This window comes from Nocardioides pymetrozini (assembly GCF_046058985.1).
Taxonomy (GTDB): domain Bacteria; phylum Actinomycetota; class Actinomycetes; order Propionibacteriales; family Nocardioidaceae; genus Nocardioides.
This window is the reverse complement of sequence record NZ_CP175556.1, coordinates 558,932-613,615: the sequence shown is the minus strand read 5'-3', so window position 1 is coordinate 613,615 and position 54,684 is coordinate 558,932. Positions and strand designations below refer to the sequence as shown.

Genomic DNA, 54,684 nt, shown 5'->3' with positions numbered 1-54,684 from the left:
GCGAGCGTCTCGGGCTCGGTGGCCAGGTCCCAGCGCTGCTGGACCAGCTCGTCGGTGACCATCTTCTGGTCGAACACCATCGACCGCAGCCACTGGACCAGGCCCTCGCGGGTCGGGCTCTCGACGAAGTCGGTGAGCCGCACGATGCCCTCACCCGGCCCGGAGCCGAGGAGGTTCGTGCCGATGCCGCCGACGGTGACGATCCGGGTGAACAGGTCGTCGCGGGCGATCGCGAGCTGGGCCGCGACCACCCCGCCCATGGAGTTGCCGATCACCGGCACCGCACCGAGCCCGAGGCCCTCCAGGAAGCGGACCACCGCCGGCCCGGCCGCGGCGAGCGGCGAGTCCTCGATGTCGTGGCTGACGCCGAAGCCGGGCAGCTCGAGCACCAGGCAGCGGAAGTGCTCGCCGAGCGCGGGCAGGTTCTGGTGGAAGTTGCGCCAGCCCGTCACGCCGGGCCCGGAGCCGTGCAGCAGCAGCAGCGGCGGGCCGTCGCCGTACTCGTGGTAGACGAGGGTGCCGGCGTCGGTCGCGAGCTCGCGCCGCGTGGCGTCGTACGACGGCGTGCTCACGCGTCCGCCTCGACGGGAATCGCGACGCGGCTGAGCACGTAGCCCTCGAAGCCGTTGTCGCGCGCCTCGTCGCAGGCCCTGCGGTAGGTGCCGAAGCCGCCGATGTAGGGCATGAAGGTGCGGGTCTTGCCCTCGATGTTGGCGCCCATGTACCAGGACGCGGCCTTGGTGAAGAGGGTGCCTTCGGCGACCTCGCCGAGGTGCGCGGTCCACTTCTCCGCGGCGTCCTCGCGCGGCTCGGCCTGGTCGATGCCGTGCTCGCGGCAGAAGTCGATGAGCGCCATGCCCCAGTCGACCTGCTGCTCGGTGTGCGTCGACATGTTCGCGAGCACCGACGGGCTGCCGGGACCGTTGAGGGTGACCAGGTTCGGGAACCCGGGGATGCCGAGCCCGAGATAGGTCTGCGGGCCGTGCTCCCACTCCTCGGCGAGCACCGCACCTCGGGCGCCGCGCAGGTCGATGGCCGTGAGGGCGCCGGTGAGCGCGTCGAAGCCCGTCGCGAAGACGATGACGTCGAGCTCGTACGACGCCACGTCGGTCTTGATGCCCCAGGACGTGACCTGCTCGATGGGGGTGCGCCGCAGGTTGACCAGCTCGACGTTGTCCCGGTTGTACATCTCGTAGTAGCCGGTGTCGGTCACGATCCGCTTGGTGCCGATGGGGTGGTCCTTGGGGATCAGGTCGTCGGCGACCTGCGGGTCCTTCACGATCGAGCGGATCTTGGCCTCGGCGAACTCCCGGGCGTAGTCGTTGGCCACGATGTCGGTGCTCTGGTCGGGGAAGGTCTTGGCGAAGAGCACCCCTCCCTCCTGCCAGCGCGCCTCGAAGGCCGCGCGGCGCTCCTCCTCGCTGACCTCGGTGGCCTTCTTCGGGTGGGTCGTGCTCAGGGAGCCGGCGGGGGCGTAGCGGGAGGCCTCCCGGCGCTGCGGGTAGGTCTCCTGGACGTGCTGCCACTCCTCCTCGGTGAGGGGGCGGTTCCGTGCGGGCACCGTGTAGTTGGCGGTGCGCTGGAAGACGGTCAGCGACTGGGCCTGCTCGGCGATGATCGGCGCGGCCTGGATGCCGGAGGAGCCCGTGCCGATCAGGCCGACCCGCTTGCCGGTGAGGTCGACCGGCTCCTCGGGCCACTGCGCCGTGAACAGCTGGGTCCCGGCGAAGTCGTCGATGCCGGGCAGGTCGGGGCGGATCGGCGCCGACAGGCATCCGGTCGCCATCATGAGGAAGCGCGCCCGGTGCTGGGCGCCGTCGTCCAGGGTGACCGTCCACAGCGAGGCGAGCTCGTCGAAGTGGGCTGCGGTGACCCGCCGGCCGAAGGTGAAGTGGCGGCGCAGGTCGTAGCGGTCGGCGACGTGGTCGAGATAGGCGCGGATCTCCGGCTGGGTCGCGAACCGCTCGGTCCACTTCCACTCCCGCTCGAGCTGACGGTCGAAGGAGTAGGAGTAGTCGACGCTCTCCACGTCGCAGCGTGCGCCCGGGTAGCGGTTCCAGTACCAGGTGCCGCCCACGCTCTCACCAGCCTCGACGCCGACGACGTCCAGGCCGCGCTCGACGGCGCGGTACATCGCGTAGATGCCGGCCAGGCCGGCGCCGACGATGACGAGGTCGCGGGGGCGGTCGGTGGGTGTGTTCATGGGATGTCTCCTGGTGGTCGAGGTCAGGCGCTGACGCGCAGCAGGCGGCGGAGGTCGGCGTAGAGCAGCTCGCGCGCGCTCGCGCCGGCTCGGAGGGCGAGGATCGTCGCGAAGCCGTGGAAGAGCCGGGGATAGGTGCGCGCTACGACCGGCACGCCGTCGGCGACCAGGCGCTCGACGTACGCCTCGACCTCGGTGCGCAGCGGGTCCGCCCCGGTGACCACGACGACGGCGGGCGGGAGTCCCGTCAGGCTCGCCGCCCGGCTCGGCGCGACCAGCTCGGGGGGATCGGGCAGGCGGCGCTCGGGGCCGAGATACTGGTCCCAGTACCAGCGCATCGCCGCCGCGGTGTTGAAGTGGCCCTCCGCGTAGGTGTCGTAGCTCGGGGTGTCGCAGGCCGGGTCGACGACGGGGTACAGCAGCGCCTGCCCGGCCAGTGCCGGGCCCCCGCGGTCACGGGCCAGGAGCGCGACGACGGCGGCGAGGTTGCCGCCGGCGCTGTCCCCCGCGACGGCCACGCCGTCGGGGTCGGTGCCGAGCTCGTCGTGCCGCTCGCTCGCCCACAGCAGCGCCGCGTAGGCGTCCTCCGCGGCGGTCGGCGCCGGGTGCTCCGGGGCCAGCCGGTAGTCGACGGACACGACCACCGCCTCGACCGACTGGGCGAGCTGGCGGCAGAAGCCGTCGTGACTTTCGAGATCGCAGAACACGAAGCCGCCACCGTGGAGGAAGAGCACGAGGGGGCGGCGTACGTCGGCGTCGCCATGGGGCCGGTAGACCCGGGCGCCGATCGTGCCGCCGTCCACGGGGATCGTGACGTCCTGCGTCGAGCGGACGTCGTCGAGGTTCGTCGGCGCGACCTGGCGCGCCTTCGTCGCGGCGCGCGCCTCGGCGCCGGTCATCGTCTCCACGGCCGGGAAGCCCTCGTTGAGCAGCGCGAGGAACCCGGCGACCTCCTTGTCGAGCATGCGGCGAACGTAGGCAGCGGCTCGGCCCGGCGCCGGGCCGGTCCCGTTGGCCGGGACCGCGGCGATGCGGGTCGGAACATTCCTTACCGTCCGATGTCATGAGCGCCCTCGCCTTCTCCCCGTCCCCGCTCCCCCACGAGGTGCTGGAGCCGACGCCGGACACCATGCGGCGTGCGATGGGCGCCTTCCCGAGCGGCGTCACGGTCGTCACCGCGGTCCACGACGGCGAGCCCGTGGGCTTCACCTGCCAGTCCTTCGCCTCGCTCTCGCTCGAGCCGCCGCTCGTCCTCTTCTGCGCGACCCGCGAGGGTCGGGCGTGGGCCCGGATCCGTGAGGCCGGCTCGCTCTGCGTGAACGTGCTCGGCGAGGACCAGGTCGAGATGTGCCAGCGCTTCGGCTCGCGCACCGGGCTGCGCTTCGAGGGCCTCGAGTGGACCCTGTCGCCGTACGGCGGGCCGTCGCTGCCGGGTGCGGTCCTGCGCGTGCATGCGAGCCTCGAGACCGTGCACGTCGCCGGCGACCACGACATCGCCATCGGGCGGGTGCGGGGACTGGAGCTGAGCAGCGCTCCTCCGCTCGTGTTCCACCGCGGGCGGTTCGGCCTGGAGGCACCGAAGGCGGGCTTCGCCCACTGGGGTGAGCATGACTTCTGGAGCTGACTTCCGGCGCTCCACCGGCGTCGCACGGGCCTAGGATGAGCGTCATGGCGATCGCGTCGAAGAAGGGCGAGCGGGACGGCACCGACGCCCCCGTCTCGATGGTCGCCCGGATCGCGCTGATCATGCGCGTCTTCGACGAGCCCGGTGCGCGCTTCCGGCTCGACGACATCGCGACCCGCACCGGCCTGCCCCGGTCCACGGTGCACCGGATCCTCGACCAGCTCCTCGCCACCGGCTGGATCCAGCGTCGTCCCGACGGCTACTCCCTGTCGGCGGGCGCGTCGACCGCCCGCCACTCCCCCGCGGAGCACCCCGAGCTGCGCTCCGTCGCCGCGCCCGTGCTCAACCGGCTGCATCTCGACACCGGCCTGGTGGTGCATCTCGGCGTCCTGCTCGGCTCCGACGTCCTCATCCTCGACCGGATCGCCGGTCGCACCGCGGGCGGCGCCGCCGGCGCCGCGTCCCGCGTGGGCGGCCGGGTCCCCGCCCACGCCACCGCGCTGGGCAAGGCCATCGTCGCCCTGCTGCCCGGCGAGGAGATCGACACGCTGTTCCGTCCCGGCCTGCCGAAGCGCAGCCCACGGACCATCGACGACCTCCCCACGCTGCACCAGGAGCTGGGACGGATCCGGGCCCGTCGCGGCCTGGCCTACGAGAACCAGGAGCTCGTCCTCGGCACGGCCGCCCTGGGCGCCGCCGTACGCGACTCCGAGGGGCTGCTCGCCGCGATCTCCGTCGGCGGCCCGGTCGCCCTCGAGAAGCTCGAGCGCCTCGGTCCGCTCATGCTCCGCGCCGCCGCCCACATCACGCAGCGGCTCTCCGGCCGGGACGAGATCGCCGACCCGGTCCGGCCGCAGACCGACGGCGTCCTCGGCCGGCTGCTGCGGACGCTGCCCGCCGACGGCTGGGTCTGACCTCTTTGGGCTGGCCTCGGCCCAGGAGGGGTTGAGTCGTCACTTCCGACCGCCCGAGTCGTCACGTGCGACCCGTTGAGTTGTCGGTGTTTGCTCGCGGCGCCTGGGGCGGATTCACCACGGGATGTAGGCGAACCGGAGGTTCCCGTGCGGAACTCCGCCGGGGAAGTGCGGGTACGCCTACATCCCGTGGTGAATCGGCCACCGGGATGGCCGCGGCCCCCTCAGCGAGGAAGGGGCCGCGATCACCACCACCGGTCCCCCACGTCGAGCCCGTACGCCCAACGGCCGAAGATCGACAGCGTCTGGTCGACGGAGTTGGCGGCATTGGTCGCGGCCACCTGGGCATCGCGCCACGCTCGCTGGAGCGGGTGGCGTCGCTCCCAGGCCTCGGGGCCCGCCGCGTCGAGGAAGGCGCCGATGGCGCGCAGCGCGCGCTCCGCGGCGAGGGACTGGTCGCGGCGGGCGCGGACGGCGCTCTCGGTGTCGGGCGGCTCGTTGCGCTGCGCGCGCTCGAGCAGACGCTCGAGGTGGCCGGTGAGCTGGCGCCAGGCGACGTGCAGGTCGGTGGCCGCTCGGGCCACGGCGGGAGCGGCGGCGGCCTCGGGCCGGTCCGCCAGGAGCGCGGCGTACGCGCCCTCGGCCGCGCCGATCACCGGCACGGCGACGGCGTGCGTGTGGATGACGCTGTAGGGCATCCGGTAGAGCGGTGCCACCCCGGCGGCCCAGGCGGGGTCCTCCTGGAGCAAGCGCTCCCGCGCCCCGAAGGTCCGGTACGACGGCACGAAGGCACCCTCGACCACGACTCCGTCCGCGCCGACCCCCCGCAGGCCGGTCGGGTCCCACCGCTCCTCGATCCGGTAGTCGCTCGCCGGCACCAGGGTGTTGACGAAGTCGACGGGCTCGCCCTGGTCGTCGAGGAGGAGAGCCCCCAGCACCGCCCACGACGCATGGTGGATCCCGGTCGCGGTCCGCCAGCGCCCGGACAGCCGGTAGCCGCCCTCGGTGGGGGTCAGCTGCCCGTCCGGCGTGTACGACGACGCGAGCAGCGCCCGCGGGTCTGCTCCCCACACCTCGGCCACGGCCCGGTCGTCGAAGAGCGCCAGGTGCCACTCGTGCCCACCCAGGACCGAGGCCACCCAGCCGGTGGCCGGGCACGAGCGCGACAGCAGCCGCACGGCGCGGAAGAAAGTCACCGGGTCGGCCTCGAAGCCGCCGTACCGCTCGGGGCGCAGCATCCGGAACAGCCCGATCCGGCCGAGCCGGTCGACGACCTCCGCGTCCACGGCGCCGTTGATCTCCACGGCCGCGGCGTCGCGGGCCAGGTCGGGCAGCATCGCCCGGACCTCCGCGATGATCGCGTCGGTCGCCTCGCTCACCCGTTCCTCCTCGTCTAGGGTCGGGCTGACTGCACTAAGGAGATCAGCACCCTTGCATACCCACACTGCGCTGCGCGACCGCGTCGAGGACCTGATCCCCCGCATCCGCGAGGAGGCAGCGCGCACCGAGGCCGAGCGCCGGATCCCGACCGAGGTGCTGGCCGCCCTGCTCGACGCCGGCGCCTTCGCCCTGGTCCCCGCCGCCGAGCGCGGCGCGCGGGAGGCCGAGGTGCTCGAGCTGGTCCGCGCGGTCGCGGGCGCCTGCGGCTCCACCGGCTGGGTGACCGCCGCGGGGGGCGCCGTCTCGTGGCTCCTCGACCTCTTCCCGCCGGCCGCGTGGGAGCGGCTCGACGACGTCGTGGACCCGCTGGTTGCCTTCAGCCCCGAGCTGTCCGGCCGGCTGACCGGACCCGACGACGCGCTCGTGCTGAACGGCTCGTGGACGACGGTGACCGGCGCGGCCCAGGCCTCGTGGCTGCTGCTCGGCGTACGCCGCCACGAGGTGCCGGGCGAGCCCGGGCGCGCGGGTCTGGTGCTGGTCCCCGTCGAGGACTGCGAGCTGTCCGAGCCGGTGGACACCGTGGGCCTCACCGCGTCGGGCGCCCAGGACGTCCGGGCCCGCGGGGCCGCGATCCGGGTGGGCTCGTGGGCCGACGCCGAGCACCGTGCCGCGCAGCTCCGGCCGGTCGGCACGATCGCCGCGATGGCCCTGGTCGGTGCCGCCGCGGGTGCGCTCGTCACCCATCTCGAGCAGTCGCGGCAGCGCCTCGCCCTCTCGCACGGCGGGGAGGACGTCACCGCTCTCGACCTCTCCCCGGCCCGCATCGCCCGCGCGGCGTCGCTGCTCGACGGGGCGGCGCTCGTCCTGCGCGAGCAGGCTGCCGGGCATCACGACCCCGACGACCAGCCGCGCGACCCCTTCGAGGACCAGCTCTACGCCGTGGACCGCGCCGTCGAGACGACGGCCCTGGTGTTCGCCAGCCTCCGGGCCCATGCCCTCGACAACGACGACCCGGTGGCGCGGCTGTGGCGCGACGTGCGGGTGGGGGGCTATCACGCGCGGGCTCTGATCAGCCGGCTGCGCGCGCTGGGCTGAGCGCGATCCCGGTCCCGGTGCCCAGAGGGTCGCCCGGGCCGGTGCGAGTCAGCTGCGTCGTACGCCGGAGGGGATCCTCGGCGACCGCGGCGAGGACGGCGTCCAGATCGTCGCGGGCATGCAGGAAGTGGCCGCTCAGGCCGTCGTACGCACCGGACAGCAGGGCGGCGACCTTTCCGGCGACCAGGCTGGCCGGGAGCCAGGCCTCCTCGGGCCACGCCTCGGAGCCGGTCATCTGCGCGCTCATGTCGGTGCGCACCAGGCCGGGACTGATGTCGAAGAGCGCGACCCCGGTCCCGTCCAGCTCCTCGGCGAGCAGCGCGCTGAGCCGCAGCAGGGCGCCCTTCGAGACCCCGTACGCCGAGAAGGGCACCGAGGCGGTGGTGTCGAAGGCCATCCGGGTGCTGAGGTTGACGACGCGGCCGCCGCCCGCCTCCACCATCGCCGGGAGCAACCGGCGCAGGAGCAGAGCGGGTCCGCGCAGGTTGGTCTCGAGCACCTGCCACCACGCGTCGACGTCCTGCTCGAGGAAGGGCACGCACGGCCCGTACACGGCAGCACAGCTGACCAGCGCCTCCACCGCACCGAAGCGGTCCTCGACCTGCGCGCACACGCGTTCGACGTCGTCCGGCTCCGTGACCGAGCCGGCGACGGCGATCGCGTCGGCCCCCGCCTCGCCGGTCAGCCGCTGCGTCTCCTCGAGCTCGGCCCGGGTGCGCGCCATCAGGCCGAGGCGATGGCCCTCGGCGGCCAGGGCACGGGCGACCTCTCGGCCGATCCCCCGGCCGGCGCCGGTCACGACGACCGTCGACATCGCTGCTCCCCTCAGCCGAGGAGCGCGGCCGCGAGCTCGTCGCCGAGCAGGGCTCGCGGCGAGATGCCCGCCGTCCAGCCGCCATCGACCGCGATCTCGGCGCCGGTGGTGTACGACGCGTCGTCGGAGAGCAGGTACGTGATCGCGCCGGCGATCTCCCCGGCGCCCGCCACGCGGCCCACCGGAGCGGGAGGGTAGTTGCCCTCGCCCTCGACGACACCGGCGCTCTCGACGGTCATCGGCGTGTAGACCATCCCCGGGTGCACCGAGTTGACCCGGATGCCGCGATGCGCGAGCTCGAGCGCGGCGACCCGGGTGAGCCCGCGCAGTCCCCACTTCGTCGCTGCGTAGGTCGCGGTCAGCGGCAGGCCGACGAGGCCTCCGGCGGAGGAGACGTTCACGATCGAGCCGCCGCCCGCCTCCCGCATCACGGGGATCACCGCCTGCATCCCGTGGAAGACGCCGCTGAGGTTGGTGGCCAGGATCCCCTCCCACGCCTCCTGGGACTCCTGCTCGAAGGGTGCGGCGGTGGCACTGCGGCCGGCGTTGTTGACGAGGCCGTCGACCCTGCCGTGGCGTTCCGCGACCTGGTCGAGCAGCACGCGCCAGCTCTCCCGCGAGGTGACGTCGTGCTGCGCGAAGTGCGCACGACCGCTGTCCAGCTCGGCGAGTGCGTCGGCGCCGCGCCCGCTGTCGCGGCCGGTGACCACGACGGTGCCGCCCTCCTCGAGCACCCGCGCCGCCGCGGCCAGCCCGATGCCGGAGGTGCCCCCGGTGATGACGACGACCTTGCCCTGCAGCCGGTTCTCCAGCGTGCCCATCCTCTTCCCCCTTGTCGTTCGGTGTGTCGGCATCGTGAGACGCAGGACACATCCGCGCGCCGGTTGTCCCGTTCGCCAGGACATGCCCGGGACAGAGGGGACGTGGGGTCAGGCCGCGACCAGTGCGGACCGCAGCGCGGTGAGCTCCTCGGGCGTGAGGCCGTGGCGGAGCAGGAACTCCGCTCCCCCGCCGTACGTCGCCCGCAGCGCGTCGACGAACGAGGCGATGGCGGTGCCGTCGACGGCGAACACGCCCTGGCCCACGGTGGGGAGGTTGCGGTAGGCGGGGATCCGGACCAGCCGCGCGCGCACCTGGTGCGCGCGCTCGGAGGTCAGCGCGTAGTCCGCCGCAATCACCTCGGGCGCGACACCGACCGCGTCCAGCAGCACGGCGGCGATGACGCCGGTGCGGTCCTTGCCGGCGGCGCAGTGGAAGACGACCGCGTGCTGGTCGGGGTCGGCGATGATCCGCGCCGCCTCGACGAACGACTCGGTGCTGCCGGCGAGCAGCTGCCAGTACAGCGCCCCGAGGTCGGCGCTCGTGCCCGACGGCACGACCACGTCGAGCAGGGTCGCGTCGGCCTTGCGCACCGGCAGGTTCACGACCCGCAGCCCCGCCTCGCCGAGCAGGCCGTGCCCCTCCCGGGCCGCCTCGTCGGGCAGCCGGAGGTCGATCACCGTCCGCAGGCGTCGTACGTCGACCAGTTCGGCCACGTCCTCCGCGCTCGCCTCCTGCAGCGTGCTCGCGCGGTAGGCGACCCCCGCGCGCGTCGTGCCGCCCCCCGCGACCGGCAGGCCGCCGAGGTCGCGGACGTTGTCGACCTCCGCCAGGTCGAGCCACCGGGTGGCCTCGCTCACCGTGTCCACTGTTCCTCCGTCGCCAATGCGCTCGTGCGTGGGCTGATGCGCTCACGATCCCGGCGCGACCTCTCCTGCCGCGCGTTCGTCCCGCTGATCGGGAGCGACGCCCCTCACACCGGCTGTCCGGGCGACGCTCTGCGCCACCGAACGAGAGGAGTCCGACATGTCCGAGCTCACCGTGCTGCGGGTCGTCGAGCTGAAGGGCCGGGTGCGTGAGACGGATGTCGCCACCCCGCTGGGGATCGCCCCCGAGGCGGCCGGGGCACTCCTGTCGGACCTCGCGACCGCCGGCCTGGTCGTCCGGGCCGGCGCCGGCTACCGGCTCGCCGATGCCGGGCGCGCCCGTCTCGCGGAGCTGCTCGCCGCCGACGCCGCCACCGTCGACCAGCCCACGCTCGCCGCGGCGTACGACGAGTTCTGCGTGGTCAACGCGGACCTCAAGACGATCGTCACCGCCTGGCAGCTGCGCGCCGACGGCACGCCCAACGACCACTCCGACGCGGCGTACGACGCCGGTGTGCTGGCGCGCCTGGGCGAGCTGCACGCCCGCGTGCTGCCGCTCGTGCACCGGCTCGCGGAGATCGCTCCGCGCCTGGCGCGCTATCCCGCCCGCCTCCAGCACGCGCAGGACCGCCTCGCCGAGGGCGACACCATGTGGGTGGCCCGCCCGATCCTCGACAGCTACCACACCGTGTGGTTCGAGCTGCACGAGGACCTGATCCAGCTCAGCGGCAGGACCCGGCTCGAGGAAGCGGTCGCGGGACGCGCGCACTGATGGACCGCACCGCCGACGTCGTCGTCCTCGGCCACGGCGCCGCCGGGTGTGCCGCGGCGATCGCGGCGCACGACGCGGGTGCTCGGGTCGTGCTCGTGGACAAGATGCCCGCCGGGCTCGAGGGCGGGAGCACCCGGGTGTCCGGGGGCGCCTGGTGGGAGCCGTCGGGTCCCGAGCGGGCCGCGGTCTACCTGCGCAGCCTGTGCGGCGACCGTCCCCTACCCGAGCCGGTGGTCCGCGCGTGGGCCGAGGAGTGCGCCCGCAACACCGCATGGATGCGCGACGCGGTGGGTGCCGAGGTCGGGACCGTGCCCGGCACCCTGGACCGCGGGATCGCCGGGACCGTCGTCGAGGTCCCGCCCGAGTTCCCGGAGCTCGAGGGAAGCGACGCGGTCACCGGCTGGCGTGCCGTCGGCGGAGCCCTGGGCAGGTCCCGCCTGCTGACCGCACTCACGGCCGCCGTGGCCGCCCGCGACATCACTGTCCTGCTCGCCACCCGCGCGGAGCGCCTGACCCAGGACGCCGACGGATCCGTCGTCGGCGTCCACGTGCGCGACGACGGCGGAGCGTCCACGATCCACGCCCGTGGTGGCGTGGTGCTGGCGACCGGGGGGTTCGAAGGGGACGCGGGCATGGTCCGCGACTACCTGCGGCTCCCGCACTCGGTGACCTGGGGCTCGCCGCACAACACCGGGGACGGCCACCGGATGGCCCAGAAGGCCGGCGCCGACCTCTGGCACATGGACAACATGACGAGCATCGAGGGCTTCGGTGTCCCCGGGTTCCCCAGCGGCTTCTACGCGCGCTTCTCGTTCCGCAAGGGCTTCGTCTACGTCGACGGCGACGGCCGCCGCTGCGTCGACGAGCTGCCACGGACCGGGCACGGCCACGCCCGGGTCCACGGCGCCTACGAGCACGTCCCCGCGCGCAGGCTGCACGCCGTCTTCGACGAGGCGACCCGTCTGTCGGGCCCGATCTCGCCGAACGCGGCGATGCTCCCGGTCGGCTGGAACGTGCTGGTCGAGGGCTACGAGTGGAGCTGGGACAACAGCGTCGAGGTCGAGAAGGGCTGGCTGCACCGGGCGGACACGCTCGAGGAGCTCGCCCCGCTGATCGGTGTCGACCCGGCGCTCCTGGTGGCGTCCGTCGCCCGCTACAACGCGGCCTGCGCCTCCGGGGTCGACGAGCAGTTCCACCGCGATCCCGCGACCCTCGTGCCGCTCGGCGACGGTCCCTACTACGCGTTCACGTCGGCCCCGATGCTCGCCTGGAGCAATGGCGGACCGCGCCGCAACCAGCATGCGGAGGTGCTCGACCCGTTCGGCGCGACCATCCCCGGCCTGTACGCCGCGGGCGGGGTCAGCACGACCTACAGCTGGTGCAAGGACGGCGGCATGCACATCGCCGACGCCCTCGCGTTCGGCCGGATCTCCGGCCGTCGCGCCGCGGCGCGGGCGGTCAGCGCACGATCGCGGGGTTGACCGGCGGCGGGCCACCCAGCATCGCGCGGTGCGAGGGCGGCTGAGCGCCGTCGACGTCCACGACGCCGAGCTCGGCGGCGAGCTCCGCACCCACGACGACCTGCCCGTTCCACCGGCCCCGGTCGGGGTGCTGCCAGAGCGCTGCGACCACCCGGCCGGGGAGCTCGACGGACTCGGTGCGGGCCGCCAGGTCGCCGTACCGGCCCGGGTCGGCCGCCAGGGCCGCGACAGTGCGCTCGGTGCGCAGGATCCCCATCCACAGCGACACCGCGGTCACGCCGTGCGGACCCAGGTCGACCCCGAAGTCGTGGGCGAGCCGGTCCACCCCGGCCTTGACCGAGCCGTAGGCCGGCCCGTGCATGTAGCAGCCGCCGCCGAACGACGAGGTGTTGACCAGCAGCCCGCGCGCCTCCACCAGCAGGGGTGCGCCGTGCCAGCTGGCGGCGTAGGTCGAGCGCAGGCCCACGTCGTACATCCGCTGGTGGTCCAGGGGCCGCTCCCAGAAGGGCAGGTCCTCGCCGAGGTGGGAGGGCAGCGCGATCGCGTTGTTGACCAGGATGTCGAGACGTCCCTGCTCGTCCGCCACGCGGGCGAACAGGGCCGCGACGGCGGCGTCGTCGCCGTGGTCGCAGACGACGCCGATGCCACGCCCGCCGCGCGCGGACACCTCGTCGGCCGCCACGGCGACCGACGGGGAGCGGCCGGTGAGGTAGACCGTCGCGCCGAGCTCGCCGAGCGCCAGGGCGATGCCCCGCCCGGCGCCCCGCGACGCGCCGGTCACGACGGCGACGGGCGCCGTCACTGCTCCTCGGCCCAGGCCAGCAGCCGTGCGAGGTAGGGGTTCTCCTCGGCCGCGACCGTGTCGATCCGGCCCTCCCAGACCTGGCCGGTGGCGCCGTCGACGGTGATCTCACGGCCGACGAGGGCGTCCACCGTGCCGGGTCCGCAGCCGACCACGCAGGGCCGGGCGATCTCCCGGCTGACGACGGCGGCGTGCGAGGTGGCTCCGCCGTACTCGGTGACGATGCCGCGGGCCGCGAGCATGCCGTGGAGGTCGTCGGGCGAGGTCGCGGACCGGACCAGGACGACGTCCTCACCGGCCTCGGCGCGCTCCTCCGCCTCGTCGGGGTCGGCGACCGCGACGCCGTACGCGAGGCCCGGGCAGGCGGACTCACCCGTGGCGACCGGGGTGCCCACGCCGACGCCGGCCGCGCCCTCGGCGACCGCCTGGAGCTGCTCGGCACTGACCCGGGCGACGGCCTCGGCCTTCGAGATCACGCCCTCGTCGACGAGATCCACGGCGATCCGTACGGCGGCCGCGGCGGTCCGCTTGGCCGCGCGGGTCTGCAGCAGCCAGAGCCGACCGCCCTCGACGGTGAACTCGATGTCCTGGACGTCGCGCCCGGAGGCCTCCAGGGTCGCGGTCGCCCGCATCAGCTCGGCGTGGACCGCGGGCAGCCGCTCGGCGAGCACCGCCAGCGGCTGCGGGGTGACCCGCCCGGAGACGACGTCCTCGCCCTGGCCGCGGGCGAGCCACTCGCCGAAGGGGACGGGAGCGCCGGTGCTCGGGTCGCGGGAGAAGAGGACGCCGGTCCCCGACTCGTCGTCGAGGTTGCCGAAGACCATCGCCTGCACGGTGACCGCGGTGCCGAGGTCGTCCGCGATCCCGCGGCTGGCGCGGTAGGTCCGAGCGCGCGCGGACTGCCACGAGCCGAACACGGCGGCGACCGCGGCGTGCAGCTGCGCCCAGGCGTCGTCGGGCACCGGCCCGGGCGCGACGGTCTCCTGGTACTGGCGCTCGAAGCGCTCGCGGGTGTCGGCGACGTGGGCGGGGTCGCCGCTCTCCGCGACGAGGGCCGCCGCGGTGGCGTCGGTCAGGCCGAGGTTCAAGACCGTGTCCATCATCCCCGGCATGCTCACCGGAGCGCCGCTGCGGACCGAGACGAGCAGCGGTCGCTCGCCGCCGCCGAAGGTGCGCCCGGTCTCCTCCTCGAGGAAGGCCACGCCGCGTCGTACCTGCTCCCAGACGTCGTCCGGGAGAGCTCCGTCGGCGGCGTAGAAGGCCGCGCAGCAGCCGGTCGTCAAGGCCACCGCAGGCGGCACGGGCAGGTCGAGCGCGCGCATCGCGTTGACGCTCCAGGCCTTCCCCCCGATGGCGGCGCGGTCGAGGGTGCAGCTGCCGTCGAGCCGGACGACGTCGGCGCCCACGCCGTCGGCGATGGCGGCGGGATTCATGGTCGCCATCATCCGAGGTGCCCGCCGCTGGTCATGCCGCCGTCGACGACGAACTCGGAGCCGGTGCAGTAGCTCGACAGGTCCGAGAGCAGGAACGCCACCAGCGGCGAGACCTCCTCCGGCTGACCCCAGCGTGGGATCGGGAGGCGGGCGAACGCCGCGCCGGCGTCGTCGTGCCCACCCTCGCGCCGGGTCATCGGAGTGGCGATGCCGCCGGGGTGGATCGAGTTGACCCTGATCCCGGCGGGGCCGAGCTCGTGCGCCGCGGCCTTCGTCAGCCCGCGCACCGCGAACTTGCTGGCCGTGTACGCCGTCGTGGCGGCGCCGCCCAGGATGCCGTTGACCGAGGACACGTTGACGATGGCACCGCCACCGGCGGCGTCGATGGCCGGCGCGACCGCGCGCATGCCCAGCCAGGTGCCGGTGACGTTGATGTCCATGACCCGCTGGAAGTCCTCGGGCGAGGAGTCGGCCATCGTCTGGAAGGCCAGCACGCCGGCGTTGTTCACGAGACCGTGGACCGCGCCGAAGGCCTGCTGGGCGGTCGCGACGACCACCTCCCAGTCGGCCGGGGCGGTGACGTCCTGGTGCACGAAGACGGCGGCGTCGTCGAGCTCCTTGGCGAGCAGCTCGCCGGCGTCGTCGATGACGTCGCCGATGACCACCCGGGCGCCCTCCCCGACCAGGTGGCGGGCATGCGAGGCGCCCATGCCCCGGGCTCCGCCGGTGATGATGATGACGCGTCCGTCGAGCGAACCCATGTCGCGACTCTCCTTGTCCTGCTGGTGCTTCTCAGTGGGTGACGCCGGCGGCGTGCAGCGCGGCGAGGTAGCCGAAGACCATGGCGGGGCCGATGGTCGCGCCGGCGCCGGCGTAGTCGTTGCCCATCACCGACGCCGCCGCGTTGCCGGTGGCATAGAGGCCGGGCACGGCGCCGCCGTCCGCGTCGACGACCCGGCCGTGGGCGTCGGTCAGCAGACCGCCCTTCGTGCCGAGGTCGCCGGCCTCGATGCGGACCGCGAGATAGGGCGCCTGCGTGAGCGATCCCAGCACCGGGTTCGGCAGGGTCGGGTCGCCGTAGTAGCGGTCGTACGCGCTCTCACCGCGGCCGAAGTCGGTGTCCTTGCCGCCGGCGACGAGCCCGTTCCAGCGGGCGATGCTGGCCTTCAGCGTCGTCGCGTCCATGCCGGTGGCGGCGGCCAGCTCGTCGAGGGTGCCGGCCTTGTGCGCCGTGCCCGCGTCGTACCACGCCTGGGGCAGGTCGGCGCCCGGCACGACCGCGCCGAACGGGTAACGACGGCGGGCGGTCTGGTCCATCACGAACCACAGGTACGGGTGGCCGTGCGCGATCTGCTCGTGCACGAAGGTGACGTACGGCGAGGCCTCGTTCGTGAACCTCTCGCCGGCCGGGGTCAGGATCACGGAGTTCGGGATGGACCGCTCCGACACCAGCGAGTGCACCCGCCCGTCCGGCTTGCGCACGGCGGGCATCCACCAGGCGTCGTCCATCAGGTCGAGCGCGCCGCCGGCGGCATGGCCGATCTGGATCCCGTCGCCGGTGTTGCTGTCGGCGCCGCCGGACGCGTCGGCCCGGCCGATCTCCGGCAGGTGCTCCTTGCGCATCGCCTCGTTGTGGTCGAAGCCGCCACTGGCGACCACGACCCCGCGCCGCGCGCGGATCCGGTACGGCGCGCCGTCGCGCTGGACGACCGCTCCCAGCACAGCACCGTCGGCGTCACGCACGAGCTCGAGCAGCGGCGTCTCCAGCCACACCGGCACGCCCGCGTCGCGCAGCGAGATGCGCAGCCGCGCGACGAGCGCCTGGCCGAGGGACACCATCCGGCGCCGGCGCAGCCGGTTGAGGGTCGAGCGCACCCCGAGGGACAGCGCGCGCCAGCGGCCCCGCCAGGTGCGGGTGACCATGTTGAGGTGGACGTAGTCGGCGGAGGTGATGATCAGCCCGCCGGGGACCTTCATGGCGCTGCCGCGCTGGGTGGCGGCGAGCTCCCCGAGCCGGCGCATGTCGAACGGAGGGCACTCGACGGAGCGGCCCTCGGGACGCCCCCCAGGCGCCTCGGGGTGGTAGTCGGAGTAGCCGGGACACCACGTGAACCGCAGGTGGCGGGCGCGGCTCTCGAACATCCGGAACATCTCCGGACCGTGGTGGGCGTAGGCCCGGAGCCGGTCGCGACCGACCCGGCCGCCCGTGATGTGCTCGAGGTACTCGACCACGCGCTCCTCGGGATCGGTGATCCCCGCGCGCTCGAGGGTGGGGTTGTTGGGGACCCAGATGCCGCCACCGGACAGCGCGGTCGTCCCGCCGTACGTCGACGCCTTCTCCACCAGGAGCGTGTCGAGACCGGACAGGCCGCCCGTGAGCGCGGCGGTCATGCCGCCCGCGCCCGCGCCGACCACCAACAGGTCGACCTCGTGCTGCCAGGCGGGCGGGGACGCGTCGGTGCTCTGCTCCATGCGGCTGAGGTTGCTGCCGCCGGCCCGGCGCGGCGCCGTGCCTCCCGCTCAGTGGGACTCCGCGACGTGACCGGGCCCACGGGTCGGACGCTCCTCCGGTCGGCCCGCGGGTGCGGGCCCGACTCGGAGCAACGAGGAGGAGGACCCATGCGCGTCCTGATCACGGGTGTCGCCACCGAGGACGGTCGCGACGTCGCACGCCTGCTGCTGGCCGCCGGCTACGAGGTCGCCGGCACCACGGCGCAGCCGCACCGCTATCTCGACCCGAGGGTCGAGGTCCGCGACGCGTCCGCGCCGGTCCGCGACACCGACGTGGTCGTGCACCTCGCCGACGGCCCCCTGTCCGTCCCCCGGGGCACCCGGGTCGTCCTCCCGACACCGCTCGACCGGCCCCACCCCGCGGCCGCCGCACTGGCGTCGGCCGGCGCCGTCCCCGTCACCGTGCACGTCGCCCCGGTGGCCGGGCGCCGTACGGACCTCCCCGCGCTGCAGACCCTCGCCGACCTGCTGGCCGAGCCCGCCGCGGCCCGCCAGGTCGTGCACCACGACGACGTCACCCGCGGCCTCGCGGCGGTGGCGGCCGACACCGGGACCGGCCCGTTCACGCTCGTCGCCCCCGGCACCGTGAGCGGGGCCGAGGCCACCCGCCTGCTGCAGGTCGCCGGCGTGCGACCGCGAGTGCCGGGCGTTCACCCGCGCGCCGCCGCCGGCCGGGCGGAGAGCGCGGTCCCGGACGGCTTCGGCTACGGCTGGGACGCCCACGAGGCGGTCGAGGACCTCGCCCGCGGTCTGCGCGGGCGACGGATCACGCGGCACGGCGCGGAGGTGGAGTCGGGCCGCTTCGGCCTGCCGACCCATGTCGTGCCCAACAACCTGCCCGCCAGCGACGGCGGGACGCTCGTGCCGGCGGGACCGCCGGAGTACCAGGGCGAGTTCGACACCCTGCTCGACCCGCGCCTCGCCGTACTGACGGCGACGAACACCTCCGAGGCACTGCCGGGTCCGCTCACCCCCATGTCCCTCGACCTCCAGCTCGGCGCCCAGCGCATCTCCAACGAGGGGATGGGGCGGATGCTGGCCCTCGAGGGCGCGGCGCTGGAGCAGCAGACCAGCCTGGTGCTCGGCGTGCTCGGGCACTGCGTGTACATCAACGCCTCGGTCGGCGTGAACATCGTCGAGAACATGCCCGGGTGGGACGAGGCCAGCGTCCGCAAGGACGCCTACGGCAACATCCCGGAGGACGTCGTCTTCCGGCCGCAGGGCGGTCCGCCGATGCCCCAGGGCCTCGCGGGGCGGCGCGCGACCCTCACCGCGACGAGCCGGGTGATCGCCCGGGCCCGCAAGTTCAAGGAGGAGGCGGAGGTCGTCAACGCGGCCGCGCGGGCGGAGAGCCTGACGGCCGAGCAGGTCGCCGCGCTCGACGACGCCCGGCTGCACACGCGGGCGCTGCTGTGGCGCGACCGGCTCGCCCACGCGTGGTCGGTCGCCTCGATCGGGGTGATGATGACCAGCGCCGCGGGGGCGATCCACGAGCGGGGGAAGGACCCCGAGCACGTCGCGGTCGACGTGGAGCTGCTCGACTCGGCGCGCACCATGCTCGCCGTCGAGCGCCTCGCCGACGAGCTGCGCGGCGACGACCACCTGTTGAAGCTGGCGCGGGAGGGCGACGTCGACGGGCTCCGCGCCGCGTCGCCGTCGTTCGCCGCGGCGCTCGACGAGCAGCTGGAGCTGATGGGCCACCGCGGCCCCGGGGAGTGCGAGCTCGAGAACCCCTCCTTCTCCGACCGCCCCGCCCACCTGGTCGGGTCCGCCGCCGCGGCGGCGCAACGTCCCGCCCCGGTGCGCGAGCCCGTCCCGGCGCTGCGGTCGCGCACGGGACGGATGGCGGCCGGTGCGATCCTCGCCCGGGAGCGGGCCCGCGACGCGGTCGTCCGCTACACCCACGACCTGCGGCTGGCCGTGCGCGAGCGCGGCGCCCGCCTGGTCGCCGCAGGTCGCCTCGACACCGCCGAGGACGCCTTCTATCTCACGCTCGACGAGCTCTTCGTCGACCCGAGCGGGCTGCACGAGAGGGTGGCCCGACGGCGGGCCGAGCGGGCCCGGCTGCAGTCCATCCGGATGCCCGATGTCGTGGTCGGGATGTGGGCGCCCGACGGTGCCCACACGGGCCTCGACGTCGGTGACACCATCGGCGGCATCGGCGTCAGCGCCGGCGTGGTCGAGGGCCGGGTCCGCGTCCTGCGCACGCCCGACGACGACATCGAGCCCGACGAGGTCCTGGTCGCCTCGGTGACGGACGTCGGCCACACCGCGATGTTCGGGTACGCCGCCGCGGTCGTCACCGACATCGGCGGCGCCGCCTCCCACGCGGCCATCGTCGCCCGCGAGTTCGCCATCCCGTGCGTCGTCGACACCAAGCACGCCTCGACGACGCTGTCGGACGGGATGCTGGTGCGCGTCAATGGCGCCGCCGGCACGGTCGAGGTGCTGGAGGCCCCGGCCGTCTGACCGGACGGCCATGATCGGCGGGGATCGCGTCAACCTGGCTGACGCGATCCCCGCCGATCAATGCTCCCGACCGGTGCGGCCCTACGCGACATCCTTCTTGAACAGCGCGGTGATGACCCGCTGGTAGCCCGGGCCGAGCACGCGGGGCAGCACGGCCATGAACCGGGCGTCGTTGCCGCACAGGATCTGTGCCTTGTCCTTGCGGATGCCCTTGAGGATGATCGCGGCGCACTCCTCCGCCGTCATCTTGGCGATCCGGTCGAAGTTGGCCGCCAGCTGGCTGACGTCGCGGTCGCCGCCGGCGCGGGCCTTCTGGGCGATGCCGGTGCGGATCGAGCCCGGGTGCACGCTGCTCACGCCGACCGGGTGCCCGTACATCCGCATCTCCTGGCGCAGCGAGTCGGTGAAGGCGCGGATGGCGAACTTGGTGGCGTTGTAGCCGCTCTGGGTCGGGCAGGCGACCAGGCCGAACATGCTCGAGATGTTGGCGACGTGGCCGTCCCCCGAGGCGATGACGTGCGGAAGGAACGCCTTGGTCCCGTTGACGACGCCCCAGAAGTTGATGTTGACGATCCACTCGAGGTCCTCCCAGCTGACCTCGTCGACCGTCGCCACCAGCGAGACGCCGGCGTTGTTGACCACGACGTTGACCTTGCCGAAGTCGGCGACGACCTCGTCGGCGTGCTTGAGCACGGCCTCGCGGTCGGTGACGTCGACCTCGTACGCCCGTGCCTCGGCGCCCTGCGCCCGACACAGCGCGGCGGTCTCCTCGACGTTCACGATGCTGCGGCCCGACACGGCCAGCCGGGCACCCTCGCGCGCCAGCTGGACCGCGAGCTCGCGGCCGATGCCGGCACCGGCGCCGGTGATGACGACCACCTTGCCGTTGAAGTCCTTCATGTTCCTTCTCCCTTGGTCGTGCGCTCGGCGGGTGCCTAGAGCGACGTGAAGCCGCCGTCGGCGACGAACTCGGACCCGGTGCTGTAGCTGGACTCGTCGGAGATCAGGAACAGCACGAGGTTGGCGATCTCGACCGCCTCGGCCTGGCGGGCCAGCGGCTGGTGCTGGGCGCCCTCGTGCGAGCGTGCCGAGTTGGCCGTCATCTCGGACCGGGTGAAGCCCGGGTGCACCGAGTTGACCCGGATGTTGTCGGGCCCGAGCTCCTGCGCCGCGGTCTTGGTCATGCCCCGCACGGCCCACTTCGAGGCGACGTACCCGATGATCCGCGAGTACGCGATCAGGCCGCCGGTCGAGGAGATGTTGACGATCGAGCCGCCGACGCCGGCCGCGGCGGCCCGGCGCATCGAGGGGATGGCGGCCTTCATGCCGAGGAAGACGCCGACCTGGTTGACGTCGACGACCCGGCGGAAGTCCGCCTCGGCGTGCGTCTCGATCGGGTCGATGTGCACGATGCCGGCGTTGTTGACCAGACCCGAGACGGGACCGAACCGCTCCTCCGCGGCGGCGACGGCCTGCTGCCAGCCGTCCTCGCTCGTCACGTCGAGCGCGACGTACGCCGCCCGCTCGCCGAGCTCGTCGGCGAGCGCCTTGCCCTCGGCCTCGAGGACGTCGGCGATCACGACGCGGGCGCCCTCCTCGACGAGGCGGCGCACGCAGGCGGCACCGATGCCGCGGGATCCGCCGGTGACGATGACCACCCGGTCCGCCACGCGGCCCGGCGTGCGATCTGTGGAGGTCGGGGACTGGCTCTGGTTCTCGCTCATGACCGTAGCGAAACGGCGCCGCGGACGCCCCCGGCCGGGGATCCCGATCAGCGGGACCACCGGGCTCCGCGCGGGCAGCCGTCCCTACCGTCGCAGCATCGGCAGGGCCCTCACGGCCCCCGCGACGCTCGCGACAAGGAGATCGAGATGACTGCGCTGCAGAACGGCACGAGCACGGGTGCCGACGAGGTCCGCTACATCGAGTTCGAGGAGGCACCCGCGCGCTTCGCCCGCGGCTGGCACTGCATCGGCCTCGAGAAGGACTTCCGCGACGGTCAGCCGCACTCGATCCACGCCTTCGGCACCAAGCTCGTGGTGTGGGCGGACAGCCAGGGCGAGATCAAGGTCCTCGACGCCTACTGCCGGCACATGGGAGGCGACCTGTCCCAGGGCACGATCAAGGGCGACGAGGTCGCCTGCCCCTTCCACGACTGGCGCTGGGGCGGCGACGGCCGGTGCAAGCAGATCCCCTACTCGCGCCGCGTTCCGCTGCGGGCCCGGACCCGCACCTGGCACGCGATGACCCAGGACGGGATGGTCTTCGTCTGGCACGACCACGAGGGCAACCCGCCGATCCCCGAGCAGGCCATCCCCGCGATCGACGGCGGCCCGTCCGACCCGGGCTGGACCGACTGGGCCTGGGCGCAGACGGTCGTGAACACGAACTGCCGCGAGGTCATCGACAACCTGGTGGACATGGCGCACTTCTTCTATGTGCACCACGCCTTCCCGACGTTCTTCAAGAACACCTTCGAGGGGCACACCGCCACCCAACTGCAGAAGGGCGTCAACCGCGACGACATGCGCCCGGCCGAGGTCGCCATCGGCGCGCCGAAGCGCCTCGGCAACACCTCCGTGGCGACCTACCACGGGCCGTCGTTCATGATCGACGACCTCATCTACCACTACGAGCACGGCGACACCCGCACGGTGCTCATCAACTGCCACTACCCGATCGACGAGAACTCCTTCGTGCTCATGTACGGCATCAGCATGCAGCGGCCCGAGGTCGAGGACGACGACCCGGCCGCCGCCGAGGCGCTCGCCGCCAAGATGGTCGCGACCGTCCGGCTCGGCTTCGAGCAGGACGTCGAGATCTGGAAGAACAAGACCCGCATCGACAACCCCCTGCTGTGCGAGGAGGACGGGCCGGTGTACCAGCTGCGCCGGTGGTACGAGCAGTTCTACGTCGACGTCGCCGACATCAAGCCGGAGATGACCGACCGCTTCGAGTTCGAGCTCGACACCACCAAGCCGATCGAGGCCTGGCGGCGCGAGGTCGACGAGAACGTGGCGCGCCGGGCCGCCGAGGCCGCCGAGGCCGCTGTGGCGGCGGTGCCCCAGCCCCAGGACGCCTGATGGCCGTGCGGGCGGACAACCGGCTGGCCGACGCGCCGATGCACCCGGTGGCGTGCGAGAGCTGCTCGGCGCAGGTGCTGGTCCGCAAGGCCAGCTGGCACCAGACCTCGGTCCAGTGGACGGATGAGGCGATGGCCACCTGTCGCGCGTGGTCCCCCGGGTGCGCCGCGCAGGGGCTCGCCCCCACCTGCGACCGCTTGGGCGACAGCATCGCCCGAGCCGTCGTCGACGGTGACCTGCCGGTCCTCGGAGCCGGGTACGACGAGGAGAAGCCGACGGCGTGAAGATCGGGATCAACAGCCCGGTGGTCGTCCAGCTGCCGGGGGCCTTCTCAGCCTGGGAGGCCGACGCCGGCATCGCCGAGCTCGGCTTGATCGCGGAGGCCGCGGATACGCTGGGCTTCGACTTCCTCACCTGCAGCGAGCACGTGATCGTGCCCGCGGACGTCGCCAGCCAGCGCGGCGGCACCTACTGGGACCCGCTCGCCACCTTCGGCTATCTCGCGGCCCGCACCTCGCGAATCCGACTCGCGACACAAGTCCTCGTCCTCGGCTACCACCATCCGCTCGCCATCGCGAAGCGCTACGGCACGCTCGACCTGGTCAGTGGCGGCCGGCTCGTCCTCGGTCTGGGCGTCGGCTCGCTCGAGGAGGAGTTCGCCGTGCTGGGCGCACGCTTCGAGGGGCGCGGCGGGATCGCGGACGACGCCCTGCGCGCCCTGCGCGCGGCGCTGTCGACCCGCACACCGTCGTACGACGGGCCGCACTTCTCGTTCGGCGACGTCGTCGTCGAGCCGCACGCGGTGCAGCCCCATGTGCCCTTCTGGATCGGCGGCCGCACTCCCCGCTCACTGCGCCGAGCCGTCACGCTGGCCGACGGCTGGGTTCCGTTCGGGCTGTCCCCGACCGAGCTGGGCGCGATGCTCGCGCGGGTCGACCTTCCCGACGCCTTCGAGGTCGTGCTCGCCCCGGACACCGCCATCGACCCGTCCTCGTCGCCGTCGGCGACCATCGACGCCCTCGGCATCCTCGCCGAGGTCGGCGCTACCGCCGCGTCGGTGCGGATCGCAGCGACCTCGGCGCAGCACTACGTCGAGCAGCTGCACGCGCTGGCGGAGCTGCGCCGCTAGCGGTGCGGCTCAGCCGGTGGGTCCGGGTGGAGCGAGGGCGAGACCCAGCAACAGCCTCGCCTCGTCACGCCCGTCCAGCAGCTGGTTGACCCGGGCCGTCACGCGCCAGGTCCCGTCGGTCCGGCGCAGCTGCCACCGGTTCGCACACGCCCTGTCGACATAGTGCCGCGAGCTGGCGGCGTCGTACCGGACCAGCAGGGAGTAGCCGGTCGCGACCGCGGTGTCCCCGTGGACCTCGACGAGCGGAGGCCCCATGAGGTGGGCGGCACCGTGGCTGATGATCTCCTGGTGTCCGGGCCCGTTCACCATCTCCTCGATGCCGGTTCGCCCGACGAGATGCTCGAAACCGGCTCCAGCGACCCCGAAGCTGTAGGTGCCGCTCTCCTCCCACAGCTGCGCCGTCGCCTGCGCCGATCCCGAGTCCACGGCCGGGCCGTAGCGGGCCACCACGGCCGTGATCTCCTGGATCGCCTCGAGCCGCGCGATGCGCTCCTCGAGCGACGCCCCCGGTTGCTCGGTCACCCGTCCGCTCCGTCGCCGTGGTCAGAGGCCGCTCGGCCCGGTCTCCCTCGCGCGCGGCCGGCCCTCGCCGACCGGCCCGTCACCGGTTCGGAGGAGAAAGTCGTAGAAGCCCGTCGTGGTCTCCTCGCGCAGCCGAGTGAGACTGCGATAGCTGATCAGCCACTCACCGGCGACCTTCGCGTACTCCTCGTAGTAGTGCCCGTAGCCCTTGAGCCGCTCTTCGCGCTCCCCATGGGTCCACCACAGCTCGTCCTCCATCGCCCAGACACCGGTCGCGGTGGCGTCCGAGGTCAGCGTGATCTCCGGGTTGTGGCCGTGGTGCACGGTCGTCATGCGGACCGGTCCGTCGATGAACTCCCGGATCGTGGTCTGCAGGGCCGCGCGGCCGACCACGCGGTTGCTCACGCCGTCGGTTCGCGGCTGCGCCTCCTCCGGCAGATCCCCCCAGGTTTCGCTGACGACGTCCTCGGTGTGGAGCAGGGGGTAGACGTCCCACTCCCTGTGGTCCAGGGCGCGAAGGCGGCGCGCGAAGACGCGCTTGATCTCCTCGAACGCCTCCAGCCGCTCGACGGCGGTCAGCGAGACGGACGGCGCGGCAGACTCCGGTGGGTTCATGACGGCCATCGGACCACGCGCGCCGTCGCTGGCGGAGAGCAGTTCTGCCCACCGGGACTGCTGTGCGCCCGGAGCGCACCGAGCACCGCCGACTACGGACGCCGCCACGCTCGCTAGGCTCGCCCCGGGCCGTTTGAGGGTTCTAACTTTCGATCCTGACCTGCGATAACACAGAGTTGTCGTTCTCTGCGGCAGGTCGGAACGGGTAGGGGTGCTCCGATACTCGGAACGCGGATCGCCAGATGAGGGAACGGCGAACCTCCCCAGGGTGTCATCGGCAGCCGCTTGAGCCTTTTGGACCACGGCGAGGACGAATCCGACCAGGCGATGGCCGCCTGCTCCGCCTGGTCCCCCGGCTCAGCCGTCCGGGGCCTTCCGCCGGTCTGCGACCGGCTGCGCGCCAGCATCGCGCAGGCGGTCGTCGACGGCACGCTGCCGGTGCTCGCGGCCGAGGAGGACTGACGGCCTACCGCACCGTGGTCGGTCCGCTCACCGCAGCCGGTCGACGTACGCGACGACGCGGTGGAACAGGGCGGTGACCGCCGGTGGGGCGGCGCCCCCCATCTCCACGGGCTCGGCGAGCCCGGAGAGGAGCGACCCCGCGTCGGGCAGCCCCGCGCCGGCCGCGACCGCCGCCGCGACGCGCGCCGCGTCCCGGACGGCCGCCGGGTCCACGGTCCACACCGACTCGAAGACCCGCTCGCGGTCGGGCGTCGCCGCCTGCCCGGGGAGCTCCCAGGCGGACAGGCAGGCCGGGGAGTCGGGCGCGTCGCACACCACGGCCCACTCCCGCCGCATGGGCGCATCGGGCGCCAGGTCCACGCGCACCGGCCCGCCGGACGCGCCCGCCCCGGCATCCCACTGGTCGGCGAAGACGACCGCCGAGCGGGCGACCCGGGCGAGCTCGGCCCAGCGTCCGGCCGAGGCCTCGTAGAACCGTCCGCGCTGGAAGGCGCCGAACAGCACCGGGCGCTCGGCCACCGCGCAGCACTCGTCCTCGATCGCCCACGACAGCGCGATGAGCGTGGACTTCCGTAGCCGGTGCACGGGGAGCGTCGGGTGCCGCCGGCGCAGCTCGGCGAAGATCGAGGGGCTCGCCGGGGCGGCACTCGCGGCCACCTCGGCGATGGCCACGTCGAGACGGGTCCCCGCCGCCTTGCGCCGCAGGACCTGGCGGACGAGGTCGACGTCGGCCTGGGTGTAGCGGCGGTGCCCGCTGGCCAGCCGGCGCGCCTCGGGGAACCCGTGCCGGGACTCCCACATGCGCAGCACGGCCGTGCTCACGCCGGCGCGCCGGGCGAGGTCGCCGATTGTCAGCTCCCCCTCGTGGCCGGCCTCGTCGGCGAGGTCCGCACGCGCCGGGGGTTGCGCCGCACCGAGGTCCTGGTCCATGCTCATAGCCTAATCTTAAACAGATTGTTGACGTTCTTGTTTAGGTCATGAGGAGGCCCGATGAGCACGGCCACACCGTCCGACGCCGAACTGAGGCGCCTCCTGCAGCGTGCGGCCGGCGGGGACATCGAGGCGTTCGTCGCCTTCTACGACGCGACCTGCTCCGTCACCTGGCGCCTCGAGCTGTGCCGTCACGCGGACCCCGGGCTGGCGAAGCGGGCGATGGTCGTCCGGTACGCCGGCGCCTGGCTGCATGCGCGGACCCAGGCCCGGTCGGGGCTGAACGCCCGGGCATGGCTGCTGAGCCTCTCCCCCGACCTGATGCCACCCCTCTCACGGACCGACACCCTCCCGGTCGGCGCATGATGGGCCCGGTCCTCGTCGCCGGAGGGACCGGCTTCGTCGGCCGCCGCCTCGTCGCCGCTCTGACCGAGCAGGGCCACGACGTCCGCGTGATGACCCGGCACCCCGACCGCTACGGCGGTCCCGGAACCGCCGTCCGGGGCGACGTCAGCGACCCGGCGACGCTCGACGCACCGCTCGCGGGCTGCGCGGCGGCGTACTATCTCGTCCACTCGCTGGGCCACGCGGACTTCGAGGCGCGCGACGCCCGGGCTGCCGAGGCGTTCGGCGCCCGGGCCGCCCGCGCCGGGCTCGAGCAGCTCGTCTACCTCGGCGGCCTCGGGCAGGACGGCGACGACCTGTCCGCCCATCTGCGCAGCCGCCGCGAGGTGGAGTCGCTGCTCGCCGCCGCCGGCGTTCCCGTCACCGTGCTGCGCGCCGGCATCGTCGTCGGCCACGGCGGCATCTCGTGGGAGATCACCCGCCAGCTGGTGGAGCACCTGCCGGCGATGGTCACACCGCGGTGGGTGCGGACCCGGACCCAGCCGATCGCCGTCGCGGACGTGGTCCGCTACCTCGTCGGGGTGCTCGGTCGCCCGGAGGCCGTCGGCCGGGTGTTCGAGATCGGCGGACCGGACGTGCTCGAGTACGCCGAGATGCTGGAGCGGGTCGCCGCGGTCGAGGGGCGTCGCCTGCCGATCGTGCCGGTCCCGCTGCTCACGCCCGGCCTGTCGTCACGGTGGCTGGCCCTGGTCACCGACGTCGACGTGCGCGCGGGGCGCCACCTCGTGGACTCGATGGTCAACGAGGTCGTGGTCTCCGACACCAGCGTCCGCGACGTCGTACCGTTCCAGCCGATGGGGTACGACGACGCGGTCAGGCTCGCACTCGCCGAGCGGGCGGCGAGCCGATGAGCCGCGCGGTCCGCTGGGGCCGCCTGGTGCCGAAGCCGCTCTCGCACGTCGTCGTGGTCGAGGCGTGGGAGGCAGACTCGGTGCGCCGCCGCCGGCGGCGGGTCGTCGGCGCGACGGCGCTGACCGGCGCCGGCCTGCTCGGGGCGTCCCTCTCGACGCGGCCGGGATCGAGGGACTTCTACCTGTCCACGGCCGCCGTGGCCGGAGTGTGGACCGTCGGCGGCCTGGCCTCGGGGCCGCTGCACCGGGGCTGGATCGAGAGCCGGGACGCGACGCTGCGCCGACCGGTGCTCACCCCGGTCGTCACGGGCGTCGCGGCGTTCGGGCTGTTCTACGCCGCGGCGCTCGTCGCCCGACGGGTCCCTGTCCTGGGAGAGGCGGTGGCCCGGGTGCTCCGGTTCGCCGACGAGGGCGACGACCGCCTGGTGCTTGCGACCACGCTCGCCAACGGCGTCGGCGAGGAGGTGTTCTTCCGCGGCGCCCTCTACGCCGTCCTCGGCGACCGCAACCCCGTCCTGTCCTCGACGGCGGTCTACGCCGTCGCGACCTCGACGACCCGCAACCCGGCCCTCGTCCTTGCCGCCGGCGTCATGGGCACCCTCTTCGGGCTGCAGCGGCGCGCCTCCGGTGGTGTGCAGGCCCCGCTCATCACCCACGCGACGTGGTCGGCGCTGATGGTGCGCTACCTGCCTCCGTTGTTCCGCGGCCGCGGCGTCTCGCTAGGCTCGGCCCGGGCCGTTAGCTCAGTTGGTAGAGCACCGGACTTTTAATCCGAGGGTCGTCGGTTCGAGCCCGACACGGCCTACCCCTCAGCCGCGGCGGGCGCACTCCGCGCACAGCCCCACCAGCTCGACGGTGTGGCTGACGTCGGTGAACCCGTGCTCGTCGGCGATCAGGTGCGCCCACTTCTCGACGGCGGAGCCGGTGATCTCCACGGTCCGGCCGCAGGAGCGGCAGACCAGGTGGTGATGGTGGGAGTCGCTGCAGCGACGGTACGTCGCCTCGCCCGCCGGGTTGTGCCGGACGTCGACGTCGCCGGACTCGGCCATGGCCTGCAGGGTGCGGTAGACCGTGGCGAGGCCGACCTTGTCGCCGGCCCGGCGCAGGCTGTCGTGGATCTCCTGCGCGCTCTGGAAGTCGGCCGCCCGGCCCAGGGCCTCGGTGATCGCCCGGCGCTGCCGGGTGGGCCGGAGCGCGGTGGGGCGCTCGTCGGTCTCGGGCACCGAACCTCCTGGACGATCACGCGGACGGCCGCACCGGTCGGCGCGGACTGGGAACCGCTCTCAATCTACCTCGTGCGCCGCACGGACCATGCCTCCCTGGCCCGTTCTGACCATCCCGACGGGACCGCCGGACCGGCGACGCCGGGACCCGCGGCGAGTAGCCTGAGCCACGGGAGAGGGACAGGGAGGACTCGCTCGTGGGGAGCAGTGACGAGTTCGGTCCGGACACGGCGAGCATCCGCGCGTGGCTGGACAAGCGGGCGACCTATGCGCGCGACGCGCGGGTGGTCGGCGCGCCGGCAGGGGCGACCGGTCCGCGACCCTCGTCGGACGTCCCCCGCGGCCCCGAAGGCCCCGACGGCCCCGACGGCACCGACCTCGGCCGCACGGTCGTCGAGGCGCTGCGGGCCGACCGGCCCGCCTCCGGCACGCTGCGGCCCGGGAGCGTCGCGACACCCGACCCCGAGCCGACACCCGACTCCGAGCCGACACCCCAGCCCGCGCCGACGCTCCCGCCGGCCCCCGGCCCCCTGCGCCCGCCCCCGCCGCCGCGGGTGCGCAAGGCACCCGAGGTCCGCCACGGCGGGTGGACCGAGCCCGAGGACAACCTGACTCTGCTCGACGCGAGCACGGACGCGGAGTTCCCGCCACGGCGGGGTGTCCGGCGCGCCCTCTCCTGGGTCCTCCTTGCCGTGCTCGCCGCCGCCGGCGCCGCGTCGTACGCCGCCGTCCGCGAGCCGACCGAGGCGTCGGTCGGTCTCGCCGGGATCCTGGGCCTCCTGCTCCTGGTGGTGTGGGCGGTCCGCGCCGGGACCACGACGACCCAGCTGGCGATCCGGCGCGGCCAGCTCTCGATCCGGCGCAACGGGCGCACCGAGGTCGTCGACGTCGCCAGCCCCTACACGCCGATCGCGATGGTGGGCGAGCCCGGCGAGCGCCGCTGGACCGTGCTGATCGAGCGCCAGGGGCTCCCGCTCGTGGTGATCGACCGGTCCATGGTCGACCCGCACTGGTTCACGACCACGCTCTACCGGCTCCGTCCGGGTCTGCGACAGTCCGTCGGCACGGAGGAGAACGTGTTCTAGTCTGGCGCCATGAACTGGCACCTGCCCGACACCGACGACACCCCGGCCGAGGTCGTCGAGCGGGAGGCCGCCACCTGGCGCCCGCTCGCCGAGGTCACGCGCGAGCTGGTCGACCTGTGCGTGATGTCGGACGTCGCCGAGGACGAGGTGCGCGCCGCCCAGGCCGACGTGGAGGCGGCGGTGGCGCGACTGCGCAAGGTACGCCGGGCCCGGACCCTGGGCGAGGAGAACCTCACCGGTGGGCGCCGGCGCCCGTGGGGCAACCCCGTGATCGGCCTGCGCAACCCGATCGCCCCACCCCTGGAGGTGGTGAGCGAGCCCACCGGTCGGGTCGAGACGAAGTTCCACTGCGGGGCGGCGTACGAGGGCCCGCCCGGGCTGGTCCACGGCGGGGTGGTGTCGCTGATCCTCGACCAGGTCCTCGGGCACGCGGTCGGCGCGGCCGGGCGCCCCGGCATGACCGGCACCCTCACCATCGTCTACCGGCAGGGCACGCCGCTCGGCGACCTGCGCGCCGAGGCGTGGATCGACCGGGAGGACGGCATCAAGACCTGGGCCCGGGCACACCTGCTCGGCCCGGACGGCGTCACCGCGGAGGCGGAGGGCGTGTTCATTCTCCCCCGGCACATCCGGGAGCGGCTCGCGGCGGGCGAGTCCCGACCCTGACCCGTCGACCGCGTCAGACCTTGACGCCGCGCTTGTTCTCGTCGCTCAGGCGCGCCTCCTCGGCGGCCTGGGCCTCGAGCTCGGCACGACGCTGCGCCTCGTCGAACTCGCCCGGCTCCGAGACCAGGTCCGTGGCGCCGCGGGCGAGCCGCTGGAGCGCCACCCGCGCGAAGATCTGCTGCTCGGTCGACGTCCGCTCGGAGCGGCCCTTGCCGATGAACGAGACGAACCAGTGCATCACCGCGGTGACCCGGTTCTTGAAGCCGGTGATGTAGAAGAGGTGCACGACCAGCCACATCAGCCAGGCGATGACGCCGGTGAGCCGGAGCTTGCCGACCATCGCGACCGCCCGGAAGCGGCTGATGATCGCCATCGAGCCCTTGTCGAAGTACTTGAACGGCGGCTGGGCCGGCTTGCCCTCCAGCCGTCCGGTGATCTCCTTGGCGGCGTACTTGGCGCCCTGGATCGCCACCTGCGCGACGCCCGGGAGGTTGTCGAGGGAGATCATGTCGCCGACGACGAACACCTCGGGATAGCCCGGGAGGGTGAGATCGGGGTTGACCGCGATCCGGCCGGCGCGGTCGAGCGGCGCGCCGGTCTGCTCGGAGAGCTGCTTGCCGAGCGGGTTCGCCTGGACCCCGGCGGCCCACACCTTGGTGACCGCGTCGATGCGCTGCTCGGAGCCGTCCTTGTACTTGACGACCAGGCCGCGCTCGTCCACGTGCGACACCAGCGCGCCGAGCATGACCTCGACGCCGAGCTTCTCGAGCTTCTCCTGGGTCCACTTGCCGAGCTTGGCGCCGAAGGGCGGCAGCACCTGGGGCGCCGCATCGACCAGGATGACCCGCGCGTGCCGGGTCGAGATCGCCCGGAAGTCGCGGGTCAGCGTGCGGTGCGCGAGCTCGGCGATCTGGCCCGCCATCTCCACCCCGGTCGGGCCGGCGCCGACCACGACGAAGGTGAGCAGGTGGTCGACGTTCTCACCGCGGGCGGCACCGAGCTCGGCCATCTCGAAGGCGCCGAAGATCCGGCCGCGCAGCTCGAGGGCGTCGTCGATGCTCTTCATGCCCGGCGCGAACTCGGCGAAGTGGTCATTTCCGAAGTAGGACTGGCCCGCGCCGGCGGCGACGATCAGGGAGTCGTACGGCGTCACGAGCTCGCGGCCCAGGACGTGGGAGGTGACCTGCCGGTTCTCCAGGTCGATCCGGGTGACCTCGCCCAGCAGGACCTGGGCGTTCTTCTGGTTCGCCAGGACCTCGCGGGTCGGCGGGGCGATCTCGCCCTCGGAGAGGATGCCGGTCGCCACCTGGTAGAGCAGCGGCTGGAAGAGGTGGTGGGTCGTCTTCGCGATCATCGTCACGTCGACGTCGGCCTTGCGCAGCTGCTTGGTGCCGAAGAGGCCGCCGAAGCCGGAGCCGATGACGACGACCTGATGACGGTCGGAGCGGGGGACGATGATGCGGTCGGGCAGGTCGGGCTGGGTGTCGCCTGCTGCCATGGCTTCCTCCTGGAGCACCTCGGATGACGACGTGATGACGTCCTCTGCGGCTCATTCTTCCGCGTCCCCTGCACGACCCCCAACCCGAGGTCAAGGTCTGGTCGGTCACATGCCCGCCAGAGCGTCACCAAAGCTCGTCTGGGAGGTTGGTTTAGTACTCAACTGAGTGGGGTATCCGCACCCGGAAGCACCGCCCCATCCACCGGACGACGACCACAGCACTCGGGCCGAGACACCGGAAGGTTCATCCGTGCAGCACCGGCAGATCCTGGATCTGGCCCCCGGGCCACGCAGCGTGCACGACGCACGCCGCTGGGTCGTCCAGACCTGCGGTCAGCTCGGTCGCACGGACCTGGCCGACTGCGCCGAGCTCGCCGTCTCCGAGCTGGTCACCAACGCCGTGCTGCACGGCATCGCCCCGGTCCGGCTCCAGGTCCGCGGCACGACCGACCACCCCCGCTTCGAGGTGCACGACGCGTCCGTGATCCCGCCGCAGCCCTCGACCCAGGCCAGCGGCTTCGACATCGACGCCTTCGACCTCGACGCCTTCGACGAGCTCGACGAGGAGCAGCTCGCGGCGCTGACCACGGTCGGCCGCGGCCTCGACATCGTCGCCCGTGCGTCGGTGGCGTGGGGCGCCGAGATCGACGAGGACGGCAAGGCCGTGTGGTTCGAGCCCGCGCCGGAGCTGTCCGAGACCGGCGGCGCGCCGTACCAGCAGACCCACAGCATGCCTCCGCTCCAGGCCGACCACACCCGCGTCGGCGAGGTGGGCGTGCAGATCAACGGAGTCCCGATCGGGGCGTTCGGGCGCTTCCAGCGCCACTACCGCGACCTGAGCCGCGAGATCCGCCTGCTGGCGCTCGCCCACGAGGACGACTACCCCCTGGCCAAGGTGCTCTCCGAGCACTTCGACGCGCTCGAGCGGCCGCTGCGCGCCAACATGGGTCGCGAGCAGGTCGACAAGGCGTACGCCGACGGCCAGGCCACCATCGACCTGCGGCTGCGGATGCCGCGCGAGACGGCGCGCCAGATCGGCGGACTGATCGACCTGCTCGACGCGGCCGACGAGTTCTCCCGCGCCCAGCGGCTGCTGACCGCTCCGCGCACCCCCGAGCAGCGCGCCTTCCAGATCTGGTTCCTCGGCGAGTTCCGGCGCCAGGCCATCGGCGCCCCGCCCGTCGCATGGCAGGGCAGCACGGGAGCGGGCGCCCGCCCTAGTCTGCAGGCGTGACCCCTCGCCCCCGGACGCTGCTGGCGGTGGCGGCGGGCGGCGCGCTGGGCGCCCTGGCGCGGTATGCCGCGACCGAGCTCGCCGCCGACGGCGCCGGGTTCCCGTGGACCACCTTCGCGATCAACGTCTCCGGGTCGGCGCTGCTCGCGGCCCTGCTCCTGCTGCCCCTCGCGCGTCGCTCGGCGACCTGGGCCGCGGCGCTGGGCCCCGGCGCTCTCGGCGGCTACACCACCTTCTCCGCGACGTCCGAGCAGACCCGGGCGCTCCTGGCGGACGGACGCGCCGGCCTCGCACTCGCGTACGCCGGTGGCACCCTCGCCGCCTGCCTGGTCGCGGTCGCCCTGGTCGGCCGCCTCGCACCGCCGCTGCCCGCCGAGGACGAGCGGTGAGCGGGCGGTGAGCGGGCGGTGAGCGGGCGGTGACGGCCCTCCTGGTCGCGCTGGGCGCCGCGGTCGGCGCGCCCCTGCGCTACCTCCTCGCGCAGCGCCTCGACGAGCGATGGCACCACGGCACCCTGGCCGCGAACACCCTGGCGAGCCTGCTCCTGGGAGCCTGCACCGGGCTGTCCGTCGGCGGCTCCACCCTGGCCCTGGTCGGCGCCGGCTTCTGCGGCGGGCTGTCGACCTACTCCTCGCTGGCCGTCCAGGTGCGCGACCTCGGCGGGGTGCGCGGGGCGGCGTACGCCGGACTCACGCTCGCGCTCGGCCTCGCCGCCTGCGCGGCGGGGTTCGCCGTCGCGCGCGCCGCTCAGGCGTAGCCGAGGTCGTGCAGCCGGGCATCGTCGATGCCGAAGTGGTGGGCGACCTCGTGCACCACGGTGATCCGCACCTCCTCGGCGAGGTCGTCCTCGTCCTCGCACATGTCCATCAGCGGTCCCCGGAACAGGAAGATCCGGTCGGGAAGCTGCGGCTCGAGGCCGCCCCCGCGCTCGGTGAGCGCCACGCCGTCGTACAGGCCGAGGAGGTCGTCGGGCTCGCCCTCGGGCGGCTCGTCCTCGACGAGCACCACGACGTTGTGCACCAGCCGGGCGAGCTCCTCCGGGATGTCGTCGAGGGCGCGGTCGACGAGGGCGTCGAACTCCTCGGGACTCATCTCGACCGGCACGGACGCCATTGTGCCGGGCACCGCAATGGGTCCGACGGCGGACAACGCAAGAAGCCCGGACCGTGCGGTCCGGGCTTGCTGGCGACCCTGACGAGACTCGAACTCGCGACCTCCGCCGTGACAGGGCGGCGCGCTAACCAACTGCGCTACAGGGCCTTGATGCCTCACTGGTGAAGCGGATGGAACTCTAACGCATCCCCCGCGAGGAGTCCCAATCGCCGGGTCTCCCCGGCGCTCGCGACGCCCTCCAGCGCACCCCCAACCGGATTCGAACCGGCGTACCCGCCGTGAAAGGGCGGTGTCCTAGGCCGCTAGACGATGGGGGCCCACCGTGGAGGACGGGTCCTCCGCAGCGCGGGCCAGCATAGTGCGCGGGCCGTCCACCCCGCTCATCGCGACCGCTGGCCGCCTCCTGGCCCCCGCCTGGCCCCGGCCTGGTCCTGGCCTGGTCCTGGCTTGGTCCGTGCTTGGTCCGTTCCTTTACCTGTCTATAGTTCGCCCTCGCAGTGACAATTGCCTCGGCACCGTCAGGAATCGGCGGCGCCAGCTGACACCGCCTAGCGACATGGGGCGCCAGGCTCGGGCACGCGCACCATCCGGGGGGAAGTGGTCACGGCGTCGTCCGGTCACGCCCCCGGAGACGTGACGACTGATGACCACCGTGGAGCGGACCTCCGGGCCGCTGCTCCCGCCCGACCCCCGCTCCCCACGAGCGCCCGCCCCCGAGCTCCCCCGACTGCCCGGAGTCCTGGTACCCCGACCGCACCTGACCACACGGTTGGACCGCCTGGCCGCGGTGACCGTGCTCGACACGCTTCCCGGCTTCGGTGGCCGCACCTTCGTCGCGGCGTGGGCTCACCGGCAGCGCGACGCCGGCAGCGCCGTCGTCTGGCTCGACGGCATCCCCGACGAGGAGCCGACCTCCTTCCGCGACCGGTTGCGCGCGGCGCTCGTCGCGTCCGGCGCCCTCCCCAGCGTGACGGGGGCCGAGCTCGAGCACTGGCTCCCGGCGCTCGCCCGCTGTCGTCGTCCGGTGGTGATCGTCGTCGCCGACGCACCATGGCTCCTCGCCGACCACCGAGCCGGGCGTCTCCTCGAGGTCGCCCAGCGGGCACACCCAGTGCATCTGCTGCTCCTGTGCTCCGGCGCCGACGGCCTTCTCGAGAAGGCTCGCGACCGCGGCATCGACGCCCAGGTGATCACCAGCAGCGACCTGTCCCTGCGACCTGAGGAGACGCGCGCCCTCGCCGCGGCGTGGGGCCATCCCCTCGATGACGACGCCGCGCGCTCGTTCGCCGAGCGGATCGGCGGCTGGACCCTGCCGCTGAAGCTGGCGCTCGAGGCGACGCCCGCCGGGTCGGCCGTGCCCGCGCTGCACGCGGCCCATGACTTCGTGCTGGACGAGGTCGTCCGCCGACGGATGGACGGCGCCGACCTCGAAGTGGCGGCCCGACTCGCCGTGCCGCGGACCATCGACGCGCCACTCGCCGAGGCGTTGCTCGCCGACACCGACAGCGCACCGGCCTCCGCCGTGCTCGCCGCGCTCGAGCGTCGTGACCTCCTCTGGAGGCAGCCGAGCACCACCGGTCGTGCGCAATGGCGCTTCCCCGAGCTCGTCCGCTCCGCACTGACCGAGCGGTGCGCGGACCCGGAGGCCCTCCGGCATGCCCACGCCGTCACCGCCCGGATCCTCACCTGTCGCGGCGAGGCCGACCTCAGCGCGCTCGTCGAGCACACCTGCGCGGCGCGCGACCCCGCCCTGCTCGCCGACCTGTGGTCGGAGCACGGCTGGGTCCTGCTGGGCACGGATCTGGCGACCTTCGGTCGGACCTACGACGGCCTCGACGCCGAGACCGAGAAGGAGCTCGCCGTCGCGGCCGGCCTGGCCGAGGCCTCCCGGCGGATCGGCCGACAGTCGGACTGGCTGGCCCGCACCGAGGCCCTCATGCGCCACTACGCCGCGGTGGGGGACCGCTTCCTGGCCGAGGGACGCCGGGCCGCGTCGCCCTCGGCGTACGTCGACCTGCTGACCGCCGCCATGGTGGCCCGACGCAGCGAGGGGCGGGTCGAGGAGGCGGTCGGCCTGGCCGCCGAGCTGGACCGCGCCCTCAGGTCGCGGCGCACCACCGAGCGACGCGGACTCGCCTCCCAGGCCTCGTGGGGATGGGTGCAGGCGGCGATGACCCACCTGCACGCGGGCAGTCCTGGAGAAGCCCAACGCCTCGCGATGGCCGCCAACGACGCGGCACCCGGGACGATCATCGGCCGCGGCGCGGCCGCCCTCCTGGGCCTGCTGTGCACCACCGCCGGCGACCAGGCCGAGGCCGACCGATGGCTCGCGCAGTGGGACGACGGCGACGACCACGACTCCTGGGGCGCCCGGCTCGCCGGCCTTCCGGGGCGGCTGGCCCGGGCGATGCGGGCGATGGACCGGCTCGACCAGGACGCGGCCCGCGAGCATCTCGCCGGCTCGTCGCTGTCCAGCGACGCGAGCGGGATGCTGCCGGCCGTCGCGGCGGTGCACACCCGCTACGCACTGCTGTTCGGCGAGCCGGTGGCGATGCTCGCGCGACTGGACAACCTCGCCCTCCACGCCGAGCGCCAGCTCACCGTGCGGAGCGGGCTGTGGCGCCAGGTGTTCGACCGGTGCACCGCAGACCTGCTGCTCGCGCTCGGCGAGGTCGACCGCGCCCGGGGTCTTCTCGGCCACGACGCGATCGACGTCCCCCCGTGGCTGGTCCCGTCCGCCGCCCGCTTCCACCTGATCACGGGCGACCCGCTCACGGCCGCACGGGTCGCACGTGCCGGTGCATGGCAGGGCGTGACCCACGCGCGCGACCGGATGGAGCTGCTCATGCTCAGCGCGCGCGGCCTGCATGCGATCGGCCGCACCCCGGAGGCGGTCGAGGACCTGCGACGTGCCCACGCCCTCGGCGGGCACGTCGACAGCCTCGAGCCATACGTTCTTCTGGGAGACGAGCGCGCGACGCTGCTGGCCACGGCCGGCCTGCACCTCGGCGACGACCAGACCGCCCTCCTCGACCGAGTGGCGCCGGTCTACCCCGCGTCGGCCAGCTTCGTGCAGCTCACGCCCCGCGAACGGGTCGTGCTGGCCGAGATGGCCCGACACGAGACCGCGGCAGCCGTCGCGCGCTCCCTCAGCGTGTCGGTCAACACCGTCAAGAAGCAGATGGTCTCGATCTACGCCAAGCTCGGCGTGCACGATCGCGGATCCGCCCTGATCCGCGCCCATCGGCTCGGGCTGGTGCCCGCTCCCACCGTGACGCCGCACCCCCGACGATGAACGGGACCGTCCGGATATGACCGCCGCTTTCGTACGACGGCCCTCCCTCCGGTAAGGTAGGCGACTGCTCGGGCAGGTAGCTCAGTTGGTACGAGCGATCGCCTGAAAAGTGATAGGTCGGCGGTTCGACCCCGCCCCTGCCCACCGAGCAGCAGGTCCCCGGACCTGCCTGACACCCCCGCCGGGTCCGCCCGGCGGGGGTGTTCGCTTCTGCGCACCCGCCGGCTCCGCCCGAGCCCGCCGGGTCCGTCGCGCCGGTTGTGCCGGCGGGCGTGGGGTAACGCCCGTGACGACGACCCAGGAGGCGCGATGCGACCGCGATGGCAGGCGGGTCCGAGCACGCTCGTGCTGGTGCGGCACGGCGAGAGCCTCGGCAACCAGGCCGCCGCGGCCGCGCGCGCGTCCGGCGCGGAGGCCCTCGAGCTGAGGGAGCGCGACGCCGACGTCCCCCTCTCCGAGACCGGCCGGCACCAGGCCCGTGCACTGGGCGCCTGGCTCGCGGAGACCGGCGGCTCCGACACCGGGGGGCCGACCGTCGCGGTCGCCTCCCCCTACCGCCGGGCATCGGACACCGCGCGACTTGCTCTGGAGGGCCTCGAGGTCCCGCTCGAGCACGACGAGCGGCTCCGCGAGCGGGACCTCGGCGTGCTCGACCGCCTGACGGGCACCGGCGTGCGCGCCCGCCACCCCCAGGAGGCGGAGCGCCGCCAGCATCTCGGGAAGTTCTACTACCAGCCGCCGAGCGGCGAGAGCTGGGCCGATGTCGCGCTGCGCGTGCGCAGCCTGCTCCACGACCTGGCGGAGTACGACGGCGAGCGGGTCTGGCTGTTCACCCACCAGGCGGTGATCATGTCCTTCCGCCTGGTCCTGGAGGGCCTCGACGAGACCCGCCTCCTGGAGCTGGACCGCCAGGTGCGGATCCCCAACGCCTCCGTGACGACCTACCACCGCACCGGGCACCATCTGGGGCACCATCTGGAGCTCGCCTCGTTCGCCGACGCCGCGGCGGTGGACCGGTCGAGCGCCCACGTCACCCGGGAGGCGCCTGCCACGGCGAGGAGCGCGGATGCCCACTGAGCCGCGCGTCGTGACACCCGCGGTGCTGCGCGAGCTGCCTCTCCCGGCTCCGGGGGACGACAAGGACGCGAACGGGCGCCTGCTGGTCGTCGGAGGGTCGAGCCGCTCCCCCGGCGCTGTCCGGCTGGCCGGCGAGGCCGCGCTGCGCGCCGGGGCGGGAAAGGTCGCCCTGGCGACGATCGCCCCCGTGCTCTCGGGCCTGGCGCCGCTGTTCCCCGAGGCCGCCCACCTGCCGCTGCCGGCCACGGCCGAGGGCCGCATCGACCTCACCCGGCTGGACGCCGCGGCTCGCGAGTGCCGGCGCGCGGACGTCACGCTGATCGGGCCGGGTCTCGTCGACCCGGCCCACGCCCGGGCCCTGGTGGCGGAGCTGGTCCCGCACGTCTCGGGTGTCGTCGTGCTCGACGGCCTCGCCTCGGCCTTCCTCGGGGCGCGCCCCGACGGGCTGCAGCGGCTGGCGGGCCGGGCGGTGCTCTCGGTCAACCCCGGCGAGCTGGCCCGGACCGCCGGCGCGGACCCGGAGGTGGTGGGGACCGACCCCGTCGCGACCGCCGAGCGGGTGGCGGCCCAGTGCGGAGTCGTGGTCGTCTGCGGCGGCACGGCGAAGCACGTCGTGACGCCCGCCGGCGACGCCTGGGTCGTGGAGGGAGGCGGTCCCGGCCTCGCGGCCTCGGGCTCCGGCGACGTCCACGCGGGCATCCTCGGCGGACTGCTGGCCCGCGGGGCGGCCCCCGTGGCAGCCACCGTCTGGGCGGCCCACGTCCACGCCCGCTGCGGCGAGCGCCTCGCCGGGACCGTCGGCCCGGTGGGCTATCTCGCGCGTGAGCTGTCGGGCGAGGTGCCGGCGGTCCTGGACGAGCTCGCCTGACCCCACGAAGGAGACCGGCGGGTCGGGTCCCGTGGGGGAGACCCGACCCGCCGGTCGTCGGGGTGCGGCGCCCTAGCCGCTGGGCGGGGCGGTCAGGCGGCCGCCGTGGTGCGCCGGCGGCGCGACCAGGCGACGAGACCGCCGCCACCCAGCAGCAGCGCCGCTCCGCCGACCATCAGCCCCAGACCCGGGCCACCGGTGAGCGGGAGACCGCCCACCTCCGAGTCCGGCAGGGGGTGCGCCGTCTTGCATCGCGGGGTGTCGCCGTCCACGACCGCGCAGCCTGGCGAGGTCACGACGTTGGCGAGGTCCAGGTCTCCGTCGCCGTCGACCGTCACCGAGTAGGTGATGGTCGCGACGGCGCCGACCGGGATCGTCCCGGACCAGCTGATCTTGCCGTCGCGGAACTGCGCCGTCCCCAGGCTGGCCTTGACGTCGCGGTTGTACGACGCGTCGTCCAGGACGTCCTCGAGGTCGTCGACCATCTCGGCGTTCGCCGGCGCCGTCCCCTGCTGGGTGACGGTCACGGTGTAGGTGACGACGTCCCCCGGCTCGACGGTCCTGCCCGGCTTCGGGTCCGCCTTCTTCTCGGTGGTGTAGTTGGCCACGTCGAAGCCGGCGGGGTCGCAGTTGATCGTCGGAGGCACCTGGGAGTCGGCCGGGACGTCGGCCGTCGCGCAGGCGGTGTTGACGACCGACCCGGAGACCGCGCTGTCGAGCGTGATCTCGTACTCGTGGGTCTTCTTCTCGCCGGGGGCGAGGCTGTCGACGACGAAGCGTCCCAGCTCGGGCTGGCGGTCGTCGCTGACCTCGAGGCCGGTCACCGTGCCCTGCCCGGTGTTCTCGACGACGATCCGATAGCGGATCTTGTCTCCGTACCGGAAGGACGGGTAGTCGGTGACGTCCTGGGCGTCGTGCCACTTCCCGTCGCGGCCGAGCACATACTTCTTGAGCGCGACGGAGTAGAAGTTGGCCACGGTCATCGGCGCCGAGGTGCGCATCCGCAGCTCGGTGTGCCCCGTGCGCCCCTGGGCCCGGTTGACGAAGGTGTCCTCGCCCTTGGCGCCGTCGGTGCGCACCCGCACCTGGAAGGCCTGCGTGGCGCCGGGGTCGAGCACCGGACCGATCACGCGCACCGCGGTGGCGTCCGGCGTGAAGGTCGTCGTCCAGCCCACGTCGTTGCCCGTGACGTCACCCGGAGCTCCGTTGGAGTCGTGCGCCGGGTCGTCGTCCAGCGTGGTGGGGTCGGCGGTCGTGTAGTACACCGTGGCACCCGCCACGGCGTCGACGGCGGCCAGCGCGTAGTCGCCCTGGTAGTCCGTCCCCCGCTGGTCTCCGCGGTAGGGCAGGATGTCGATGGTGTCGGTGAAGGCCTGCGGCAGCGGGTCGAACGACCGCAGGGTCACCGTCCAGGCACCCTCACCGTCGCCCTGGCCGTCCAGGTTCGGTATGAAGGGCGTGTCGGCGCTCTTGCTGATCTCCGTGTAGCCGCTCGCCGACACGGTCACCTGGGCCGTCGCCGGGCGCGACGTCTCGCCACGCAGGGTCGAGGTGACGGTGTTCGTCAGCGTCTGGCCCGGCGTGACCGAGTCGTCGGCGACGGCCTGGTAGGTCAGGTTCTGCAGGGCGTTGGTCGGCACGTCGTCCAGATCCCAGGTCAGCACCTGCCGGCCGCCGCTGGTGGCGACAGCGGGCTCCGGGGTGGCGGACCCCGCCACGTAGGTCATGCCCGGCGGCAGGGTGTCCACGATCCGGTAGTCGTCCACCGTGGGCGGCAGCTCACCGGAGCCGTTGGCCGAGTAGCGCAGCGTGAACGTGACCGGCTCGCCGGGGCGCACCACCTGGCGGTCGGCGAGCTTGCGGATGTTCGGTACGGCGAAGATCACGTGCAGGATGTCGCGACCGTTCGCGGTGTACGGGTAGCGCTCGCCCGGGGTCGGCGTCAACCGGCCGGCGCCGCTCGATCCGCGGCCCGGGTGCTGCCAGACGCCGTCACGCAGGAACGAGCCCCACGTCCAGATGTCCTGGCCGATCGGTGCGTCCGCCTCGACCTGCTGGGTCACCCGCAGTCCGAGGTGCTGGCCCTGGAGGAGGCCGACGGTCCCCGACCAGCGGACCGCCTTGACGGTCGTCAGATCGGTCGGCTCGGTCGTCACCCAGCCGGTGTTGGTCTCGCAGCCGCGGAAAGCGTCCGGGTTGTAGCCGGCGCTCCCCGGCGTAACCGTCGGGTCGTTGCCGACGTACCAGGCGAGCGTTCCGAGGCCCTCCTCCGGAGTGCCGATCGGGTCGCCGGGTGCCCACGTGTAGATCGCCACGCTCTGGTAGTCGACGAAGCGGGTGTCGAGGACCTTGCAGTCGGCGATCGCGGCGTTGAGCGGCGCCGTGGTGGTGGCCTCGGCGTCGTGGGTCTGGTCCGTGACGAGGCCACCCGGCGAGAGCTCGAGGGTGTTGTCCCAGCTCGTGCCACCCCCCGAGCGGAGAAAGGCGTGAGACCACGTGCCGGGCAGGGTGACCACCTTGCTGGAGCGGTTGTTGGCGGTCTCGTCGGGGTCGGTCTGGCCGGTCACGGAGGTGTAGGTCGGAGCGCTCGCGGTGAGGTTCGCGGACGTCGAGGAGGCCAGGTCGCGCACGCGGAGCCAGATCGAGCCGCTGGCGACGGCCACCCGGTCGGTCGGCATCGGGTTGCCCGCGGAGTCGGTGGTCGGCACCTGGGTCTGAGAGTAGTCGATGCCGGTCAGCGTCAGCCGGAAGGTGTTCGGACCGGTCTTGACGAGCTCACAGGACTCGACGAAGGGCGCCCGGTTGCCCGCCGCGCTGTAGGGCGAGTAGGGGTGGCCCGGAGCGCTGCGGCCCTGCGAGAAGGGGGTGCAGGCCTGGTCGAAGGGGGCGTTGTTCGTCTGCTGGCCCAGCTCGAGGGCCTGACCGTTCTCGAGCGGGACGCTCAGGTTGTAGGTGATCGTGTTGGGCCCGGCGTCGCTGCCGACGTCCTGGAAGAGGGTCCACTCGAAGTCGAAGTCCACGTCGCCCGCACCGCCACCGGGGCTCGGGATCACGGTCGGGGTGGGAGTGCCCCAGAGCATGTCCATGCCGAAGGTGTTGCGGATGTCGATGGGGTCGAGGTCGGCGGTCTGGCCGGCGATCTCGCCGCTGGCGGTGAGCTTGCTGCCCGTCGTTCCGTCGACGACGACCGGGGCCTGCACGACGACCGCGGTGCCCTGCTTGACCGAGCCCAGGTTGCAGGTCAGGGTGCGCCCGTCGTCGGACAGGCTCGAGACCGGGTCCAGGCCGGCGGTGGTCAGGCAGAGGTCAGGCAGGGCCTTGAAGGCTCCGTTCTCCAGGGTGACGCTGAAGGTGACGTTGTCCACCGGCTCGTTGGACGGCGCCGGCTGGTCGTCGTTGACGTTCACCCTCCACACGCCGGTGACCACGTCACCCTTGGCGACGACGTCGGGGGTGTTGGCCTCCCACTCGCCGGTGATCTCGTAGACGGGGGCCGCGGCCGACGGCGTGGCCGTCAGGCCGACGAGCGCCGCCGCGAAGGCGAGGCAGAGTGCGAGGAACGCACTGAGGCGGACAGGGGGAGCTGACTTCACGGACGTACTCCTCGAGCAGGCGGGGGGAACGGCCGGACCGAGAATGACCCGACACAAAGGTGCCCGCGTACGCTCGCAGGAGGGTCCCTGCGCAGGGAATGGTCCGCGGCGGAGTTGGTCTCCGAATGGTCCGCCCTTGGTCCGTATGGGCCCGCTGCTGCTGGGTCAGGGCCGGGCGACCCGCCGGGGCCACCAGAAGCGGTCGCCCAGGCGGACGGCGATGGCCGGCACGAGGACGGTCCGGACGAGGAGCGTGTCGAGAAGGACGCCCACGCAGATGACGATGCCGAGCTGGGCGAGGACCACCAGCGGCAGCACGCCGAGCACGGCGAACACCGCCGCCAGCAGCACTCCGGCGCTCGTGATCACGCCGCCGGTCGAGGCCAGCGCCCGCAGCATGCCCTCCCGGGCGCCGTGGCGCTCCGCCTCCTCAGCCGCGCGGGCCACGAGGAAGATGTTGTAGTCGACGCCGAGGGCGACCAGGAACAGGAAGGCCTGGAGAGGGACGCCCACGTCCAGCCGGTCGAAGCCGAACAGCGAGCGGCTCAGCAGCCAGCCGGCCCCGAGTGCCGCCAGGTAGGTCGCGACGACGGTGAGCACCAGCACGACGGGGGCGACGAGGGAGCGCAGCAGCAGGCCCAGGGCGAGCAGCACCACGACGAGGATGAGCGGGACGAGGAGTGCGCGGTCGTCCTTCGTCGCCCCATCGGTGTCGACCTCCTCGGCATCGGTGCCGCCGACCAGCGTGTCCGGGAAGCCGTCGAGCGCCTGGCGCAGCGAGACGACGTCCGCGCGCGCAGCGGGAGTGCCCGGAGCGTGGTCGAGCACCACATCGAGCCGCGTGCGTCCTGCGTGCTCCCCCACCTCGCGCACCGCGTCGACTCCGTCGGCGGCCTCGGCCGCGCCGACCACCGCGGCGACGTCGTCGCCGGTCAGGACGACCGCGGGATCGGCGCTGCCCGCCGGGAAGGACTCCGCCAGCCGGGCGCCGGCGGCGATGGACTCCGGGGTCTCGATGAACTGGTCCGCCTCCGAGAGCCCGCTGCGGATGCCGAGGATGCCGCTCGCCAGCACGGCCAGCAGGACCACCCCGATCGACGCCGACAGGACCGGGCGCCGCGCGACGGCGTCGCCCACCCGGCGCCAGATCGTCCGTCCCTCCGACGAGGTCGGCGTGCCCACCACCGGGCGGCGCGGCCAGAAGATCCACCGCGGGAGCACCACCAGCGCCAACGGCAGCACCACGAGCACCGCCGACGCGGCGACGACGACACCGATCGCGCACGCGAGGCCGAGGCCGCGGGTCGTCGGGAAGGCCGAGAGCAGCAGCGCCAGGAGCGCGACGACCACGGTCGCGGCGCTGGCGAGCACCGCCTCGCTGGTACGACGCCACGCCCGCGCCATCGCCTCGGGCCGGCCGTCGGTGCGGTGCAGCTCGTCGCGGTAGCGGGAGATCAGCAGCAGCGCGTAGTCGGTGCCCGCGCCGAAGACGAGGACCGACAGGATGCCGGTCGTCGACTGGTCGAAGGCGACGCCGATGCCGGTCAGGGCATGGGTGGCGGCGACCGCCGCCAGCCGGTCGGCGATCCCCACTACCAGCAGCGGCACCAGCCACAGGACGGGTGAGCGGTAGGTGACGACCAGCAGCAGCGCGACGACCGCCGCCGTCACCATCAGCAGCGTGACGTCCGCACCCTCGAAGACCCGCGCCAGGTCGCCCTGGATCGCCGCGGGGCCGGTCACCTCCGCGCGCACCCCCGCTGGCAGTCCCTCCCGTACGACGGAGCGCAGCTCCTCCACGTCGTCGGCCAGCTGCGCGGCGTCGCTGCTCGGCATGGGGACCACGCCGACGAGCGCCGTACCGTCCTCGGCGGGCTGGAGCGGGGCTCCCGCCGCGTCCCCCGCCACGCGGGCGAAGGCCCGGCTGAGCTCGTCCCGCTCCACCGCATCGAGCGCTCGCTCGGCCGAGAACAGGACCACCGCGACCTGGCCGTCGCCGGAGGGAAAGTCCTCGAGCAGCCGCACGACCTCGGTGGAGTCGTAGCCGTCCGGGAGCTGGTCGGTCGCGGCACGGTCGACGGGGGCGGTGCCGACCGCGCCGATGAGGGCGCCGCCGACCAGCAGGTAGAGGACCGGAAGGATCCAGGCGAGCCGGGAGCGGAGAATCGAGACCGGCCACGTGTCCGTCGCAGATAGTTCCACCATGGAAGGATATTCCCATGACCCCTGCCGGTGACCAGTCCGCGGGCGCCCGGGTCCCGGTCCTGGTGCAGCGGTTCTCCTACGAGCTCAACCGGTTCACGGCCCTGTTCGCCCACCGGCACGGGCTCCATCCCACCGACGTCGACGCCCTCGCCCACCTCCACCAGGCGGCCCTGCGCGGTGAGGCGATGACCCCGAGCCGGCTGGCCGCGGCGATCGAGCTGAGCGCCCCGGCGACCTCGGCCCTGCTGCGGCGGCTGGAGGTCGGCGGCCACGTGCAGCGCAGCGTCGATCCCGCCGACGGGCGGCGCCAGCTGCTCACCCTGACCGACCGCGCCCGCGAGGTCGCCAGCGCCTTCTTCGGCCCGCTCGCGGCGTCCCTGCGCGACTCCCTGAGCGGTCTCGACGCGGCCGAGGTGGCACTCGTCGAGCGCTGGCTCGCCGGCGCGGCCGACGGCGCGCGCGAGCTCGCCGACCGGCTCACGGCCCGCGAGGCCGGCAGCCGCGACGGCTGAGCACGGCACGAGGCCCTCGCCGGGACTCACGGCGAGGGCCTCGCGTTCGGGGCCGCTCAGCCGACCAGACGGCTCTCGCGGTCGTAGTTGCGGCCGAGGAAGGACGGCTGGCGCGCCCAGCGGAAGGCGAACACCATCACCAGCAGCGTCGCGACGTAGGGCAGCATCAGCACGAACTGGTGTGGGATCCCGACGCCGGCGACCTGGGCCCGCAGGGCCAGCACCTCCATCCCGGCGAAGAACGCCGCGCCCGCCACCACCAGGTGCGGACGCCAGCCGCCGAGGAAGGCGAGCGCGATGACCAGCCAGCCGCGGCCGGCGATCATGCCCTCGGTGTAGAGACCCGTGTAGACCATCGGGAGGTAGGCCCCGGCCATGCCCACCAGCCCGGAGCCCACGACCGTGGACCAGGTCCGCGCCCAGGTCACGTTGAGGCCGAGGCTGTCCGCCGCCTTGGGGTTCTCCCCGATCGACCGGAACGCCAGGCCGCTGCGGGTCTTGTACATGAACCAGTAGATCGCGGCCGAGATGGCGAAGGCGGCGTACACGACCAGGTCGTGGTCGAACAGCACCTCGCCCAGGAACGGGATGTCCGCGAGCAGCGGGATCGGGTAGTCGTCGAGCGTCGGGATGAGCGGCGGCTCGAGGGTGACGCCGATGACCTCGCGGTAGAGCAGGCCCGCGGCACCCAGCGCCGCGAAGTAGAGCGCGAGGCCCACGACGAACTGGTCGAGCCGCAGCTGGGTCGTCAGGAAGGCCAGCACCAGCCCGAACAGGCCGGCGAGCGCGAAGGCGGCCGCCATGCCGACGGTGTTGCTGCCGACCTTGAAGCTCACCAGGAAGCCGACCGCGGCTCCCAGGACCATGAGGCCCTCCTGGGAGACGTTGAAGACGCCCGCCCGCCCGCTGAGGACGGTGCCCTGCGCCGCGAGGAGGAAGGGCACCATCGCGGGGATCATCAGCGCGAGGAACTCGGTGATCTCACTCATGTCAGTTCCTCCGGAGCTTCGCACGCGCGATGTCGGACAGGAGCAGGAAGAGCAGGATGAGCGCCTCGATGATCAGGACCATCTCGACAGGCACCTGCGCCGTGCGCTGCATCGAGCCGGCGCCGACCTCGAGGACGGCGATGCCGAAGGCGATGACCGGGAGGGCGAGCATGCTGCCCCGGGCCATGAGGCCCACGATGATGCCGAGGATCAGGAAGTTCGACTGCATCCCCTCGAGCATCTTGCCGTGCACGCCGGACACCTCGATCGCGCCGGCCAGGCCGGCGACCGCCCCGCCGACGACGAGGCCCGCCCCCGCGAGCCGGGACGTCCGGATGCCGTGCACCTGGGCGGCCCGGAGGTTGGCACCGACCGCGCGCATCTCGAAGCCGGTCGACGTACGCCGCATGAACACCGCGACCACCACGACCAGGACGGCCGTGAGGACGACGCCCGCGTGCATCGGCGGCGCCTCCCCGATCCCGGGCAGTCGCGCGCCCTCGCCGACCGGCGTGGTGGCCGGGTGGCCGGCTCCGCGGTCGGGCCAGACGTGGCTGGCGACGTAGTCGATGAGCTGGAAGGACACGAAGTTCAGCACGACCGTGCTGAGGATCTCGTTGACCTGGAACCTCGTCATCAAGAACGCGGCGATGCCGGCCCACACCGCTCCGGCGAGCGCACCCGCGACCAGGACGCACGGCAGCAGCACGACCATCGGGAGGTCGGACCACAAGATGCCGAGGGCGACGCCTCCCGTGGCGCCGACCAGCAGCTGGCCCTCGGCGCCGATGTTGAACTTCCCGGTGGCGAGCGGGATCGCGAAGGCGTAGGCGCACAGGAGCACCGGCACCCACTTGTGCAGCGTCTCGATGGTGCCGAAGCGGGTGTTGAAGCTGGTGGTCAGCACCGACTCGAACGCGGCGAACGGGTCGCGGCCGATCAGCGCGATGATCAGACCGCCCACGACGAACGCGAGCACCACCGAGACGACGTACGGCACGACCAGCCAGAGCGCCTCGGCCACGCGCGAGGGCCGCTTCGCCGGCACCTCCGGTGGGGTGGTCGCGGGGGCGGTCACGGTCTCAGACACGAGCTTCTCCCAGTCCGGTCATGCTGCGGCCGACCTCGTAGGCGTCGACGGAGCCGTGCTGCCACTCCCCCGCCCGCGAGCCCTGGTAGAGCGCGATGACCCTGTCCGACAGGGCGATCACCTCGTCCAGGTCCTCGGAGATGAGCAGGACCGCGCAACCGGCGGCGGTGGCCTTGCGCACCTGTTGGTACACGAACCGCGTCGAGCCGATGTCCAGCCCGCGCGTCGGGTTGTGCAGGATGAGCATCCGTGGCTGCCGGGCGAAGGCCCGGGCCAGGATGACCCGCTGGATGTTGCCGCCGGACAGGTCGCCCACCAGGGTGCCCGGCCCGTTGGCCCGCACCGAGAACTCCGCGATCGCGTCGACGGCGCGCTGCTTCGCGGCGCCCCAGTCGATCAGGCCCCGCCTGCGGACCTGCCCACTGCGCTGCGATCCCAGCACCAGGTTCTCGGTGATGCTCGCGGTCGGCAGGATGCCGTCGCGGTGCCGGTCCTCCGGTACGTAGGCGACGCCATGGTCCAGCCACGCCGACGTGGCCAGTCCGCCCATCGACCGTCCGGCCACCTCGACGGTGCCCGAGCGCACCGGGCGTACGCCGGCGAGCGCCTCCGCCAGCTCCACCTGGCCGTTGCCGGCGACTCCCGCGATGCCGACGATCTCACCCTCGCGCAGCTCCAGCTGGAAGCCTCGGACCAGCTCGTGGCCCTGGTCGTTGGCCACCACCAGGTCGCGCACGGCGACCGCCGTCGCCGTACCGACCGAGGAGAGCGTCTCGGCCACCTTCTCCGCGTCGACCGCGCCCAGCGCGGCGGCCTCGACAGCGGCACCCGGGTCGGCGGCGCCGCCGACCATCTTCTCCGCGAGGTGCTCCGCGTCGGTGTCCGCGCGGTCGAGGGTCTCGACGCGGCGCCCGTCGCGCATCACCGTCATCTTGTCGCAGACGCTGAGGGTCTCCCGGATCTTGTGGGTGATGAGCACGACGCTCATGCCGTCGTCCACCATCGCCCGCATGGACCCGAAGAGGTCGTCGACCTCCTGCGGAGTGAGGTTGGTCGTCGGCTCGTCCAGGATGAGCACCTTCGCGCCGCGATAGAGCGCCTTGAGGATCTCGACCCGCTGCCGTACGCCGACCGGCAGCTCCTCGACCACCGCGTCCGGGTCGACCGTGAGCCCGAAGCGCTCGCTCAGCTCGCGGATCCGCTCCTTGGCCTCCGAGAGGTCCAGCCGCAGGGGACCGGGGACGTCCGTGCCGAGCACGATGTTCTCGGTGACGGTGTAGTTGTCGACCTGCAGGAAGGTCTGGTGCACCATGCCCACGCCGGCGGCGATGGCGTCCTTGGGCGAGCCGATGCTCACCGGCCTGCCGTCCAGCAGCACCTCGCCGGCGTTGGGCCGGTACAGGCCGTAGAGGACGTTCATGAGCGTGGTCTTGCCGGCCCCGTTGCCGCCGAGCAGGCCGTGCACCTCGTTGCGTCCGACGACGAGGTCGACCGCGTCGAGGGCCGTCACCGGACCGAACGTCTTGACGATCCCCCGCATCTCCAGGCGGGGGCTCTCCGGCGCGCTCACTTCACTTCGGACTGGTCGAGCTCGACCTCGACCGAGCCGTCGGAGATCCCGGCGACCGCCTTCTCGACCTCGGCCGTGACCTCCGCAGGGACGTTGTCGCCGACGTCGACGCTCGCGCCCTGGCCGAAGCCGATGACGTAGTGGCCCTTCGTGGTGCCCTCATCGATGTCGGCGAGGATCTCGGCGAGCGGGGTCACGAAGTCGTAGAGGACCGTCGCGGCGTAGTGCTCGGGGCCGTTCTGCGACTTGTCGGTGTACTTCACCGTCACCCAGGCCGAGCCGGGGTCGGTGTCGTTGACCGCCTTGAAGGCGCCCACCACGCCCAGGTTCAGCGAGGTGACGATGACGTCCGCTCCCCCGGAGAGCAGCTGGCTGGTGAGCTGCTGGGCCTTGACGGTGTCGTTGAAGTCGCCGCTCCACACGGGGGTCAGCTCGACGTCCTTGCCGCTGTCGGCGATGGCCTGCTCGACGGCGTGCACCTCCGAGTACGAGAACGGCAGGCTGAGGCCACCGAGGTAGCCGACCTTCCCGCTCTTGGTCAGGTTCGTCGCGAGCACGCCCAGCGGGTAGAAGACCGTGTGGAAGTTCCGGTCGATCACCCAGACGTTGTCGGGCTGGCCCTCGGGCTCCCCGTCGAACTCGCCGATGAAGCGGACCTCGGGGTTCTGCGCCGCGACCTTCGCCGTGGCCTCGTAGAACTGCGAGCCATGGGTCCAGATGACGTTGAAGCCGTCCGCGACGTACTCCTGGAGCACCCGCTCGATGTCCGGCACCGCGACGCTCTCGGAGTACGACACCTCCGCGCCGTCCTTCTCCGCGGCCTTGAGGGCCTCGAGCCCGAGCGCGTTGTAGTCGGCATCGGTGGTCGGGCCCGAGAAGATCGCCGCGATCCGGACCTTCCCGTCGTCGGAGCCGCCGCCGTCGCCGCCGCCGCAGCCGGCCGCGACGAGCAGGATCGCCACCAGTCCCGCCAGAGTTCGAACGAGTCCACGCATGTCGCCACACCCTTCGAGGAGTCCCGCGCCCGATCGTCCTGGGGCCCGCCCCGAGGCGGACGTGTCGGGCGCGACTTTCGGGAGATCCTTCTGGCGCGGGCAGCCGCCAGCACCGGCGAGCCTTGCCCAACGACCGCATCCGTCTTGGGCAACACCTGACCGCGAGGTCGTCGGGCGTGCGGGTCTAGGGTCGGTGAGGTTGGGCACCCGCACCACTTCGCGGCTGCGCCCGGCCGGTCTCAGACGGGGCTGAATCCGGTGCTGCCGTCGCTGCTCTTCTCCAGGACTCCTGCGTTGTTCCGCAGCCACAGGCCCCCGAGGCTGAAGCCGGACGCGTAGCTCTCGTAGTCGCCGTCGGTGTGCTTGCCGTGGGTGGCTGCCTCCCCGGCGAGGGCGGGATACCAGGTCCCGCTGACCGCGCACTGCGAGAAGTGGTGCGTGCTGCCGGTGCCGGTGCCGGAGTTGAACCCGAACCGGGTGTACTTGGGGGCTGTGTCGAGGCTGGCGTCGTCGACGAACTCACCGACCTGGCCGTAGACGGCGCACTGGGAGAGCCAGAGGTGCTTGCCGAGCAGCAGGAAGCCGTCGACCAGCGTGCGCGCCTGCGGGTAGCCGGCGGCTCGGACCGCGATGCGGGACAAGCGGTGGTGGCGTGCGTTGGCGTGCACCTTCACGCCCTGTTGGCGCGGGCGGATGATCTGGAGGTTGTCGATGACGTAGTTGTAGCCGTTGATGAAGAGCCCCAGACCCGGGTCTTCGATGACGACCGAGGAGACGGAGAGGTCGGCGAGCCAGGGCACCGGGATGCTGGGGTCTCCGGCGCCGCTGCTGACGTAGTCGGAGTCCTCACCGTCCGAGCGATGCAGGCACAGTCCGCTGCCACCGGAGCGGCGGATGATGACTCCGTCGATGATCGTCTGTCTGGGGAGTCCGAGCTGCTCGCGCTGCTGCTCGAGCGTCATCCCGTTGATGTTGTCGGTCTTGACGCAGATCCCATTCTGCGCGTTGTCCTCGAAGACGACCCCTCCGCCGATGTAGCCGCCCTCACCGCCGCCGAACGCGTCGATGCCGTCACCGCCACGACTGCCGGTGAATCGTCCACCGACTAGGCGGTAGTCGCGGGCGTGCACCCGTGCCTTGACGTTGTCGAGTGCGCAGCCCAGGCCGACGCAGTCGGCCAGGGTCGTTGCTCGGGAGTCGTCGATCACGAAGTTGTAGGACGAGGCCGCCTCGGTTCGTCCGGCCCGGACCCGCTGGATGAGCGCATCGACCGCTGTACCGGTGCGCGTGGCGACGTCGCCGCCGATGAGCACGTTCACGCCGTGGTCGCCGGTGATGTCGAGGTCCTCGACTCGGGCGCCGGTCGATCCGGGCGGGACCCAGACACCGGCCGCGCCGAGGCCGACGGTCACGGTCTGTCGTTGGACCGTGACGCCGCGCAATGCGCCCGCGACCTCGAACCCGACTCCTGCGTGGTCGATCTTCGCGGCGGCACCGGCGACCCCGGCGATGGCGGCACCCGAGCGCACCACCACGGGACGCGTCAACCGCAGGGTCGTACCCGGCCACTCGAGGTGCGAGGTCTCCGCGAGGGCCGCCTCTACGACGGCGGTCGCGTCGTCGCTGGCGACATGGCCCGGTGGCAGGCGGTCGGCCAGGTTGACTGGCCGATGTGCGATCTGGACGTAGCGCCCGTCGAGTGCGGTCCTGGTCGCGCTCGAGGTCTCGACCAGCTCCTCGACCTGGGTGTCGAACGCGGGATCGGGCGCGGCAGCCGCGGCGCGCGACGGCTGAGCCGCGACTCCCCCGGCGAAGAGCCCTGTGGTCGCGCCTGCTCCGAAGAGCGTGCGTCGTCGTACTGCCCGGTCCTTCGTCATTCGGATCCCCCCGCAGCTCATCGAGCCAAGCGCCGTAGCCCACTGCCCTACTGACAGCGATCGGCGACATGGCTTACGCCGCAAGGACCCGTGCTCGGTATCGAGGAGGACCGTTCTCGACAGCTCGCGATCTCGTGCCGGCGCCTAGGTGACCTGCCCGCTCGGCGCGGCGGGGAGGGCGCGCCACGACTCCGAGACGACGATCTCCTGCAGGACCTCCACGGCGTCCCACACGTCGGTCATCGAGGTGTAGAGCGGCGTGAAGCCGAAGCGCATGATGTCGGGCGCGCGGAAGTCGCCGATCACGCCGCGCTCGATGAGCGCCTGCATCATCGGGTACCCATCGTCGACGCGCACCGAGACCTGGCTGCCGCGGCTCGCGTGCGCGCGGGGGGTCACGACGGTGCCCAGCCCGGGCAGCCGCTCCTCGACCAGCCGGATGAACATGTCGGTGAGAGCCAGGCTCTTGGTCCGGATGTCCGCCAGCGACACCTCCTCCCAGATGTCGAGGGAGGCCTCGAGCGCAGCCATCGAGATCAGCTGGGGCGTGCCGATCCGGAACCGGGTCGCACCCTCCCCCGCGGCATAGGCGCCCTCGAAGGCGAACGGCCGGCGGTGACCCTGCCACCCCGTCAGCGGTGGCGCCGCCGCCTCCTGATGACGTGGCGCCACGTAGACGAAGGAGGGCGAGCCGGGCCCGCCGTTGAGGTACTTGTAGGTGCATCCGGCGGCGAAGTCGGCGCCCGCCGCGGTGACGTCGACGGGGAGTGCCCCGACGCTGTGGCACAGGTCCCAGACCACGAGTGCGCCCGCGGCGTGGACCCGGGCCGTGGTCTCCGCCATGTCCAGCAGCTCGCCCGTGCGGTAGTTGACCTGGGAGAGCAGGACGACGCCCACCTGCTCGTCGAGCAGGTCGTCGAGGGAGGCACCCGGGGTCCGGGGGTCCACCAGACGCAGCTCGAGCCCGGCGATCTCCTGCACCGACTGCAGCAGGTAGAGGTCCGTCGGGAAGTTGTCCGCCTCGGCGACGACCACCCGCCGGTCCGGGCGCAGCCGGACCGCCGCCGTCAACGCCTGGAACAGGCTGATCGACGTCGAGTCGCCGACGACCACCTCGCCGGCTCCGGCCCCGATGAGCGGGGCGATCCGGTCGCCCAGGACGACCGGCTTCTCGAACCAGCCCGCGTCGTTCCAGCTCCGGATGAGTCCGTCGCCCCACTCGCGCCGGATCATCGTCTCGACCCGCTCGGGCGTGTGCGCCGGCAGCGCGCCCAGCGAGTTGCCGTCGAGGTAGATCACGCCGGGAGGCAGGGTGAACCGCTCCCGGAACCGCCGAAGCGGATCCTGCTCGTCCCACTGCAGACAGTCGTCTCGGCCGATAGCGGTGTCGGTCACCTGCCGGTCCCTCCTCGTTCGTCGTCGCGCTGGTCGCGCTGCTGCTCGTCGTACCTCGGGTGGAGCTGGGCGGCCGGGCGGAGCACACAGTGCCAGACCGAGTCGACCATCTCCGTGCCGGACACGCCAGTCGCGGCACACCGCGCTCAGCCGAGGAAGCGCCGGGCGTTGCCGGCCAGTACGAGCTTCCGCTCGGCCTCGCCGAGGTAGTCGGCGCGGTGCACGACGCTCCCGACCGGGCGCTCGCCCAACGGGTACGGATAGTCGCTGCCCACCATCACCTGCTCGACGCCGAGCACCTCGACCAAGGTGCGCAGCGCCGCGGGGTCGAAGACGACGGAGTCCACCGAGAACCGCCCGACGTACGACGACGGCGGCCGCTGCGAGGTGCCGATGACGTCCTTGCGCTGGTGCCAGGCGTTCTCGAAGCGCCCGAGCCAGAACGCGAACGACCCGCCGCCGTGGGCGAAGCAGATCCGCAGGCTCTCGGGGACCCGGTCGAAGACGCCGCCCAGGATCATCGCGATGATCGACAGGTGGGTCTCGGCGGGCATCCCCGTCAGCCACTGCGCCATCCAGCGCGACAGCCGAGGCGACTCCGCCATGTCCCAGGGATGCACGAACACCGGCACGTCGAGCGCGGCGGCGTGCTGCAGGAAGGTCACGATGCCCTCGTCGTCGAGGTCGCGGTCGCCGACGTGGTTGCCGATCTCGACGCCGCGGTGTCCGGCGGCCACGGCGCGCTCGAGCTCGCGGCAGGCCGCATCGGTGTCCTGGAGCGGGACCTGGCAGAACGGGACGAGCCGCCCGCCACCGGGTGCGCAGATCTCGAGGGCGAGGTCGTTGAAGATCCGGGCGACCTTCTCCGCCTCGCCCCGCGGCTGTTCGTAGCCGAAGAAGACCGGGGTCGGCGAGACCACCTGGACGGCGACCCCGTCGGCGTCCATCTCGGCGAGCCGGATCTCGGCGTCCCAGCAGCTCGCCTGGATGCGCCGGAACTCGGTCGAGCCGACCATGATCATCGCCTCGGCCTCCGACTCGGGGCGCAGCCAGGGCTGGCCCTCCCCCAGGTCCGGCCAGCCGTTGGGCACGAAGTGGGTGTGCACGTCGACGATGTCGCGAGCGCCGGCGTCCGGTGCGTGGTCCATGGCGTCAGCCCTTCCCGGGGTGCAGCGTGCCGCAGCGGTCGCAGGTGCGCGCCGGCGTCGACCCGTAGAAC

General features: G+C 73.1%; 52 protein-coding genes and 4 tRNA genes (2 of these 56 only partly in view). 24 read left to right on the top strand and 32 right to left on the bottom strand.

Annotated features, from left to right (window positions below; all coding sequences use genetic code 11):
- The 3 genes in view from ACJ5H2_RS02975 to ACJ5H2_RS02965 are tightly spaced (at most 23 nt apart) and all read right to left on the bottom strand, a layout consistent with a single transcriptional unit that may run on beyond the window.
- Nucleotides 1–572: the 5' portion of an alpha/beta fold hydrolase gene (locus tag ACJ5H2_RS02975; protein WP_408898073.1), read on the bottom strand. It extends 286 nt beyond the left edge of the window; the window shows 572 of its 858 coding nt (coding positions 1–572); the start codon lies at nt 570–572; its stop codon lies beyond the left edge, outside the window.
- The gene (locus ACJ5H2_RS02970; protein WP_408898072.1) at nt 569–2,203 is read right to left on the bottom strand and encodes a flavin-containing monooxygenase; all 1,635 of its coding nucleotides are present in this window, start codon (nt 2,201–2,203) and stop codon (nt 569–571) included. The genes ACJ5H2_RS02975 and ACJ5H2_RS02970 overlap by 4 nt, the downstream gene beginning before the upstream one ends.
- Nucleotides 2,204–2,226: 23 nt before the next feature.
- Nucleotides 2,227–3,168, bottom strand: coding sequence for an alpha/beta hydrolase (locus ACJ5H2_RS02965; protein ID WP_408898071.1), 942 nt, complete (start codon nt 3,166–3,168; stop codon nt 2,227–2,229).
- A gap of 98 nt (nt 3,169–3,266) precedes the next feature.
- On the opposite strand from ACJ5H2_RS02965, the gene ACJ5H2_RS02960 reads away from it, so the two are divergent.
- Both ACJ5H2_RS02960 and ACJ5H2_RS02955 read left to right on the top strand, forming a co-directional pair.
- A complete protein-coding gene (locus tag ACJ5H2_RS02960; protein WP_408898070.1) occupies nt 3,267–3,827 on the top strand; it encodes a flavin reductase family protein in 561 nt (186 codons plus the stop codon).
- A 44-nt stretch (nt 3,828–3,871) separates the two neighbouring features.
- Nucleotides 3,872–4,741: an IclR family transcriptional regulator gene (locus tag ACJ5H2_RS02955; protein WP_408898069.1), complete on the top strand. Its 870-nt coding sequence runs from the start codon at nt 3,872–3,874 to the stop codon at nt 4,739–4,741.
- Nucleotides 4,742–4,986: 245 nt separating this feature from the next.
- On the opposite strand, the gene ACJ5H2_RS02950 is transcribed toward ACJ5H2_RS02955, so the two are convergent.
- Entirely contained in the window at nt 4,987–6,120 is a 1,134-nt protein-coding gene (locus ACJ5H2_RS02950; protein ID WP_408898068.1) for an acyl-CoA dehydrogenase family protein, read from the bottom strand.
- A gap of 52 nt (nt 6,121–6,172) precedes the next feature.
- Between ACJ5H2_RS02950 and ACJ5H2_RS02945 the strand changes: the two genes are divergently transcribed.
- A complete protein-coding gene (locus ACJ5H2_RS02945; RefSeq protein WP_408898067.1) occupies nt 6,173–7,216 on the top strand; it encodes a hypothetical protein in 1,044 nt (347 codons plus the stop codon).
- On the opposite strand, the gene ACJ5H2_RS02940 is transcribed toward ACJ5H2_RS02945, so the two are convergent.
- From ACJ5H2_RS02940 to ACJ5H2_RS02930, 3 genes are all read right to left on the bottom strand, one after another.
- A complete protein-coding gene (locus ACJ5H2_RS02940; RefSeq protein WP_408898066.1) occupies nt 7,191–8,030 on the bottom strand; it encodes an SDR family NAD(P)-dependent oxidoreductase in 840 nt (279 codons plus the stop codon). The two genes, ACJ5H2_RS02945 and ACJ5H2_RS02940, sit on opposite strands and share 26 nt — an antisense overlap.
- Nucleotides 8,031–8,041: 11 nt before the next feature.
- On the bottom strand, nt 8,042–8,851 hold the full coding sequence (locus ACJ5H2_RS02935) for an SDR family oxidoreductase (RefSeq protein WP_408898065.1): 810 nt from the start codon (nt 8,849–8,851) through the stop codon (nt 8,042–8,044).
- A gap of 108 nt (nt 8,852–8,959) precedes the next feature.
- Nucleotides 8,960–9,709, bottom strand: a complete 750-nt coding sequence (locus ACJ5H2_RS02930) for a tyrosine-protein phosphatase (RefSeq protein ID WP_408898064.1) — start codon at nt 9,707–9,709, stop codon at nt 8,960–8,962.
- A gap of 166 nt (nt 9,710–9,875) precedes the next feature.
- Between ACJ5H2_RS02930 and ACJ5H2_RS02925 the strand changes: the two genes are divergently transcribed.
- Nucleotides 9,876–10,487, top strand: a complete 612-nt coding sequence (locus ACJ5H2_RS02925; RefSeq protein WP_408898063.1) for a hypothetical protein — start codon at nt 9,876–9,878, stop codon at nt 10,485–10,487.
- Nucleotides 10,487–11,968, top strand: a complete 1,482-nt coding sequence (locus tag ACJ5H2_RS02920) for an FAD-dependent oxidoreductase (RefSeq protein ID WP_408898062.1) — start codon at nt 10,487–10,489, stop codon at nt 11,966–11,968. The genes ACJ5H2_RS02925 and ACJ5H2_RS02920 overlap by 1 nt, the downstream gene beginning before the upstream one ends.
- Here ACJ5H2_RS02920 and ACJ5H2_RS02915 read toward each other — a convergent pair.
- From ACJ5H2_RS02915 to ACJ5H2_RS02900, 4 genes are read right to left on the bottom strand one after another with little or no spacing between them, the layout of a single operon-like run.
- Nucleotides 11,946–12,770 carry an SDR family NAD(P)-dependent oxidoreductase gene (locus ACJ5H2_RS02915; protein ID WP_408898061.1) on the bottom strand — a complete coding sequence of 275 codons (825 nt, stop codon included), beginning with the start codon at nt 12,768–12,770 and terminating at the stop codon, nt 11,946–11,948. The genes ACJ5H2_RS02920 and ACJ5H2_RS02915 overlap by 23 nt on opposite strands.
- Nucleotides 12,767–14,203 carry a pyruvate, phosphate dikinase gene (locus tag ACJ5H2_RS02910; protein ID WP_408898060.1) on the bottom strand — a complete coding sequence of 479 codons (1,437 nt, stop codon included), beginning with the start codon at nt 14,201–14,203 and terminating at the stop codon, nt 12,767–12,769. The genes ACJ5H2_RS02915 and ACJ5H2_RS02910 overlap by 4 nt, the downstream gene beginning before the upstream one ends.
- An 8-nt stretch (nt 14,204–14,211) precedes the next feature.
- Nucleotides 14,212–14,964, bottom strand: a complete 753-nt coding sequence (locus ACJ5H2_RS02905; RefSeq protein WP_408898059.1) for a glucose 1-dehydrogenase — start codon at nt 14,962–14,964, stop codon at nt 14,212–14,214.
- Nucleotides 14,965–14,995: 31 nt separating this feature from the next.
- Nucleotides 14,996–16,675, bottom strand: a complete 1,680-nt coding sequence (locus ACJ5H2_RS02900) for an FAD-binding protein (protein WP_408898058.1) — start codon at nt 16,673–16,675, stop codon at nt 14,996–14,998.
- A 147-nt stretch (nt 16,676–16,822) separates the two neighbouring features.
- Here ACJ5H2_RS02900 and ACJ5H2_RS02895 point away from each other — a divergent pair, with 147 nt between their 5' ends.
- Nucleotides 16,823–19,183, top strand: a complete 2,361-nt coding sequence (locus ACJ5H2_RS02895) for a PEP-utilizing enzyme (protein ID WP_408898057.1) — start codon at nt 16,823–16,825, stop codon at nt 19,181–19,183.
- A gap of 81 nt (nt 19,184–19,264) precedes the next feature.
- Here ACJ5H2_RS02895 and ACJ5H2_RS02890 read toward each other — a convergent pair whose 3' ends face one another.
- Both ACJ5H2_RS02890 and ACJ5H2_RS02885 read right to left on the bottom strand, forming a co-directional pair.
- Nucleotides 19,265–20,083: an SDR family NAD(P)-dependent oxidoreductase gene (locus ACJ5H2_RS02890; RefSeq protein ID WP_408898056.1), complete on the bottom strand. Its 819-nt coding sequence runs from the start codon at nt 20,081–20,083 to the stop codon at nt 19,265–19,267.
- Between the two features lie 35 nt (nt 20,084–20,118).
- The gene (locus ACJ5H2_RS02885) at nt 20,119–20,907 is read right to left on the bottom strand and encodes a glucose 1-dehydrogenase (RefSeq protein ID WP_408898055.1); all 789 of its coding nucleotides are present in this window, start codon (nt 20,905–20,907) and stop codon (nt 20,119–20,121) included.
- A gap of 147 nt (nt 20,908–21,054) precedes the next feature.
- Here ACJ5H2_RS02885 and ACJ5H2_RS02880 point away from each other — a divergent pair, with 147 nt between their 5' ends.
- Genes ACJ5H2_RS02880 through ACJ5H2_RS02870 form a run of 3 tightly spaced genes read left to right on the top strand, consistent with a single transcriptional unit; the run spans nt 21,055 to nt 23,395 of the window.
- Entirely contained in the window at nt 21,055–22,266 is a 1,212-nt protein-coding gene (locus ACJ5H2_RS02880; protein ID WP_408898054.1) for a Rieske 2Fe-2S domain-containing protein, read from the top strand.
- Nucleotides 22,266–22,550, top strand: coding sequence for a ferredoxin (locus ACJ5H2_RS02875; RefSeq protein ID WP_408898053.1), 285 nt, complete (start codon nt 22,266–22,268; stop codon nt 22,548–22,550). The genes ACJ5H2_RS02880 and ACJ5H2_RS02875 overlap by 1 nt, the downstream gene beginning before the upstream one ends.
- Entirely contained in the window at nt 22,547–23,395 is an 849-nt protein-coding gene (locus ACJ5H2_RS02870) for an LLM class F420-dependent oxidoreductase (RefSeq protein ID WP_408898052.1), read from the top strand. The genes ACJ5H2_RS02875 and ACJ5H2_RS02870 overlap by 4 nt, the downstream gene beginning before the upstream one ends.
- A 9-nt stretch (nt 23,396–23,404) precedes the next feature.
- On the opposite strand, the gene ACJ5H2_RS02865 is transcribed toward ACJ5H2_RS02870, so the two are convergent.
- Nucleotides 23,405–23,917, bottom strand: a complete 513-nt coding sequence (locus tag ACJ5H2_RS02865) for a nuclear transport factor 2 family protein (RefSeq protein ID WP_408898051.1) — start codon at nt 23,915–23,917, stop codon at nt 23,405–23,407.
- 21 nt (nt 23,918–23,938) lie between these two features.
- Nucleotides 23,939–24,532 carry a nuclear transport factor 2 family protein gene (locus tag ACJ5H2_RS02860; protein WP_408898050.1) on the bottom strand — a complete coding sequence of 198 codons (594 nt, stop codon included), beginning with the start codon at nt 24,530–24,532 and terminating at the stop codon, nt 23,939–23,941.
- A gap of 285 nt (nt 24,533–24,817) precedes the next feature.
- Between ACJ5H2_RS02860 and ACJ5H2_RS02855 the strand changes: the two genes are divergently transcribed.
- Complete coding sequence (locus tag ACJ5H2_RS02855) at nt 24,818–24,994, top strand: hypothetical protein (protein WP_408898049.1); 177 nt, start codon at nt 24,818–24,820, stop codon at nt 24,992–24,994.
- 27 nt (nt 24,995–25,021) lie between these two features.
- Here ACJ5H2_RS02855 and ACJ5H2_RS02850 read toward each other — a convergent pair whose 3' ends face one another.
- Entirely contained in the window at nt 25,022–25,930 is a 909-nt protein-coding gene (locus ACJ5H2_RS02850) for a DICT sensory domain-containing protein (RefSeq protein ID WP_408898048.1), read from the bottom strand.
- A 54-nt stretch (nt 25,931–25,984) separates the two neighbouring features.
- On the opposite strand from ACJ5H2_RS02850, the gene ACJ5H2_RS02845 reads away from it, so the two are divergent.
- From ACJ5H2_RS02845 to ACJ5H2_RS02830, 4 genes are all read left to right on the top strand, one after another.
- The gene (locus tag ACJ5H2_RS02845) at nt 25,985–26,290 is read left to right on the top strand and encodes a hypothetical protein (protein WP_408898047.1); all 306 of its coding nucleotides are present in this window, start codon (nt 25,985–25,987) and stop codon (nt 26,288–26,290) included.
- Nucleotides 26,287–27,180: an NAD(P)H-binding protein gene (locus ACJ5H2_RS02840; protein ID WP_408898046.1), complete on the top strand. Its 894-nt coding sequence runs from the start codon at nt 26,287–26,289 to the stop codon at nt 27,178–27,180. Before ACJ5H2_RS02845 ends, ACJ5H2_RS02840 begins: the two co-directional genes overlap by 4 nt.
- Nucleotides 27,177–27,950: a CPBP family intramembrane glutamic endopeptidase gene (locus ACJ5H2_RS02835; RefSeq protein ID WP_408899582.1), complete on the top strand. Its 774-nt coding sequence runs from the start codon at nt 27,177–27,179 to the stop codon at nt 27,948–27,950. Before ACJ5H2_RS02840 ends, ACJ5H2_RS02835 begins: the two co-directional genes overlap by 4 nt.
- Nucleotides 27,913–27,985, top strand: a tRNA-Lys gene (locus ACJ5H2_RS02830). The genes ACJ5H2_RS02835 and ACJ5H2_RS02830 overlap by 38 nt, the downstream gene beginning before the upstream one ends.
- A 4-nt stretch (nt 27,986–27,989) precedes the next feature.
- Here the strand turns inward: ACJ5H2_RS02830 and ACJ5H2_RS02825 are convergent.
- Complete coding sequence (locus tag ACJ5H2_RS02825) at nt 27,990–28,403, bottom strand: Fur family transcriptional regulator (protein ID WP_408898045.1); 414 nt, start codon at nt 28,401–28,403, stop codon at nt 27,990–27,992.
- Between the two features lie 197 nt (nt 28,404–28,600).
- Here ACJ5H2_RS02825 and ACJ5H2_RS02820 point away from each other — a divergent pair, with 197 nt between their 5' ends.
- Together ACJ5H2_RS02820 and ACJ5H2_RS02815 are read left to right on the top strand one after the other, a co-directional pair.
- Nucleotides 28,601–29,488 (top strand): hypothetical protein, encoded by an 888-nt coding sequence (locus ACJ5H2_RS02820; RefSeq protein WP_408898044.1) that lies wholly within the window; start codon nt 28,601–28,603, stop codon nt 29,486–29,488.
- 9 nt (nt 29,489–29,497) lie between these two features.
- The gene (locus ACJ5H2_RS02815; protein ID WP_408898043.1) at nt 29,498–30,154 is read left to right on the top strand and encodes a PaaI family thioesterase; all 657 of its coding nucleotides are present in this window, start codon (nt 29,498–29,500) and stop codon (nt 30,152–30,154) included.
- Between the two features lie 13 nt (nt 30,155–30,167).
- On the opposite strand, the gene ACJ5H2_RS02810 is transcribed toward ACJ5H2_RS02815, so the two are convergent.
- Nucleotides 30,168–31,652 carry an NAD(P)/FAD-dependent oxidoreductase gene (locus ACJ5H2_RS02810; RefSeq protein WP_408898042.1) on the bottom strand — a complete coding sequence of 495 codons (1,485 nt, stop codon included), beginning with the start codon at nt 31,650–31,652 and terminating at the stop codon, nt 30,168–30,170.
- A gap of 250 nt (nt 31,653–31,902) precedes the next feature.
- On the opposite strand from ACJ5H2_RS02810, the gene ACJ5H2_RS02805 reads away from it, so the two are divergent.
- From ACJ5H2_RS02805 to ACJ5H2_RS02795, 3 genes are read left to right on the top strand one after another with little or no spacing between them, the layout of a single operon-like run.
- Entirely contained in the window at nt 31,903–32,886 is a 984-nt protein-coding gene (locus ACJ5H2_RS02805; RefSeq protein ID WP_408898041.1) for an ATP-binding protein, read from the top strand.
- Nucleotides 32,883–33,275, top strand: a complete 393-nt coding sequence (locus tag ACJ5H2_RS02800; RefSeq protein WP_408898040.1) for a fluoride efflux transporter FluC — start codon at nt 32,883–32,885, stop codon at nt 33,273–33,275. The genes ACJ5H2_RS02805 and ACJ5H2_RS02800 overlap by 4 nt, the downstream gene beginning before the upstream one ends.
- A gap of 29 nt (nt 33,276–33,304) precedes the next feature.
- Nucleotides 33,305–33,643 carry a fluoride efflux transporter FluC gene (locus ACJ5H2_RS02795; protein WP_408898039.1) on the top strand — a complete coding sequence of 113 codons (339 nt, stop codon included), beginning with the start codon at nt 33,305–33,307 and terminating at the stop codon, nt 33,641–33,643.
- Here ACJ5H2_RS02795 and ACJ5H2_RS02790 read toward each other — a convergent pair.
- The 3 genes from ACJ5H2_RS02790 to ACJ5H2_RS02780 all read right to left on the bottom strand — a co-directional run bounded on the left by ACJ5H2_RS02790 (nt 33,634) and on the right by ACJ5H2_RS02780 (nt 34,316).
- Complete coding sequence (locus ACJ5H2_RS02790; protein ID WP_408898038.1) at nt 33,634–33,990, bottom strand: metallopeptidase family protein; 357 nt, start codon at nt 33,988–33,990, stop codon at nt 33,634–33,636. The genes ACJ5H2_RS02795 and ACJ5H2_RS02790 overlap by 10 nt on opposite strands.
- A gap of 79 nt (nt 33,991–34,069) precedes the next feature.
- Nucleotides 34,070–34,146: transfer RNA gene (locus ACJ5H2_RS02785), tRNA-Asp, on the bottom strand.
- A 97-nt stretch (nt 34,147–34,243) separates the two neighbouring features.
- Nucleotides 34,244–34,316 (bottom strand) — tRNA-Glu (locus ACJ5H2_RS02780).
- Between the two features lie 326 nt (nt 34,317–34,642).
- Between ACJ5H2_RS02780 and ACJ5H2_RS02775 the strand changes: the two genes are divergently transcribed.
- The 4 genes from ACJ5H2_RS02775 to ACJ5H2_RS02760 all read left to right on the top strand — a co-directional run bounded on the left by ACJ5H2_RS02775 (nt 34,643) and on the right by ACJ5H2_RS02760 (nt 39,239).
- Complete coding sequence (locus tag ACJ5H2_RS02775; protein WP_408898037.1) at nt 34,643–37,294, top strand: LuxR C-terminal-related transcriptional regulator; 2,652 nt, start codon at nt 34,643–34,645, stop codon at nt 37,292–37,294.
- A gap of 70 nt (nt 37,295–37,364) precedes the next feature.
- Nucleotides 37,365–37,438 (top strand) — tRNA-Phe (locus tag ACJ5H2_RS02770).
- 165 nt (nt 37,439–37,603) lie between these two features.
- Entirely contained in the window at nt 37,604–38,371 is a 768-nt protein-coding gene (locus tag ACJ5H2_RS02765) for a histidine phosphatase family protein (RefSeq protein WP_408898036.1), read from the top strand.
- A complete protein-coding gene (locus ACJ5H2_RS02760) occupies nt 38,361–39,239 on the top strand; it encodes an NAD(P)H-hydrate dehydratase (protein WP_408898035.1) in 879 nt (292 codons plus the stop codon). Before ACJ5H2_RS02765 ends, ACJ5H2_RS02760 begins: the two co-directional genes overlap by 11 nt.
- Before the next feature lie 92 nt (nt 39,240–39,331).
- Here the strand turns inward: ACJ5H2_RS02760 and ACJ5H2_RS02755 are convergent, their stop codons facing one another.
- Both ACJ5H2_RS02755 and ACJ5H2_RS02750 read right to left on the bottom strand, forming a co-directional pair.
- On the bottom strand, nt 39,332–42,832 hold the full coding sequence (locus ACJ5H2_RS02755) for a hypothetical protein (protein ID WP_408898034.1): 3,501 nt from the start codon (nt 42,830–42,832) through the stop codon (nt 39,332–39,334).
- A 165-nt stretch (nt 42,833–42,997) separates the two neighbouring features.
- Nucleotides 42,998–45,037, bottom strand: a complete 2,040-nt coding sequence (locus tag ACJ5H2_RS02750; RefSeq protein ID WP_408898033.1) for an MMPL family transporter — start codon at nt 45,035–45,037, stop codon at nt 42,998–43,000.
- A 14-nt stretch (nt 45,038–45,051) separates the two neighbouring features.
- Here ACJ5H2_RS02750 and ACJ5H2_RS02745 point away from each other — a divergent pair, with 14 nt between their 5' ends.
- Complete coding sequence (locus ACJ5H2_RS02745) at nt 45,052–45,549, top strand: MarR family winged helix-turn-helix transcriptional regulator (protein WP_408898032.1); 498 nt, start codon at nt 45,052–45,054, stop codon at nt 45,547–45,549.
- A 56-nt stretch (nt 45,550–45,605) separates the two neighbouring features.
- On the opposite strand, the gene ACJ5H2_RS02740 is transcribed toward ACJ5H2_RS02745, so the two are convergent.
- The 9 genes from ACJ5H2_RS02740 to ACJ5H2_RS02700 form a co-directional block, all read right to left on the bottom strand.
- Nucleotides 45,606–46,538 (bottom strand): ABC transporter permease, encoded by a 933-nt coding sequence (locus ACJ5H2_RS02740; RefSeq protein WP_408898031.1) that lies wholly within the window; start codon nt 46,536–46,538, stop codon nt 45,606–45,608.
- A gap of 1 nt (nt 46,539) precedes the next feature.
- Nucleotides 46,540–47,628 (bottom strand): ABC transporter permease, encoded by a 1,089-nt coding sequence (locus ACJ5H2_RS02735; protein WP_408898030.1) that lies wholly within the window; start codon nt 47,626–47,628, stop codon nt 46,540–46,542.
- Entirely contained in the window at nt 47,621–49,198 is a 1,578-nt protein-coding gene (locus tag ACJ5H2_RS02730; protein WP_408898029.1) for an ABC transporter ATP-binding protein, read from the bottom strand. Before ACJ5H2_RS02730 ends, ACJ5H2_RS02735 begins: the two co-directional genes overlap by 8 nt.
- On the bottom strand, nt 49,195–50,193 hold the full coding sequence (locus ACJ5H2_RS02725; RefSeq protein ID WP_408898028.1) for a BMP family protein: 999 nt from the start codon (nt 50,191–50,193) through the stop codon (nt 49,195–49,197). The genes ACJ5H2_RS02730 and ACJ5H2_RS02725 overlap by 4 nt, the downstream gene beginning before the upstream one ends.
- A 239-nt stretch (nt 50,194–50,432) precedes the next feature.
- The gene (locus tag ACJ5H2_RS02720; RefSeq protein ID WP_408898027.1) at nt 50,433–52,070 is read right to left on the bottom strand and encodes a hypothetical protein; all 1,638 of its coding nucleotides are present in this window, start codon (nt 52,068–52,070) and stop codon (nt 50,433–50,435) included.
- 144 nt (nt 52,071–52,214) lie between these two features.
- Nucleotides 52,215–53,465 (bottom strand): kynureninase, encoded by a 1,251-nt coding sequence (gene kynU, locus ACJ5H2_RS02715; RefSeq protein WP_408898026.1) that lies wholly within the window; start codon nt 53,463–53,465, stop codon nt 52,215–52,217.
- Nucleotides 53,462–53,590 carry a hypothetical protein gene (locus ACJ5H2_RS02710; RefSeq protein WP_408898025.1) on the bottom strand — a complete coding sequence of 43 codons (129 nt, stop codon included), beginning with the start codon at nt 53,588–53,590 and terminating at the stop codon, nt 53,462–53,464. Before ACJ5H2_RS02710 ends, kynU begins: the two co-directional genes overlap by 4 nt.
- 21 nt (nt 53,591–53,611) lie before the next feature.
- Complete coding sequence (locus ACJ5H2_RS02705; RefSeq protein ID WP_408898024.1) at nt 53,612–54,613, bottom strand: amidohydrolase family protein; 1,002 nt, start codon at nt 54,611–54,613, stop codon at nt 53,612–53,614.
- A gap of 4 nt (nt 54,614–54,617) precedes the next feature.
- Nucleotides 54,618–54,684: the 3' portion of a 3-hydroxyanthranilate 3,4-dioxygenase gene (locus tag ACJ5H2_RS02700; RefSeq protein ID WP_408898023.1), read on the bottom strand. Its footprint extends 458 nt past the window's final position; the window shows 67 of its 525 coding nt (coding positions 459–525); its start codon lies off the right edge, out of view; it ends in the stop codon at nt 54,618–54,620.

What these genes read in the sequence shown, in the direction of transcription:
- ACJ5H2_RS02970 (WP_408898072.1), bottom strand. Translation starts at nt 2,203, where the DNA reads ATGAACACACCCACCGACCGCCCCCGCGACCTCGTCATCGTCGGCGCC.
- ACJ5H2_RS02965 (WP_408898071.1), bottom strand. Translation starts at nt 3,168, where the DNA reads ATGCTCGACAAGGAGGTCGCCGGGTTCCTCGCGCTGCTCAACGAGGGC.
- ACJ5H2_RS02960 (WP_408898070.1), top strand. Translation starts at nt 3,267, where the DNA reads ATGAGCGCCCTCGCCTTCTCCCCGTCCCCGCTCCCCCACGAGGTGCTG.
- ACJ5H2_RS02955 (WP_408898069.1), top strand. Translation starts at nt 3,872, where the DNA reads ATGGCGATCGCGTCGAAGAAGGGCGAGCGGGACGGCACCGACGCCCCC.
- ACJ5H2_RS02940 (WP_408898066.1), bottom strand. Translation starts at nt 8,030, where the DNA reads ATGTCGACGGTCGTCGTGACCGGCGCCGGCCGGGGGATCGGCCGAGAG.
- ACJ5H2_RS02935 (WP_408898065.1), bottom strand. Translation starts at nt 8,851, where the DNA reads ATGGGCACGCTGGAGAACCGGCTGCAGGGCAAGGTCGTCGTCATCACC.
- ACJ5H2_RS02925 (WP_408898063.1), top strand. Translation starts at nt 9,876, where the DNA reads ATGTCCGAGCTCACCGTGCTGCGGGTCGTCGAGCTGAAGGGCCGGGTG.
- ACJ5H2_RS02920 (WP_408898062.1), top strand. Translation starts at nt 10,487, where the DNA reads ATGGACCGCACCGCCGACGTCGTCGTCCTCGGCCACGGCGCCGCCGGG.
- ACJ5H2_RS02910 (WP_408898060.1), bottom strand. Translation starts at nt 14,203, where the DNA reads ATGAATCCCGCCGCCATCGCCGACGGCGTGGGCGCCGACGTCGTCCGG.
- ACJ5H2_RS02905 (WP_408898059.1), bottom strand. Translation starts at nt 14,964, where the DNA reads ATGGGTTCGCTCGACGGACGCGTCATCATCATCACCGGCGGAGCCCGG.
- ACJ5H2_RS02900 (WP_408898058.1), bottom strand. Translation starts at nt 16,675, where the DNA reads ATGGAGCAGAGCACCGACGCGTCCCCGCCCGCCTGGCAGCACGAGGTC.
- ACJ5H2_RS02895 (WP_408898057.1), top strand. Translation starts at nt 16,823, where the DNA reads ATGCGCGTCCTGATCACGGGTGTCGCCACCGAGGACGGTCGCGACGTC.
- ACJ5H2_RS02890 (WP_408898056.1), bottom strand. Translation starts at nt 20,083, where the DNA reads ATGAAGGACTTCAACGGCAAGGTGGTCGTCATCACCGGCGCCGGTGCC.
- ACJ5H2_RS02885 (WP_408898055.1), bottom strand. Translation starts at nt 20,907, where the DNA reads ATGAGCGAGAACCAGAGCCAGTCCCCGACCTCCACAGATCGCACGCCG.
- ACJ5H2_RS02880 (WP_408898054.1), top strand. Translation starts at nt 21,055, where the DNA reads ATGACTGCGCTGCAGAACGGCACGAGCACGGGTGCCGACGAGGTCCGC.
- ACJ5H2_RS02875 (WP_408898053.1), top strand. Translation starts at nt 22,266, where the DNA reads ATGGCCGTGCGGGCGGACAACCGGCTGGCCGACGCGCCGATGCACCCG.
- ACJ5H2_RS02860 (WP_408898050.1), bottom strand. Translation starts at nt 24,532, where the DNA reads ATGAACCCACCGGAGTCTGCCGCGCCGTCCGTCTCGCTGACCGCCGTC.
- ACJ5H2_RS02850 (WP_408898048.1), bottom strand. Translation starts at nt 25,930, where the DNA reads ATGAGCATGGACCAGGACCTCGGTGCGGCGCAACCCCCGGCGCGTGCG.
- ACJ5H2_RS02845 (WP_408898047.1), top strand. Translation starts at nt 25,985, where the DNA reads ATGAGCACGGCCACACCGTCCGACGCCGAACTGAGGCGCCTCCTGCAG.
- ACJ5H2_RS02840 (WP_408898046.1), top strand. Translation starts at nt 26,287, where the DNA reads ATGATGGGCCCGGTCCTCGTCGCCGGAGGGACCGGCTTCGTCGGCCGC.
- ACJ5H2_RS02835 (WP_408899582.1), top strand. Translation starts at nt 27,177, where the DNA reads ATGAGCCGCGCGGTCCGCTGGGGCCGCCTGGTGCCGAAGCCGCTCTCG.
- ACJ5H2_RS02815 (WP_408898043.1), top strand. Translation starts at nt 29,498, where the DNA reads ATGAACTGGCACCTGCCCGACACCGACGACACCCCGGCCGAGGTCGTC.
- ACJ5H2_RS02810 (WP_408898042.1), bottom strand. Translation starts at nt 31,652, where the DNA reads ATGGCAGCAGGCGACACCCAGCCCGACCTGCCCGACCGCATCATCGTC.
- ACJ5H2_RS02775 (WP_408898037.1), top strand. Translation starts at nt 34,643, where the DNA reads ATGACCACCGTGGAGCGGACCTCCGGGCCGCTGCTCCCGCCCGACCCC.
- ACJ5H2_RS02765 (WP_408898036.1), top strand. Translation starts at nt 37,604, where the DNA reads ATGCGACCGCGATGGCAGGCGGGTCCGAGCACGCTCGTGCTGGTGCGG.
- ACJ5H2_RS02760 (WP_408898035.1), top strand. Translation starts at nt 38,361, where the DNA reads ATGCCCACTGAGCCGCGCGTCGTGACACCCGCGGTGCTGCGCGAGCTG.
- ACJ5H2_RS02750 (WP_408898033.1), bottom strand. Translation starts at nt 45,037, where the DNA reads ATGGTGGAACTATCTGCGACGGACACGTGGCCGGTCTCGATTCTCCGC.
- ACJ5H2_RS02745 (WP_408898032.1), top strand. Translation starts at nt 45,052, where the DNA reads ATGACCCCTGCCGGTGACCAGTCCGCGGGCGCCCGGGTCCCGGTCCTG.
- ACJ5H2_RS02740 (WP_408898031.1), bottom strand. Translation starts at nt 46,538, where the DNA reads ATGAGTGAGATCACCGAGTTCCTCGCGCTGATGATCCCCGCGATGGTG.
- ACJ5H2_RS02725 (WP_408898028.1), bottom strand. Translation starts at nt 50,193, where the DNA reads ATGCGTGGACTCGTTCGAACTCTGGCGGGACTGGTGGCGATCCTGCTC.
- ACJ5H2_RS02720 (WP_408898027.1), bottom strand. Translation starts at nt 52,070, where the DNA reads ATGACGAAGGACCGGGCAGTACGACGACGCACGCTCTTCGGAGCAGGC.
- ACJ5H2_RS02705 (WP_408898024.1), bottom strand. Translation starts at nt 54,613, where the DNA reads ATGGACCACGCACCGGACGCCGGCGCTCGCGACATCGTCGACGTGCAC.